The following is a 57671-nucleotide window of genomic DNA, read 5'->3' as shown; positions in this document are numbered from 1 at the left end:
CGATTACATGGGCCGCGTGGACGGGATCGTCCGCGACTGCATCAAGGACATCGGTTACGAGCAGGACAAGTTCCACCACGAAACCGTCGAGATCACCAATCTCCTGCACGAGCAATCCGCGCATATCGCCCAAGGCGTCGACGCGCGCGAGGACAAGGACGAAGGCGCAGGCGATCAGGGGATCATGTTCGGCTATGCGACCACCGAGACGCCCGAGCTGATGCCTGCCCCGATCCACTATGCGCACAAGATCCTCAAGCGTCTTGCCGAAGTGCGCAAGGACGGCAGCGAGCCGACCCTGCGCCCCGACGCCAAGAGCCAGCTTTCGGTGCGCTATGAAAACGGCAAGCCCGTCGGCGTCACCTCGATCGTGCTTTCGACCCAGCACGCCCACGAAAGCCAGACGAGCGCCGACATCCGCGCCATCGTCGAGCCTTATATCCGCGAAGTGCTGCCTGAGGGTTGGATTTCGGCGGACACCGAATGGTGGGTGAACCCCACGGGCACCTTTGTGATCGGCGGCCCCGACGGGGACGCAGGCCTTACGGGGCGCAAGATCATCGTCGACACCTATGGCGGCGCAGCGCCCCACGGCGGCGGTGCGTTTTCGGGCAAAGATCCGACCAAGGTGGACCGTTCGGCCGCCTATGCCGCGCGCTATCTGGCCAAGAACGTGGTGGCGGCAGGTCTTGCCGAGCGCTGCACGATCCAGCTTTCCTATGCCATCGGTGTGGCCAAACCGCTCTCGATCTATGCCGATACCTTCGGCACGGGCGACGTAGACCCCGCCAAGATCGAAGCGGCGATTGCCCAAGTTATGGACCTCACCCCCCGAGGCATCCGCTCGCACCTCGGTCTCAACCGTCCGATCTATGCGCGCACCTCGGCCTATGGCCACTTCGGCCGCGCCCCAGAGGCGGACGGCGGCTTCTCGTGGGAGCGCACCGATCTGGTCGATGCCCTCAAGGCCGCGATCTAACCACAAAAGGGGCGAAGGAAACTTCGCCCCTCATTTGCTTCTATTTGTAAGTGGCTCGGTTTCGGCTATTAGTGTTCTAGTGCACTCTCTAATTGTTCACGGATGAATTGCTGCGACAAATTAAGAGTAAGCGATGGGCGCCTATCGAGCGTTGATGTTGGGTTGTCTGGGATATTGGGATCATGGTTGAGCATTTTTTGCATTCGCTCTTTGCCCTGACGCGCACGGAAAAGCGCATCATGCAAATCCTTACAGATAGTACTTTGATCGTGGTGTGCTTTTATGCGGCTCTTGCCGTTCAGATGGCCTCGACGGACGCACTTAAGAGCCCCTCTGCCGTATTGATGCTCTTGACCGTTATCCCACTTTCACTCGCAGGTTTTGTTAAACTCGGGTTCTATCGTGCGATTGTCCGCTATATGTCGAGCAAGGCCTTGCGAACTGTTATTTACGGAGTTGGCCTGTCTGCGCTTTGGCTCTTCGCCATCGGGTGGGTATTTTCGGTCGGGTTTCCGATGTCCGTGGTGTTTATCTACGCGATGTTGCTTTTCATGACCGTGGGCGGCTCGCGTCTGATCCTGCGAAATCTATATCATTCGCTTGAACGGGACGCGCGTAGTCCAGTTGCTATCTACGGCGCTGGCGCCGCGGGTCGCCAACTCGTCAACGCACTCAGCCAGAGCAAAAGTTATCGACCTGTGATCCTCATTGACGACAATCCGGCTTTACAGAATTCCGAAATTGGCGGACTGAGTGTCATTTCGTTCGAGCAAGCTCACGGTTACCTCAAAAAGTCCAATGTCAAAACCATCCTTCTAGCGCTTCCTAGTCTGTCGCAGGCAAGCAGACGGGCGATCATCGAACGGCTGGAGGGCTTGAAAGTCGAAGTAAAGACGATGCCAGGCCTTTCGGATCTTATCGAGGGTCGGGCACAGATCAGCACAGTGCGAGATATTTCGATCGAAGAATTGCTTGGACGCGATCCGATCCCGCCCAAAGCGCAGCTCATGGAAAGAAACATTCGCAATAAAGTCGTGCTTGTAACAGGCGCTGGCGGGTCAATCGGAAGCGAATTATGCCGCCAGATACTCCGACAGAATCCCAAGAAACTTCTCCTTCTCGATTCCTCCGAATATGCCCTCTATTCGGTGCATGACGAATTGACAGGCGTTGCTCAGGCACAGTCGCTAGAGACAACGATTATCCCGATCATTTGTTCGGTTCAGAACCAAGGTCGCGTCCAAACAGTGTTGAGCACGTTCAAGGTTCAAACCATCTATCATGCTGCAGCCTACAAGCATGTTCCACTTGTTGAACTGAACGTCATTGAAGGGATGCGGAATAATATCTTCGGAACAAAGGTGATCGCCGAGGCGGCGATTTCGGCTGGCGTAGAGTCATTTACTCTCATTTCAACCGATAAAGCTGTACGTCCAACCAACTTTATGGGTGCATCCAAGCGGATGGCCGAGCTTGTTTGCCAGGCCTATGCAAGGTCGCAGTCGCGAACCATTTTCTCTATGGTTCGCTTCGGCAATGTTCTCGGGTCCTCGGGTTCCGTCATTCCGAGATTCACCGAGCAAATCAAAACCGGGGGTCCGATTACGGTTACCCACAAGGAAATCAACCGCTTCTTCATGACGATCCCCGAAGCTGCGCAACTGGTGATCCAAGCCAGCTCGATGGCAAAGGGCGGTGAAGTCTTTGTTCTCGACATGGGTGAGCCGGTCAAGATCATAGATCTCGCGCAAAAGATGGCTAGATTACACGGTCTGACACCATTTATCGAAGAAGAGGGGCTGGCCGAACAGCAAGCGAACCTTGACCCAAGCAAGATCGCCATTCGTGTTGTAGGGCTCCGTCCGGGCGAAAAACTCTATGAAGAACTCCTTATCGGAAATGATCCGGAAGGAACCGAGCATCCCCGCATCATGAGCGCACGAGAGACCTATTTGGAACTCTCTGTTCTGAATCAAATCCTCGAAGAACTCTTCTTAGCCTGCAAAGCCTTCGATATTGAACATGTGCGCGAGCTACTGCAAAAAGCCCCGACCGACTTTGCACCAGTAAGTTCGATTTCGGACTTGGTCTGGGACAAAAACAGCAAAAGCGCACTCAAACCAAAGCTGACTGCCGTATAGCTTCAAAAGCTACGGTTAAATTATTTGAAACCGGCAATTGCGAGCGTTCCAAGTCCATTCGTCAAAGCCCCGTTTATACGTGAGATGACCGAGCTAAACTCGCTGATCGGCTGAGTGGAAACAAAGATTATATCGTCAGGCCGAAGTTGGAGCTCTTTTGCCAAGATCAAGCGGGTAGGATCGCTCAGGTCGATAAAGTAAGCATCGAATGAATTGGCAACCTGCTCTTTGCGACGAAGCAAAAATACCTGCTTCAAGTCAGCTTCGATATTTCCGAGAGCTGCGCTACTGAAAATCGCTGTCGCGAGTGTCGGGCGCGTGGTCGGGGAGATTTCGATGAGCTTGGGAGATGTTCCTGCGCCTGTCACCATAACCGTTTGTTTGCTATACTCGAGCGGCTCAATCACAATTTTGTCGCCACCACGAAGGTAGATCGACGCTCCTGGATGCTCTACGAGAACTTTCTGCGCAGACATCCGATATTCCGTGCCGCGGCGCGTCAGGCGGATCAAGTACTCGCTGTCAGGCGTTACAATCAGTCCAGCATTTAGGAGTGCATCAACCAGGGTGATCCCCTGCTCGGTAATCGGCAAAACAGCATTTCGCGCGCTCGCGGACGACGAGATGACTGAAACTTTCTGGGAGTTATAACCTTCAACGTATAGATCAAATGAAGTATTTTTACTGATTGCTTCGACCGAGATCGTATCACCGGATTGAATGTAGATACGGGCGGTATCAGCGGAGCCGAGAATTTCGCTGGCGAGTATCCCATATTCTATGCCGTTGCGCAAAAGTTTGACTTGGAACTCTCGCTCATCCGTTGGACGCACACCATATTCAGACAGAACATTCGCAAGATCAATCGGCGCTTCGAGAATTTCGATCGTGCGCTGCACAGGAACATCCCCTATCAGACGCGCCGGGTTTGCTACGTTCCGCTTGATGACGATTTCATTCTTTGGATCAAGTCCTGCGCCGGTCAGTGCGTCGGCAATCGCACGCGATGCCTCACTTCGCGTCATGCCTTCAATAAAAACCTCGCCGACGCCCAATAGCGAGATGCTGCCCTGAGAGGAGACGCGGATCTCTCTTGTTGTCGGGGTTTCGATCAGTGTTTGGCTGACGCCATTTGTGCTCACCTCACTAGAAACCGTTGTAATGGCTATCTCGTCGCCGGCACCTATTCGATAAATTGGGCGGATGCCTACAGGTGGCTTAGGAAGGATAGAAACAGCGTTACTCTTCCCCGCGCGCTGTCTCAGTCGCTCTGAAATTTCACTCCTCACCTGCTCGACAGTCTTGCCAGAAACGTCGAGAACACCGAATACGGGCGACACAATCGTGTTGCCGTTGGAAACAACGAGCCGCTCTGTGTTCGCGATCAAGCCACTTACGCCGTCGCTCGCGATGCTATTGCGTGTTTCGGTGAAGATAAGGACATCACCTGCCCCTAGAGTATACGCAACCTTTCCGGTGGCTACGGGATAACGCTCAGACAAGGCAACAGAAGCAGGTACAACACTTGCAAGAGCTGCCGAACCAGAATCCGCGACAACAAATCCGCGCTCCCATTTTCTGGAATTCGCTTGCGAGATCACCGATGCTGTCACCGCTTGGACATCTAGGTCGAAACTGGTTTGTGCCGCAGCTGCCTCTGTAGTCGGTGCGACGATGTTTTGCGGTAAATACGCACAAGCCGTCAAAAACGTCAGCGCTGCGGTCGACAGAAGGAGTGGACGAATGCGCATTTCATTTACTCACAAATTAGGTAAGCGCGGGCTCGCGCAAGACGATCAAGAACCGCACGAGCGGAATGGGTCAATGAGACAGTTGTACGACCGCGTTCTGCAATCAGAACAAGTGCATCGATTTCATCGGCGAGGGCAGCAACGTAGGCACCCGCCATAGGAAATTTGGGGCACACAACAATAATGTGCGCAGCTTCATCACGTAATTCCGGGAGAATGGATTTCAGCACGAGCGCAGGCATACTGGACGTTGGCTCCGAGACATAAGCGAAGATACGCTCCCCTTCGAAACGCCGAAGCGCAAACTGTCGTTCACCACGCTCCACAAGAGCACCCGTGAAAGCTTCTCCGGTCAAGTCGAGGAGACACGTTCTTTGACCGGAAGCTGCGAGTTCATTCGCCAAATCGAATGCTGCACGCGATGCAAGATCTGAGCTCGTCAATGACAAAAACACCACCTGACGGGCTTCACCAAGTTCCAATTCAACTGCGATTTTCTCCAGCTCGCCACTTTCAACAGACGTGCGAAGCAACTTTAGGACAGAGCGCTTACGCAAACTATGTGCAATCAGACCTATTCGGGCGGAAATCGTATTCGGGCCATAAATAGTTCCCCGCATCGCGACCAAGACGATAATAACCACCGAAGTAATAAAGCCGCCAAGGAACATCCCAAGGGCAGCATAAACAACTTTGCGCGGCTTAAAGGGGTCAATCGCCGGTATCGCGGGTTCCATTACCCGACCCACAGAAGCGTTGAAACCACTGGTGATGCTTTGCGCTTCAAACTGGGCGACTAGTGCTTCGTAAATTGATTGCTGAACTTTGATCTCGCGTTCCAATGACGCAAGTTCAGTGGCAGAAGCAGCAGTTGAACGAGCGTCCTGCTCCAACATTGAGATCGATCGTTGTGCCTGTTCAAGCCGCGATTGGGTGGTCGAGCGAGCCTGAGCAAGTGTTTCGGCATCGATCCAGAACCAAGTATCAGATGATTGCCCCCAACCGACAATTGAGCGAAACTCGCTCGAAGCGACAAAAGGGTATTGATTCAGGAGTTCGCTTCTTTCCAAGGGGGTCAGTATACGCCGCTCTTCGGTGTATTGCTGAAACTCCTCGAGAGCGGAAAGAGTATCGCCCAAAGACTGCCGCTGCTCTCGAAGGCGGACAAGTTGAGTGGATGCCTTAGCGAGTTCAATGCCGGAAGCGAGATTGTTGTCTACTGCATAAGCGGACATTGCAGCTGCTGCTTTCTCAAGATCCGCCTGAACCACCGATAGCTCGCCTGCAAGATAGTCGATTTGCGCCCGAGACTTTTCTTTTCGCTCAACCAAAATATCAGCAAGAGCCTTTTCAGCGATCAAGTTTGCAATTTTTGCCGCACGTTCAGGATCATAGTGCTCCACGCTCACTTCAACCATACTTGCTTCGCCGACGTTTACACTCACGTATTCACGATAAAACCCAATCATACGCTGATCGCGCGCCGCAGGACTATCAACCATCGGCTTGCTGATACCGAGAGCGATCTGGATACGCGCGCGCAAGTTCGGTGCTCTCACCACGGGGTTGAACTGAGGATCAGTGTAAAGACCTGCATCATCCGCTATCGCAAGAACGAAGCTTCGCGATCTGATCCTATCACTTATCGTCGCGGTCGCGCTGTCGCCACCTGCCCCCCCGCCAATTATCGCAGCAAGCCCAGCAGCGTCTCCTAATCCTGAAAAGCCTGGTGAACTATCTTCAAGCATGAAGACGTTCGTCGCATTGAACATCGGCTCTACTTTGTTCACTGCATAATAGAGTGATGCCGCACTGGTCACAAAAGCGATCAGCAGGATGATCGACCAATGCCGCGCGACGGAATACCAAACCTCACGAAGGTCGATCTCATCTTCATTGTAGCTAGGAATAGGTGCGGTCACGAATGGTTCGCCTGCTCTCTCAAATATTGCTCGTTCAGTTATCAGGTCTCGTGAGATATGACTAACCCAAATGCATATGGACGACGCAACTACAACATCGCCCACTGCACCACATGATTATTACGGCGGTCAAGCATACCTCAGCTCTGCTTCAATAGAGCCTTGGGATAGCATTGACGGCCTTAATCGCCTTTTCATAATCTACGCCAACGGCATCAAGATACCATTTGATGTTCGGATAACGAGGTTGGTTTTCAATATTTACCAAACGCAACGCCTCTTCACGGTCCATTTGACCTTCGCGAATCTGGTTGCTTCTGAACGTATCGTGCTCGGTAAAACCGGCGACCGTGTAATAGATATAGTTATAGAAAGCAGCCGTTCCGTCACCGATGCGCCAAGTCGTCGTCGTATCGATGGCAAGCTCCCAGTTATATTCGGCAAGGACGCCATCAATTTCCTTCTCATCCCAAGTGTAATAGTCGAACATGTGGAAATAGTCGGTCTTTTTATGAATCGAGCGCCAATATTCGCCACTGAGCGTATCGAACATAGAGGCGTTCAAATAACCGGGATTGCGCAGGTACTCGGCAAATCTCTTTTTCTGGTAACTAAGTTGCTTGGCGAGACCGTTGTTATAAACATGCTTTTCATGGAACGCTGGTGGCACACCCAAAAAGCCTGCCTTGAAGTGGGTAACTTCCAGTGGGTTGATACCCCAAATATTCAAACTGACGCCTGTTTGCTTCTTAATCTGCTCAATATAGCGGAAGAAATGCTTGTCGCCCGCAGTAAGGAGGCTGATCATCCCTAAATGGGGTTTCTTCAACCAAGCCTCGAGGTTCTTGCGGATATAACTGCGCTTCTTTTCTATGTCGGCCGCGATAATAATATTCTCGACGCCTAATTCGGCACACATCCGACTTATATTCCTGCGGCCTAAGTCAGTGACCATACCCCAATCATAAGTATAAGCGATCGGCTTCATGCCGAGTTCCTTGACGATCAAGTGAAGAGCCATACAACTGTCTCTCCCGCCCGAAAAGGGAACGATGCAGTCTACGTGATCATCCCGACGATAGGGTTTCACCAATTCGATCAGGCTCGAAATAGGCTTGGGGACGTTTCGCAACTCATAGTTGTTGCAGTAGTTGCAAACGCCCTCATGGTCGAATTCGATATATGGCATCGTTTCGGGTAGAATGCACTTTGTGCAGCGCTTGAGGTTGGGCACCTCGTGAACAAGCATGTTCTCCTCGGGTACAGTGCGAATGTAGCCGGGGACAAGGTTGGTTCGTTGACGCTGGAGCACTGCCGTTTCGATGGGAGCCGCAACTTTGCGACCTGTCTCGATGACTTCATACCCCTTGATATTGCGGATGTTTTTGAAGTCTTTGCTGATCAAGGGCCACTCTTCGGAAGAAAAACCGATCTGACCGTTTTTCTCTCCGGCATAGAGACTACCATTGTTCGAGAGAAGCAAAAGACGGCCCGTCTCAATCTCATAGATTGCCGTCGAAATGACGCCCTCGGTTTCTTCAAGAAGTTTTTCGACCGCCTCTCCAATTGTAGCGCCCGTTTTCAGCACTTCCGACAAAATGACCGGAATAATCTCTGTGTCGATCTGCAGCCTGCGCTTTCGGCCTTCAGTCCAAAGGTCGTCGCAGTTGGTAATGATACCGTTGTGCAAGACAACCAAGCCATCACGATAGATCGGTTGGTTATCGGTAAAGCCGTTTGTCACAAGGCGGCTATGGCCCAGCACCATGTTCGGATTTCCAAACTTTACCTTTGATGTAAGTTTGTGGATACCCGCGTCTGCACGCACAATGCGCATCTGGTCGCCTTCAAGCAATACAAGTCCTGAGGCATCAACGCCTCGCTGACGAGCGTGCATCGCAAGGGCAATAAGCTCCGACTTATCAACTTTGCCAGACAAGGAAATCAGTCCAAAGATGCCACACATTGTTTTATACCTTCAAGTTCAGGGAGACGGCACCTTTGCAAATACTGCACTGCACCTGTTTTCACCATGCGTTGGGCTATTATTGCCCGATTAAACCTTTTACGCCACGAGCGTTCGATAGCCTGCAACAAGAAGCTCCGCTTGGCGCTGCCAGCTCAACTCCTCGAGGTTTTCAAAGCTAAATTCGTGCTTGCGACCTATGATGTCTTTCACTGCGTTCACTATCGACGAAACGTCATTTTCGCAAGTGGTCCCTAGTTTGTGATCGCGCACCACTCGCTCCAGTTCAGGGAACTTTGACGCAAGAACCGGCAAGCCGGCGAACGCATACTCAAATAGCTTATTAGGCAAACAATAATAATCGCTCAGCGATATTGGCTCGATCATACACATCCCGAAATCGGCACCTTTTACCAACGGTACGACTTCTGCGTGAGGCACCGGTTCATGAAGGTGGATGTTGGGAAAACGCGTCGCATAGTCCTTGATTTTCTGTTCGTATTCACCCCATCCCACGCACACAAGATGCGCCTCCCCGACAAGTCTTGAAAAAGCTTCAAGAAGATTTTCCAAACCGCGGCCAGGGCCGAGAATACCAAGGTAGACAAACAGTCTCTCCTCTGGGGAAATACCTAACCGGTCGCGAAGAGCATTTGCTTGGGACTGACTTCCGACGTCGACCGGTGTCAATTCCGGAGCATTCAAGATAACTTCGTTCGCCTTGGGGCCATATTTCTCAACATAAAACTTATTGATCGAGGGGCTGACAGATATGAAAAAATCGATTGCACTCCAAGCAATCTTCTCGAACAGCATTGTTACTTTTTGCTCCAGCTTCCCCTGACCATTGCGGTCGGTCTCGAGCTCATGTGCGTCATAAACCAACTGGCCGCGCGAAATTATCGAAACGAGCAACGCCACCGGCAGAACCATAGTGTCATGGCAATGCACAATAGCAGGACGCATCTTGAGACCCAGAAACAAGAAACGAACCATTATTTCCAGAAAAACAAGTCCGTGGCGGATGAGCCGGTGCGGAACCCAAAGTTTTCTGACGAAACATTCCATCGTCAGAATTTCAACTCCTTCGGGGGCAGGTGGAACGGCTGACTTAGCCCCGCGATCTAGGATGCCGAGGGCTCTGACTTGAAAACCTTTTTCCTCTGCAAAAGGTCGGAGCGCCTTGAGTTCCTTTAGAATACGACTGTCGCGTCGAATATCGGTATGGCTCAAGTGGAGAATGGTCGTCTTCATTATTGGCCCTTTTGGGGAAAGTAGTCATGGCGGGATGGCCTAGGTTGGCTTTGGGATTGACGCAGGCGTATACGCCCTTTGTGCAATACGGTAAGTGCGGTGATTGTGACAAACACAAAAAAAGCAAACGTAGTATCCATCAGATACTGCGAGAAGTTGGTTTCGGCGAGAGATCGGAAATGGAAGATCGAAAAAACGATCAAGGCGACCGTCAGAGCCCGGCTTTTCACGCGAACTAGGAAATAGTTCAACACATAGACATATATACCCACTAGGATGGAAACAACAACAACACCTATCGGTCCGAAATTCGCGTAGGCTTCCGCCCAAAATGCGGCCGGCATTGAACCCTGGAGACCAAGTGCGTAGTACTCTGGATGCACTCGGTTCCAAACTTCATATGTAAGTAGGAAACCCTCGATCGGGAAAATCCCTTTTGGATTGGGAAATGAACTTCCATGCAAGAATCCAATCTCGGACGGAAAAAGCTCGAGATAATGGTAGGCTGGTTCGAGGGAACCCGTAAAAGCCCTGGATAGCGTGCTCAATAGACCGAGATAAACGTTGTCTATATTCATCAAGAAGATATAAAATATTGATGCTACTAGCATCAATGCCCCAAAAAGGGCAAAAATCTTTTTGCCATCCGCACGTCCATTATTCTTGACGTATTCACGCGCCACGAACAGCGATGCGAGAAAGAGTAGAACAGGTGCTTTTTCGCCCGTCGAGGCGAGACTCAGAAGTGTAATCAGAAAAAAGGCAATGAATAGGATTAACACCCAGCGTTTTTTACTTGAACCAAGGAAATTCAGGTAAAGAAATACAGAGTAAAAAGTCAGATATTTCCTCATGAAAAGGTCATACCAATAAAAATCGCCTTCGAAGTTGTTACTCATCGCACTACGAAGAGCAGTCAGGTTGCTATTTCCGCTTCCGACAAGGTTAAGAGCGTTGAGGATCACGACGTTTTCCAGCCCAACGACCGCAAAATAGCGATAAAGAACAAATATCGAAATGATCCCCAGAAAAAACATAATTGAATGCTCAAGCTTTGACGCTGCAAGAAAATCGACCTCCATCACGGGCTTTCCTTGTCCCACGTCATCAAGGTACCCAGTCATACGCCGTGCCAAACTGAACCCGAAAATCAAGCAGGTGATACAGATCCCTGTATAGCCGACGACCTTGAGCAAGATCACTTGGTCCGTCACTTCAGAGGCTCGATACTGGTCGAGTTGGAAGAACAAAAAGATCAAACCGACAAATTGGAAGAGGATCATTGACGCCAGCAGGATGTTCGGCATCGTTATACTGAACACTGAGCGCGTATAGCTCCAAAGCAGTAAAAACCACAGCACTAGAAAAGACAGCCACATAAAGACGAAAAGAAGAGCTTCTGCCGTCATCGGTTGACTAGCTTAATTTGAGTGTGGTGGTCCCAAGTCGTCAAATAGAACATCCTTTTGATGCATCGGCAATATCGCACAACGGCTACTCCAAAAATCTCTTCGAATAAACAGCGCGATGATGAAGTTTGCGAGAGTCCCCGTTTAAAACGGAACGCTTGTCACTCGGCATGAACGTCCGAGAGTTTCTTCAACGCACTGCTAGTTGCAAAAAATAGCCATATGTAACTCGCACTCATTGCGAGTCCGTAGAGCGCGATGCAAACTGACGCATCCAATTTCAAGAAGGCAGCTGTGTAAGTTAGACCGACAATGAGAACGAGTCGCCCGATATCCCAGATTAGTTGGAGCCTCTGAGCGCTGATCACTGCTGTAATGTAAGAGAGTGGCGCGATTGCAAATTGGCAAATGAACATAGGTATCAACAATCGTACATAAGCCCCAGCTTCAGTCCACTCAGGTCCGAAGACCCAGCCAAAGATCATGGGGGCCAAGATAGCGATGAGTAGAAAAGGAACGAGACAAATCAAAAGGAGAGACCGAGCTGTTCGTTGGTACAAGGACAGCAGTTCCCAGGGTTTTTGGTTCTGAAGCTTGGCAGAGTGTTGGAAGAAGACCTGCGACACACCATAACCAATCACAGTGATCGGCAGACCAACAAGCCTTTGCGCGAGCGCCAACCAACCGACGACGTTGGTAGAATAGAAAACGGCCAATAGGAGCGGCGTTGCTTGAATTGAGGCTGCATTGATAATTTGAGCCGGCGCCGAGAGAATTGGAAATTTTTTGTGAAATTTGGCAGCCTGCCAAAGTCGATCTAGCGAAAAACTGTCTTTTATTATGGTGAAACTGGTTACTTCGCGGCGAAGAGACGACGCATAAATGATCATGGCGACTAGATTGCCCACCAAAATACCAAGCACGAGTTGCATAGGGGTTGGAGCTAACAGACCAGCGAGGGTCTGATAGAGAACTTGCGCTCCTGATTGCGAAATCTGGGCAATTCCAACTGCCTTAAATTTCTCAAAGCGGATACAAACGCTTAGGAAAACCTCTGAAATTCCTAGTAGCAAAAAAATCAAAGGCAAAATCCAAAGATATTCGATGACAGATGGGGTATTAGTCGCGCCAACTATCTTGCCACCAATCACATAGAATATAAGCCCGATTCCGATAGTCATTGCCAAGACCACCACGACAGATAACTGCGCAATCACGATTGCATCGTTGTCTTCTGCTGGTAAGGGGATAGCTTGATTGTATTTTAGCGATGCTACAACACTCACAAAAAGCAACGAAATACAAACAGCCTGCACTCCTAAATCGTGAGGGCTGTAAATACGTAGCAAGATTGGTGAAGAAAGAATGGCGATGAGCTGCGAACCCATCGAACCAGAGCTTACGGCGAGGATATCACGCAAAAACCCTGGACGTCGTACGCGATCTAATATCCCTCGAAGATACGACTTCATTGAACATACCCTGCCTAGTGGGGCCACCTATCGCTCGTAAGAGGCGAAGGCGGCACGACATTACCGTCAATTTAGCATTTGCTTAACCGTGGCAACAACTTGAGCAGATTTGGGATAGTAAATCGCTTCGAGCCTTGAAGAAGACGGCGCAGGGGCATCCGGTAGAGTGATCCTCAGAGGACTTGAGCGCAAAAGACGTGGTTCAATAGCCTCCACCACACGCGTAATCGCCTCGCTTGCTATTCCACATGTTTTCCATGACGCGTCGATCGCAACTAGTCTACCGGTCTTTCTGACCGATTGGATAAGAGCTTCGCCATCAAAAGGATTCAGCACGCGCAAATCGACGACTTCGCAAGAAATACCGTCTTCTTCGAGCTGCGCCGCTGCTTCCATCGCAAGGTGGGTTCCCCAAGAGCATCCGGCAAGTGTGATGTCGGCACCTTCGCGGATAACCTCGTTCTTGATAGTGGTCAGATCGATGTCTTTTGCGGGAGGCATTTGTGCTTCTTGCTCATAGAGCCATCGATCATCGATATAGAGCACGGGATCAGGGCAAAGTGTTGCCGCGATGAGGAGGTCCCGCGCGTCTTGCGGGGTGTATGGCATTACCACACGAAGTCCTGGAATATGTGCATACCAAGATTGCAGCGACTGAGAATGCTGTGCACCCTGCTCACCTCCGCGATTTATGATGCCACGAACTGTAAGGCCGGGGTGAGCTTGCCCCCCAAGCATATGGGACCATTTCGCGGCCTGGTTCACGAGACTGTCGGTTGCAAAGATCATAAAATCCATTCGCGGATGAACTACGATGGGCTTTTTGCCAAAGAGGGAAGCGCCGACCGCGGCGGAAGTGCAAGCCCATTCGGATACGGGTGTATCGATCACCCGCTCTTTGCCAAATTCTTTTTCCAGTTCGGTCATGGATGAACCGACGTACCAAGGACTCCAAAGACCCTGCCCGATTACAAAGGTCTCGGGGTGGTTCTCTAACAGGTAAGCGAAACCATCACGAATTGCTTTGCCATAAGATTGAACGGTCATTTTGCTCCTCCTGAGGCGTAGACGAAATCGAGTAGATCCGTCTCCTTAGGCCAAGGTGCGTCATAGGCCTTCTTGCGGGCGTCTTTAGCAGCTCGTTCCGCATTGTCCTTTAGGGCATTTATGTCGCCCTGCTCGACACCGCGAGCAAGAAGTGCTGCCTCCAAGCGCGCGATTGGATCGCGTTTTTTCCAAGCTGAGACTTCCTCTGCAGATCGCCTGAGGCCGACATCAATATTGGCATCGGGACCAACATGGCCCAACCAACGATATGTAACCGCCTCTATAAAACCGGGGCCCTCTCCAGCACGCGCCCTCTCGATCAATCTACCTGCAACAGACGCCATCTTAACGACATCGTTGCCATCAACTACCTCGGTTGCCATACCGTGCGCCTCTCCAAATCGCGCGACGCGGTCTGAAGGTTGACGCAGGTTGATATCTAGATGGCTCGAATAAAGATTGTTCTCGACTAGAAAAATCACAGGAAGCTTCATCGTGGCCGCGAGATTCAAGCTTTCGTGGACGATGCCTTCTTCACAGGCGCCATCTCCAAAATAGGCGATGCCGACGTCGCCGCTTCCATCGAGTTTGGCGGCAAGTGCTGCACCCACTGCAAGCGGAACAGTTCCTGCAACGATGGGTACAGAACCAGCGAATGCGGTTCCCTCTCCAAAAAGGTGCATAGACCCGCCCATACCATGGCTCGCACCCGTTGCTCGTCCGAGTACCTCTGCGAAAAGTTTATCTACAGACCCGCCGGACGCAAGATAATGCGAATGACTTCGATGCGCCCCAAACCCGCGATCCGTCGCACGAAGGTGCATCGAAATTCCGACTGCGGGCGCTTCTTGACCGATTGCAAAGTGACAGGGACATTTGATCTCCCCAGCCAGAACCATCTCGGCAATTTGCTCCTCGGCGCGCCGGATCAGTGCCATTCGATAAAGCATTTCGAATGCAACTTCATCAGGCGTATTCCGAAGGTCGAGCGGATCCTGAAAGCTATTCGGGTCCGCCAAAGTGCCAAGTCGGTTCAAAGTCATTCGATCAGCTTTCGTAGAACTCGAGAATGGTATCGATTACTGCTTTAACATCGGCGTCCGAGAGAGCCATGTGCATAGGGAGCATTAGGCAACGATCAAAGAACCAATCAGTACGCGGGAGATCATCAAACTGTTCTCGGCCATAGCCCAACTTTTCGAACCAATGTACAGGGGTTCCTGCCCACTGGATGATTGTGCGAATGCCTTTGTTTGCGAGATGCGCACGAAGTGCATCGCGTTCTTCTGCCGCAAGCTCATAATTCTGGTAGACATCGTAGTGGTCGCCATCAGATGGACCCTGCGGCAAGTAAATCTTGTCATGCCCCGACAAACCATCGTGATACATCTTGGCGATTTCACGACGACGCTGCATGTCCTCTGCGTAGTTCCCCATGCGGAACTTGAGGAAAGCAGCCTGCAAGTTATCGAGACGCGCATTAGTGCCCCAATCAACGACCTCTCCGTCATGGTTGCGGCCATGATCGCGCATTTCGTACAAACGGTCAGCGATCGCATCGTCATTTGTCATGACCGCACCACCGTCGCCGAAACACCCCATTACTTTTGCGGGATAAAAGCTCAGAGTTCCGAAGCCGCCAAAGCTACCAGCGCGTTTACCTTTGAACGCTGCGCCAAGACCCTGCGCACTATCTTCGAAAATCATCAAACCATGCTGTTTCGCCAAAGCACCCACTTCGTCCATATTGGCGCAACGGCCGTTTAGCTGGGTCGGCATCAGCGCTTTGGTCTTGGAAGTGATCTTCTTTGCCGCGGAAGCTGCAGAGAAGATGTTATCTTCACCAATATCGGCAAAAACTGGAGTTGCGCCAACGAGTTTGATTGAGGCAGCGGTGGCAATGTAAGTGTGCGAAGCGATGATCACTTCATCACCGGGCCCAATCCCATGGGCCTTAAGTCCGAGGATCATAGCGTTGGTGCCATCATTTACACCAAATGCGTGTTTAACCCCAAGGAACTCCGCGAGTGCGGCCTCGAACTCGGCAAGGTCTTTTTGGAGAATAAATGCCCCACGCGAGCATACATCTTTGAAAATCGCATCGTACTCTTTTTCAAAACGCTTGTAGATCGCAGGATAGTTGAAGAAGGGGATATCGTACATGATCGGGTCCTATAGGGCTCAATTTACAAGCGCAGCTGCGCAATAGATGACTTTAAAGCCGTCGCAGGCTTTACCGGCGGGCAGGGAGACTGGCACTTCGTGCTCAGCCATATCGGAGGTCAATTCAGCGGGCATCAAGACCGGATTGCCAAATACAAGTCGCTTCAAGAGACGTTTACCCGCCATGGACTTGGGCATCAAACCCGAGGAGACAACAAGCTTCTTGACCGGCCGAAGCAATCTCTGCTTCAGGCCTACTTTTGCAAGAGGGGTCGACCCCCAGAATTCGGTTGAAAAACCGGCACTCCCAAAGAGCTGCCCAAGTTCACGTACACCATGGTAAACATGGGAATAGGGCGACGGGTTGAAGTCGTAGAGGTCCGGATTTGCATTTGACACAAGCACATGTCCACCCGGACGCAATACCCGCTTGCATTCTCGCACAAAGGCTTCCGCATCGGGTATATAGTAAAGAGCCTCAAAAATTATGATAACGTCGGCGGAGTTGTCCTCATAGGGCATATCCTGCGCATCGAATTGAAGGATCTCTACCCGATCGCCGTAGTAGCGAGTTGTTCGATCAACGATTGTCTGACTATAGTCACCCGCCCGCAGAGACTTGGAAATTTTGGCAAGATACCCAAGGCCTGGACCGGTGCCACAAGCAACCTCGATCGTATCTTTTCCGGCGGCATATCGGGATGCCCAAACATATCGGTTCACCATGCGGAAAAGCTGCTCGGAGGATATTTCCTCGCCAGCCATTTCAGTGACGTCGGTGAAATCAGGAGTTGTCATAAAATTATGCCTAGTTTGGGATGCTATTGCGATCGGTCACGATGTTTAACGCGCCAGGAGGTGCCGACGGAACCAACGGTTTCTCTCGTTTGGCGATCTCTACCAACTCCTCAGGGGCGTTTAAAGATCGAAGAATAGCGACTACTCCGTCTAACGCAGCACGCTTATTCACGATTGCAACTGCAGTTAGGTACAGTATCCGGAGATCAAGCAAGAGCGAACGGTTGTCGATATAGAACAGCCCGAGCTTGCCTTTGCCGGGACGGATAAGCTGGTTGTAATCCAGATCGGGATCCGCGCTTCCGTCGAGAATACTTCCTTCGTCGGAGAAGACGATGGACGAAAGATCGGTGATGCCCGGTCGCACAGAAAGAAGTCGCTTTTCAACCTTTGTATAAAGAACCGTCTCGCGCGAGACGTTGGGGCGCGGCCCTACGAGACTCATGTCGCCGAGAACAACATTGATAAGCTGCGTCAACTCGTCGAGTTTGAACTTACGGACCAAAGCTCCTACGCGCGTAATTCGATTGTCATTATTGGCGGTCGAGTCCACACCTGTTTTATCTGCGTTAATAATCATCGAACGCAGCTTGAACATAGTGAAGTCCTTCTCACCCTTGCCGACGCGCTTTGGCATATAGAAGGGGTTATGCCGATCCTGGGCGTAGATAAGGGCGCTGAAGACGATCAGAATAGGAGAAGCGATCAGGAGTAAAATTGTGCCGAGCACGAGATCGAAAAAACGTTTCATTGGCGTAATCCTACGAGATCTGAAGAGCGTCAATCAAACACTTGATGACGCGATCCTGATCTTCATGAGTGAGATAAGGGTGCATGGGAAGGCTAAATACGCGCTGCGCGAGATCGACGCTCACCGGGAGGCCGGAAGGGTCGCAGGGGAAATCGGCATACGCCGACTGGGTGTGTAACGGGCGTGGATAATAGATGACCGAAGGGATACCTTGGTTCTGAAGGCTTGTCATCAACCTTGCACGTTCATCTTGGGACCGAGCTTTAAGCGTGTATTGTGCCCAAATCGAAACATAACCCTCGGGCACAAACGGAACTTCGATAAAAGGAGCCAATTTTGTGCTGTAACGTTGAGCGACCTTGTTGCGGCTCTCCAACTCATCGGCATAGATTTCGAGCTTCTCGATCAAGATTGCCGCTTGTAGCGTATCCAATCGCGAATTCATCCCAATCCGGACGTTATCGTACTTCTCCGAGCCTTTACCGTGAATCCTGAGGCTATCAAGCAGTGCCGCTTTTTCGGGATCGTTGGTGAAAAGTGCCCCACCGTCCCCATAGCATCCTAGAGGTTTGGCCGGAAAAAACGAAGTCGTAGTAATGTCAGCCAACGTCCCGGTCATCTGGTTGTGATAGCGTCCACCCCAACCTTGGGCACTGTCTCCGATCAATCGCATATTTTCGCGTTCGACTATGGCTTTGATCGGCGCATAGTCGGCAGGCAATCCGAACAAATCCACCGGTATTACAACAGCAGGACGCAAACCGAGAGATCGCGCATGAACGATTGCGCGTTCCAGACTGGCCACGTCCATATTGAACGTATTTGAATCCACATCAACAAATACAGGGGTTGCTCCCAAGCCCGGGACAACTTCCGCTGTGGCGGCGAAAGTGAAAGAAGGGACGAAAACCGCGTCTCCCTCGCCTATCCCGAGCGCAATGAGAGCCAACTCTAGCGCATCTGTTCCATTGGCACACGAAACGCAATGAAGCGCCCCGCAAAATTCAGCTAGTCTCGTCTCCAACTCTGAGACTTCAGGCCCAGAGATATAGGTTCCGCGATCAAGGACCCCCGCAATCCGAGCGTCAATTTTGTCACGAATGCGCGACTGTTGGGCGGCAAGGTCGATAAACTGCATTCTAGTCCTCAGTGACTGGGAAAAGTTGACCGTCGACTTCCTTGTAGACTTCACCGGTGCGCGGACAAACTAAATCGGGACCTAGAACCTCACCGGACTGACTTACCCAGCCAATCCGCCTAGCAAGCACTCCCGCCATAAGCGCATAGTCGGAAACATCTTTGGTGACAACTGCACCGGCAGCAATCATACAGTAAGCGCCAAGTGTATTGCCGCAAATGATTGTCGCATTTGCACCAATCGTCGCTCCGGTCTTTACAAGCGTTGGCGCGAACTCATCCTTGCGCTCAATGTGGGCACGAGGGGTAAGCACGTTGGTAAAGACGCACGAAGGACCGCAGAAAACATTGTCCTCAAGAACGATCCCGCGATAAAGCGCGACATTATTCTGGACCTTGCAGCCGTCTCCAATCTCCACGTCCGGACCCACCATTACGTTCTGGCCAAGAATACAGTTCTTTCCAATTGTGGTGCGCGGCAGAACGTGAGCGAAATGCCAGATCTTTGTGCCTTCGCCGATGGTCACACCTTCGTCGACATAGGCGCTCTCATGAACGAAAACGCTCTGGATCGTCATCCGGCAATAACCTTGTTCAGATCAGGGTGCATCTCTCCCCTGTTTCGCTCGATTGGTGCTGTGCGGATATGGCTAACGATTTCAATCGAGGAGCGGACTTGATCCAATCCATAGCCATTTCCTGCAAGGACAGACTGATAGCTCTGCGTGTGAAGGTCAGTAAAACCTCCCGAAAACTCGATTTCCTCGCCTTCTACGGTGATCGAGCGATGGGTGGATTGCCCGGGCGCGGCGTGCGCGGGCAAATGATCTCGGTTGATGGAGAGCACCCAGCGTACGCGCGCCTGAGCATATTCAAGATAGCCAGCAGCAGCGTCGGCTCCGCGATAGTGGACAATGTTCTCTTTGATCGGGCCGAAAACAAAGCTCAGCATGTCATAAAAATGGACACCGATGTTGGTCGCAATGCCGCCAGAGAGGTGATCGTATCCTTTCCAAGATGTGTGATACCACTTACCACGGGAGGTGAAATAACCAAGATCAACGTCATAAACCTTGTCTTTGGGGCCATTCGCTATGCGATCACGTAGAGCGATGATCGAAGGATGCAGCCGCAGTTGAAGGATCGAATTCACCTTCCGTCCTGTAGCGACCTCGAGTTCTGCAAGATCATCGAGATCTGAGGGGTTCAGAACCAAGGGCTTCTCACAGATTGCGTCCGCACCCGAACGTAGCGCAAACCCGATGTGCGCCTTATGCAGATAGTTCGGCGAACAAATCGGAATATAATCGATTTTTGGTGCGCGCTTCGAGCCGAGGTAGTCGGCAAACAGTTCGAACTCGGTAAAATATTCTGACTGGGGAAAATGACTATCCATAATCCCGACACTGTCATTTGTGTCGTATGCCGCGACAAGATTGCCGCCCGTTTCCTTAATGGCTTTCATATGACGCGGTGCGATGTATCCGGCCGCGCCGATGAGTGCATATTTGGTGGTCATGCTGTTCATTCCTTATGCACAGATTACGTTTTCGGATCCGCGGAACTTACCGCGCGTATCGACGATCAAACGTGCGTTTTTCTGGATCATTTCGTAGTCAAAAGCGTTATGCGCCGTTAACAAAATTACCGCATCGTAGGAAGCCACAACCTCGGGGCTCAAATCGACTGAACTCAGGTCGAAGGAATGTTCACGCATTTCGGGGAACACAGGTACATGCGGATCAGAATAATGGACATCCGCCCCCCACTCACGGAGCAGCTCCATAACAAAGACCGAAGGGCTTTCCCGCATGTCGTCAACGTTTGATTTGTACGCAATGCCTAGCGCAAGAACCTTCGAAGATTTAAGGCTCTTCCCTGCTTCATTCAGTGCACGGACGGTTTTATCTACGACGTATTGTGGCATCGAAGCATTGATCTCGCCAGCGAGCTCAATGAACCGCGTGTGCAACCCGTATTCGCGCGCCTTCCAGGTCAGGTAAAAGGGATCGATCGGAATACAATGCCCACCTATTCCCGGCCCGGGATAATAGGCAGTAAAGCCGAAGGGCTTGGTCTTTGCAGCGTCTATGACCTCGAAAATATCGAGGCCCATCGCATCCGCAACTACCTTCATCTCGTTCACAAGACCAATATTGATCGAACGGTGGATATTCTCGAGGAGTTTCACCATCTCTGCTGTCTGAGTGCTACTAACGGGCACAACGGTATCAACGAGGGCCCCATACAGTGCTGCGCCGGCACTCAAACATTCAGAGGTATGTCCCCCCACGACCTTGGGAATATTGCGCGTATTGAAGTTCTCGTTCCCCGGATCCTCGCGCTCCGGAGAATATACGAGATAAAAATTCGCGCCAACTTTCAGGCCAGATTTTTCGACGATCGGCAGAAGGATTTCTTTGGTGGTGCCGGGCCACGTTGTGCTTTCAAGCGAGAGCAGTTGCTCCTCACGCAGATAAGGCGCAACAGATTCAACTGTCGCTACAACGTAGGAGAGGTCGGGCTCGCGATATTCATTTAGCGGCGTCGGGACGCAGATGATCAAAGCATCACATTCAGCTGCGCGAGAAAAATCCGTTGTGGCCTCGAACCCGTTTTCCCGCATGTCTTTGATTGCTGCGCTCGGGATATGCTTGATCATACTGATCCCGTCGTTCAGCTCCTTTACTCTCGACTCGACTATATCGAAGCCGATAACACGAAAGCCGTTTGCAACTGTAGCGAGAGCAAGGGGAATACCCACATAGCCAAGCCCCAGAACGCCGATAACCGCCTGTTTCGACGAAATTTTTTGGATTAGCTTCATCTGCCCCACCACAATTTTTAGTTACGATTCAACTAATTTCACTCGTTAAACTGCAGCAGACTCGCTATCATTTCGAAACTTCTCGTTCGAACGCACTGCGAGCCCCAATCCAGTAAGAATCGAGGGAATATGCGAGGCTAATTACTTGGGCGGAAATTGGTTTGCAAATACTTCGGGCCATTTTGGTGGCACTGTCGACAAACAGCAACATAAACGGTGAACCACTTATTCTGCAATCTAACTAGGCACTTTCCAGCAATTCTTCATAGAACTGCCTTTCTGGAAGCTGGGTGAAGCTGGAATTATGCCACAATAGCGTAAACTCACCCCCAAACAGATAGCAGCGCTGCCGAAGTTCTTTGAAATAGTTCAACGCAACCTCAGTCGTTCCCATACCCATATAAACGTCGCTCACGATTATGGATTCCGCTGCAATCAAAGGACGTTGGATAAGTTTCAATGGGCGATTTTCCACAAGATCGTACATAGGGAAAGGATGACTCGTCCCGGCTCGAAATCCAGCCACCTCCGGAAAGGACAATGTCGAGTCATAGTTCATTCCAGCTGCTTCCCAACGTGCAGGTGTGCCGATGTCCCACCTCAAGTAATGCTGTCGGCCACCGAGTAGCTCTTGCTCGAAGCCCGCGTTCGACATCGCTTTGCGCAAGAGTTCGGCTTCACGAACGATGCGTCCTTGATCGTAGTGGCTCTCATAACTCGGATGAAGGCCCACTCGGTGACCTCGATCGCGGATCGCTTCGAACATCTGCTGAAGAACTGGATCGTCCAAGGAATAGCCTTGATCAAATTGCGGGTTGCTACCTTCCGGAATGAAGTAGAACGAAGCTTGGTGTCCGTGTTTTTCATTAGTATCCATAATCCATGAAACTGCCTCATAGAATGGATCTGCCATCAAATTGCCGGACCTCACCTGCAGATATTGCCCGACGGTTGCAAGAGCCGCCTTTACGGATCGACGTTTAACCAAGTCGCCCACGACAACGCGCAAAGAGCGCTTCCAACTACGCAGATAGAATTGATACGGGCAATCGACATCACAAGTTACATATGTCCTGCCAGTTCGCGTTTTTCTCACGAGCGAGGGCCACGTTGAAACGAGACCCGACCAGAGAACTTCAACATATTCATCTATGATTGGTCGCTCAAGAAACCCCTCGCGCGCCGCGACGGATGCGGAAGCGGGGAAGCGACCGTGAATGTCCTTGCTATCGGACACTGCTTCTTCGTATCGCGAAAGCATATAGAAAGCGCTTCCAATGATATCGATTGGCAACTGACATTCCGAATCCGTCTGCACGAACCGAACTGCCTTGTCACCAAAAAGAATCGGAAGCAGGGGTTCTACAGTCACAGGGGTCGGTTGAAGAACCCGCGTATCGAACACTTCGAGCGGAGAGTTGGGCGATAAAGCACGACATAGCCAATCAGTTCCCATTGCGGCAAAAAATACATCCGGGATCAGAAGCTTTCCCTTTTGGTTAGGCATCTCGATAGAATAGAAAGGCGTGTTGTCTTGTAAGATTTCCACTTCTAATCCGAGGAACGTCTCGAAGAGCACCCTGGTTGCATATTCTCTAGCATTCTCATGTCCGTCTGGAACGGTGATACGAAGCATTGGGCTCTCCAAATCGTACTTCTGGTCCTTCAAACCAAATCAAGACCTTGTCGGAGATGATCAAGTATCGCAAGTCGCAATCTTAAAACCGCGAACCATGATCTGCACAGGTCGAGACCGTTTACTTGACGTTTGTTATCGGTAATGGTTACTTGCGATGAATTTTTATAAGAGAAATTCAATGACCATCAAGCCCGAAGACATTTGTTACCGTGTAATCGAAACGAACGAATTCGAAACAGTGAGCGCGTTCCACCGAGAGGTCGGATCACAAGACGCAAATACTTCGACTCTCATGTGGCAATATCGTAGCACCTCGCTTCCCATGGAAGGTGTGATTGTCGGAGCTTTCCTTGGCGACCGCCTAATAGGTACGCAGGCGCTAATACCAATGATAGCAACGTTAAACGGTCAAAAGCTACTTTCAGCCAAGAGCGAATATACGCTTCTTGACCCAGTATGCAGAGGCCTTGGTGTTTTCGCATCCATGTATAAAGTTGTTTTTGAATGGGCTCGTGACAAAAACATCGCTTGCATCTGGGGTTTCACGTCTGCGATCAAACCGTTTGAGAAAGCCGGCTTTCAGATTGGAAACGAGCTTTTCGACGAAGTCATAGTGCTCAAACCGTTCTCGTATCTCTTGAACAGGGTATTAAAGCTTGCGCCGAAATCCATCTCTAGGAGCCTTATTGAACCAAAGAGTATGGATTCAGCGCAGGGAGCTGCGTTCGAAATTTTGCGTGATGAACGTTACTTCAATTACCGCTATTTCGAGAATCCATACAGAAATATTGTTTGGTTCGACAAAGACCGAAGCGTCTTGTACACAGCCAAACCGAGCGCGTCTGATCTTTTCATTTCCGAGATCACCGATCCTGAACTCTTGAAAGGGTCCTTAATTGCACTGCGTAAACAAAATTTGGGAAGTGGTGTCGTCCGAAGGATCACAACGCACCCTACGTTTGATAAATACACTGCATTCCCCTCGCTGTACAAGCGGACAGCATCCGGCAACTTTATTGTTTACAAATGGTTAGATAGAGAAGCCGAAATTCCTGCTTTTACAGTCGACGAAGGTCATACACAAGGCGTAGCATGAAATACCGCCATGATCTTTGAATATTCAGGTGGTAGATGAGTTGTGCCTCGAAGTGTGAAATCTAAAGTGCCTCAACCCATTTGATCACTTCGAAGGTTTCGCAAAACTCTTTATCGATGTGCGCGCCAGATGCTCGGGAAATGCTTTCAAAAACACCATCCCTGAAATAGCCCCTACCTGCTTGGCTTTGATATGCAGAAAGCGCGCGAACTTTCCGATCAAAATGTTCTTCGCTCACCTCGACATATAGATTCCGTATTTCCTTGGTAATATTCCACGGCAGCACGTAACCTAAAAGCTTTGTGCGCTTGAACGCACGCTCTGCCTCTTGTGCAAGCGTGAGATGATCTTGATGTCTGTCCTGCAGCGAAGGGCAAAATACAATATCAGGCGAAAACCTTCGCCCGATTTCTACCAAATTTTCTAATATGTCTTGCCTAAATTCCGGAAAACGACGCACCGGAATATTATGGAATTCGAGTTGATCTTTTGAAACACCCAAAGCCCGTGCCGAAGCAATTTGCTCTCGCAAAAGCGTATCTTGTGCGCAATCTTTCGGGAGCGACTGCCATGCATTGCAAAATACAACCCACTTAATCTCGAAGCCAGAGTCAACTAAGCGCGCAATTGTTGCGCCCATTCCAATCTCGCAATCATCCGTGTGGGCCGACAGGAGCAAAATCCTGCAAGAACGACCCGCGGTTTCACCGAATATGGGTTTACTCAAGACACTCATCCTTGATTTTTTCTTTCTTTATCCTGCTTTATATTGGAGAGAATAAACTCCTCAATCTGAGGCAAGACACGATCTGACCAGAAATGCTCTCTAAAGATAGCTTTCCCGGTTTCGAATTTTTGCCTGAAATGATCCGGCGACGCGGCTATTTGGGAAAAAAGCTCGGTAAGCGCATCTACGTTACCTGTAGGGTAGCGAATAACAGCATCCGTTCCCTTGCAAACCACATCAATTTCACCTTCAAGATTGGTCAAAATTCTACATTCGCCATCGAGATAATCGAGAACTTTGTTTGGGATAGAAATTCGAAAATCCAAGCGGTCTAGGTAGCAAAGGAGGCCGATATGAGACCTGGTCATCAGAGCCGTTATCTGTTTGGCGTTAACCCATCCTGCATATTTCAAATGCGGATGGTTTTTAGACATTTTCTTCACACGCTCAACAAGAGAACCATTGCCGCATATCACAAACTCGAGCTTACGCGCCACTTCATCCGGTAGCTTTTCAATCGCCTCCAACAAGGCGTCGGCATCAGTGTCAGGAACAATATTGCCGACCCAGACAAATCGAGTGATATCTGCATCAAGGTCAATACCTTGACACTTAAAATATTCTTTCTCTTCAGCACCTCCACCAGGTGCGGGAGCTTCTTGTTTAAACTGATAGAAGGAAGCATCTCGAGAGATTTTGCTTTCAGGACGCTGAAAACGGGTTTGCGCCCAGTTCAAAATACCCGTCGAAATTGCCGTGACAGCCGTCGCATGCTTGAACACATATCGAGCCATCCGCTCGTAAGGCACAAGCATACCGTTTACCCGGATCTTGACGATTTGCTCAAGGCGCTCGTAAATCACATCAGGCCACAGGTCGCGAACATCTATAATGACGGGTATCCCGTACTTTTTCCCGAAACGCACAGCCTCATAGGCCAGCTCGACCGTTGGATAACTGCAAAAAATTACATCCGGACGATCCAGGCTCGGAGCAAGTCTCCTAAAATTCCGCCCAAGTTGCCAATGATCACGCAAACGCGCTAAGCCGATATGGCTACGATATCCTGAAGAGCCGAGAAACACCAAGTCTGGTTGACCCGGGTTCGATTTCACTAAAACATCTGCATTAACGTTGCGATGACTTTTCGAATTATGGTTGAAGCGCGCCGTCCACCAGACCGTATCATAGCCCTGAGCTGCAAAATACTCGCTCAATTTTCCTGCACGCAAGTATCGATCACGACTCTCTTCCGCAACAAAGGGAACAGGTTCGCCTGTCGCGACAATCCAAATGGTCGGTTTTTTTAGGGTCATTGCTCTTCTTTATGTCGGAGCCGCAGGATGCGAGCGGGCGAGCCTGCTACGATCGTATTTCCAGGCACTGATTTAGTTACAACCGCTCCTAACCCGATCATGGCATCTTCGCCAATAGAAACCTTGTTCATAATGGACGCATTGGGTCCAATCCAACTCCTTGCGCCGATCGTCACGCTTCCACTGATCTCAGCACAAGCCGTTATCAAGGTACTAGCGCCGACCCTGACATTATGCGCGATATGAACGAGGTTGTCTGTCTGTACATCATCCTCAATCACCGTTGGAACCAGTGTGCCGGCTGCGATCGAGTTCATGCTCCCGATGACTACACGTTCCCCTATGACGACTCCCCCAATATGAGGCAATCTGAATGTCTTACCGTCTTTAGCGGTTTCGACGCCGAACCCGGCCTCTCCGATCACTGAACCCGAAAGCACCGAGCTATCACGCCCGATAATGACCGCGCGGTCGATAACTACGTTATGATGAATAGTTACGTTATCACCAATGCTACAATAAGGACCAATCACAGTATTGGCGCCAATCGAAACGTTGGAACCAAGTTTCGCAGTTTGATCTACAACAGCGCTTGGATGGATCGAGCCAGAGTGCTCAACTTGGTAAAGGTCGCCGACGATCAATCCGAATACCAATCGGGGATTTTCGACCAGCACGGCTGAACATCCCTCTTCCTTCGGAGCAAAATCTCTAGGTGCAATAACGAGTGCACCTTTAACGCGATCGATTTTTGCGGCAACATCTACAGAATTCGCAAAGGTAATGGTTCCAATAGAACAGTCCGAGATGGGAACTGCGCGCGTCAAATAAAGGTCAACGTCACAATTAACACATTTTGCGCCGAACTCTCGCTCAGCTTTTGCCGCGATGTCTGAAAGTTTCACTCTAAACACGCGGCACTCCTCGCCATCAGAAGAGGCAGAACAGCTACCTATTATCCATATTTTTATTGAATATCTAAATTTGCGTCAACAGCTTGCCCCAACTGAATGCAAACAGCACCTTTCCGTACTGCTCCGTCCGAAAGGGCTTGGCCTTCTTCGGACCAAATTTTTTTAGCATCGAGCACAGTGGGACGCATATTTGTATGGTCGCTGACACAAATTCGCAGCATGAAACTTAAACCTTATCAGCTACGAACCACGACCAGCCACAAACCACAGTTAAGCTGCGCATGCGGCCAAGACTATTCTGGATACGAGGCCCTAGGGTCAGGACTCATACCCAGTAAATGACGAGAGCGGCGAGCGCGATCGCTGAGAGGAAGACCTTCGGACAGCGGTCCTATCGGGTTGCCACGCGCCGCCAATACTTCAACCTGCCGAACATTATCTCGATCCGGGTCCGGCGCTTGTACCGGCGCTTGTCGTACTTTACCGGATTCTTCCGCTGCTTGCGGCCAGGGATGCAGGCGCGTATCCCTTTGTCTTTCAATGCTTCTCGGAACCAATCGACGTCATATCCGCGATCCCCGAGCAGCCAGTCAACGTCAGGCAGGCTGCTCAGCAATGCACCCTTGCTGATGTAGTCGCTGACCTGACCGGCGGTGACGAACAGGTTAAAAGCGCGTCCTTGGCTATCACAAATCGCATGCAGTTTGGTGTTCATCCCGCCCTTGGCGCGATCGATCAGACGTCCACGCCGTCCTTTTTGACGCCCATGCTGGTCGCTGTTCGGTGGGCCTTCAGGTAGGTGGCGTCGATCATGACGGTCTTCTGTTCGCCGTGCTCGGCAGCCAGCCCCGCCATCATCCGGGCGAAGACGCCCTTGTCGCTCCACCGGTTCCAACGGTTGTAGAGCGTTTTGTGCGGGCCGTAGGCAGCGGGCGCATCGCGCCAACGCAACCCATTGCGATTAATGAAGATAATGCCACTCAACACACGTCGATCATCAACGCGTGGCTTGCCGTGGGACTTGGGAAAGAAGGGCTCAAGGCGCGCCATCTGCGCGTCGCTCAACCAGAAAAGATCAGACATGTTAACCGATCGATTTTCGAACCGTGAATCACGCCACTACGCCAGAATCATTGGGTCTTGACCCTAAGCATTACGCCAAGTCCAAGTCGGCATGGGGTCCGGACCAGCGGGTGGAATTCTGTATACCCAACGCGATGCGAGTGGCAAATGTCGAGGTCAAACACAACGCCCCACCACCCCTCGACTTGGGATCAAACAAAGCGACGCAAAGTTGAAGGAAAAACCCACGCTGAAAGTCAGCGTTTTCCCACTGTTAACACTGCCCGCACAACCTGAGGTTTATTTTCCCTCAAACCGCGACCGCTCTGATCACCCGCACCAACTCGCGCAGTTCTGTATTCAAAGGAGTCGACCGTCGCCAGACCATTCCGACCGTTCGTGTGGGCCTCGGGGCGGGTAGGCGTTGGACCGAGACTTCGGCGGAGCGGGTTTCGATGTCGAGGGCCATTTCGGGGATGAGCGTGACGCCGATCCCTGCCCCGACCATCTGGACGAGGGTGGAGAGGGAACTTCCCTCCATCAGATCGCGCGGCGGCTTGCTCCCCAGATTGCAGAACGAGAGGGCTTGATCGCGAAAGCAATGCCCTTCCTCAAGGAGAAGGAGCCGCATTTCGCGCAGATCCTCAGGGGGCGGCGCGGGAAGGTTGGCTTCCGCCAATGGGCGCACGAGCACGAATTCTTCGTCGAAGAGGGGTTCTTCGTGCAGAAGCGGTTCCGACACGGGGAGCGCGACGACCGCAACATCAAGCTGGCCGCCGAGCAAATCGGCCAGCAGCGATTGCGTTACGGACTCGCGCGGCCAGATGTCCAGATGCGGCATTTTCGAGGTCAACTCACCAATCAGCTTGGGGAGAAGATAGGGCGCGATGGTCGGGATAACCCCGATCCTCAGCCGCCCCGAAAATGACCCTTGGGCGCGGCGCGACATTTCACCGATTTCCTCGACGGATCGGAGTATATCGCGCGCCCGCTCGGCAAGCATCTCGCCATGTCCCGTAAGGCGAATTTGCCTTGGGCCGCGTTCGATCAGGGGCGCGCCGAAAAGCGCCTCCAGCTCTTTCATCTGGACCGAGAGCGCAGGCTGCGAGATCGCGCATTCATCGGCCGCCCGTCCGAAATGGCCGATACGGGCAAGCGTTTCGAAATAGCGCAGGTGTTTCATCGTCAGGTTCTTCATAAGAAAAACCTATCACAAAGATTGGAAATTTAAAATTCCCTTTATTCCTCTGCGTGGTAGATTAGCACTCGAACACGAAGAGTGCGGCTATCGGCTGCGCTGCTTCTTGTGTTGGTTAATTGGTGCGACCGCACCCTATAAAGGAGCACAAAATGGACGGAAACGACGTAAAATCCGCAGGCAAATGCCCTGTCATGCACGGGAGCCTGACCCAGACGGCCGCAACGGTAACGGACTGGTGGCCCAAGACGCTCAACCTCGACATTCTGCACCAGCACGACAAGAAAACCGATCCGCTTGGTGAAGCCTTTGATTACCGCGAAGCCGTGAAAGAACTCGACTTCGACGCGCTCAAGGCCGACATGAAGGCCCTTTTGACCGAGAGCCAGGACTGGTGGCCGGCTGACTGGGGTCACTACGGCGGTCTTATGATCCGTCTGGCATGGCACTCGGCCGGTTCCTACCGTCTTGCCGATGGTCGCGGCGGCGGCGGCAAGGGCAACATCCGCTTTGCGCCCCTCAACAGCTGGCCCGACAACGGCAACCTCGACAAGGCGCGCCGTCTCCTCTGGCCGCTCAAGAAGAAATACGGCAACAAGATTTCCTGGGCCGACCTGATCCTTCTTGCCGGTAACATGGCCTATGAATCCATGGGTCTCAAAACCTTTGGCTTCTCCTTTGGCCGTGAAGACATCTGGCATCCCGAAAAGGACACCTATTGGGGTTCCGAGCGCGAATGGCTCCCGCCGTCGGACACCCGTTATAGCGATGTCTCCAAGCCCGACACCATGGAAAACCCGCTTGCGGCTGTTCAGATGGGTCTCATCTATGTGAACCCCGAAGGCGTGAACGGCCAGCCCGATCCGGCCAAGACCGCGCTTCATGTGCGCGAAACCTTTGCCCGTATGGCGATGAACGACGAAGAAACCGCTGCGCTTACCGCTGGCGGCCACACCGTCGGCAAGGCCCACGGCAACGGCGATGCCTCGACCTTGGGCGCAGAGCCCGAAGGCGCCGACGTTGAAAATCAGGGCCTTGGCTGGATGAACCCGAACCTCAATGGCAAGGCGACCAATGCGATCACTTCGGGCATCGAAGGCGCTTGGACGGCTCAGCCCACCAAATGGGACATGGGCTATTTCGAAATGCTCTTCGGCCACGAGTGGGAGCTGACCAAGTCGCCCGCAGGCGCGAACCAGTGGCGCCCGATCGACATCAAAGAAGAGGACATGCCCGTCGATCCTACCGATCCGACCAAGCGCGTCATGCCGATGATGACCGATGCCGATATGGCGATGAAGGTCGACCCGATCTATCGCGCGATCTGTGAAAAGTTCATGGCCGATCCCGCCTATTTCGACGATTGCTTCGGCCGTGCATGGTTCAAGCTGACCCACCGCGACCTCGGTCCGCGCAGCCGCTACATCGGCCCCGACGCACCGCAAGAAGACCTCATCTGGCAGGACCCGATCCCCGCAGGTTCGACCTCCTACGACGTCGAAGCCGTCAAGGCCAAGATTGCCGCGTCTGGCATCTCGAACGCCGACCTGATCGCAACCGCATGGGACAGCGCCCGCACCTTCCGCGGCTCTGACCTTCGCGGTGGTGCGAACGGTGCACGCATCCGTCTTGCCCCGCAAAAGGACTGGGAAGGCAACGAGCCCGCACGTCTTGCCGCAGTTCTCGCCAAGCTCGAGCCGATTGCAGCCGAAACGGGCGCGTCGATTGCAGACGTGATCGTTCTTGGTGGTAACGTCGCGCTCGAAGCCGCGATCAAGGCCGCAGGCTTCGACGTGGCTGTGCCCTTCACCGCAGGCCGCGGCGACGCGACGGCCGAGATGACCGATGCGGACAGCTTCTCGGTGCTCGAACCGCTCGCTGACGGGTTCCGCAACTGGCTCAAGAAGGACTATGCGGTTTCGGCCGAAGAAATGCTTCTCGACCGTGCGCAGCTTATGGGTCTGACCGCGCCTGAAATGACCGTTCTGATCGGCGGCATGCGCGTTCTGGGTGCCAACTACGGCGGCTCCAAGGATGGCGTCTTCACCGACCGCGTCGGTGCGCTCACCACGGACTTCTTCGTCAACCTCACCGACATGGCCAACAGCTGGCATCCGGTCGAGGGCGGCTACGAGCTTCGTGACCGCAAGACGGGCGCTGTGAAGTTCACGGCAAGCCGCGTGGATCTCGTGTTCGGTTCGAACTCGATCCTGCGTGCCTATGCCGAGGTTTATGCCCAAGACGACGCAGGCGAGAAATTCGTCCGCGACTTCGTGGCCGCATGGACCAAGGTCATGAACGCAGACCGTTTCGACATCGCCTAAGCTGTAATTAGGCGAAAAATATGCCCCCGCCGTGCATCGGTGGGGGCATTTCATTTGAAGCGCTAGAGCGGCGCATCCACCCGCACACGCAGGTTCACACTGCCCTTGGTCGCCGTGCTCCAGACAAGCCGCACCTGCTGTTTGCTCGCGCCGTATCCGCTTTCGGCATAGGGCATATCAAAGACCGCAGCGTTGCTCGCATCCTTGATCTTTCCATCCGCGCAAACGGACTCGACCGTGCGCGACCGTCCGCCGAATGGCAGATAGGGCGCGGTCTCGATCACCCAAGCCGCGCTTGCGGTGCTTTGGGTGTGGCGGATCAGAACGGGGCTGACCGCCTCGTCCGTCACCGAGTTGAAGGTATTGGCCGCAAAGGTCACATTGCGGAACCGCCCGTAATCGAGATCGGCATAGGTCGTATCTACACCCTCGGCCCGCTGCACATTGCCGTTGAGCGCAAGAAAGACGTTATCCGTCACGCTGAACCCATGCAGGAAATGCCCCGTTCCATAGGGTTTGACCACGATCCACTTGAACCAGCTTGCCACATCATTCGCGGTGAAAATATTCCCCGTGATCGTCATCCCGCCAAAGGAATACTGCACCCCGAGATCGGGCGTCGCGTCATGCTCGTTGGTCCATTCGATAAAGTTGTTGTCGATGTAGTTCCCGTTGATCACCGACTTGCAATTCGGGAGAGTAAAGACGAGGCCCGCCATTCGGATACCGTTCGGGACGCTGTCATCCTGAAACCAATGGTTCCCTGTTATAAGGTTCCCCGCCCCGCAAAGCACACCCCAATGGCGGAAGCGCAGCGCGCGGCAATCTCGGATCTTCGCGTCGTTGGCGTTGACGTTGAACCCGATGGTCGTTCGGTCCGCCACATTCAACGGCATCTCGTTCGAGATGAACTGGCATCGGTCGATCATCATCCCCTGACATCCGCCCCCGATCGAGGTGATCCCGCGATCCTTGGGCTTGGCGATAAAGCAGTCCCTGATGTGAAAGGTCAAACCCTCACGCGCGAGCATGATCGCGCTCGCCACGCCGTCGCATTTGAAGTCGATATCGGCTAGGACGAACTGGCTCAGGTAGTCGAACCCCGAAAAATCGAGCATGTATTTGAAGCGCTTGAAGGTGAAGACTTGCGTCCCTTCGGCATCAAAGAACGGCTGCGAGAGGGTGACTTCCTTGGCCCCGACATCAACGGCAGCGACGTAAATCTCGCGGCCCACGCCCGCCCCTTCGACAAGCGAGCCGACCTGGATCTGCGAGACCGACTGTACATTGGTGAGCTTTTTGGGAGAGCTTGCCGCATAGGTCGCTTGCGCCGTCACGATGTCGGTGTCCCAAGCGGGCCCTGCTTTGGGTTCGAACTGGCCGTTGCGGATCACGCGGCGGGTGGAGAACGAGGTGCGGCTGCCCTCGGCGGCCTGCATGTCGACGGGGCCCTTGAGTTCAACCCGCCGCCCGCACAGATCAAGCCCCTCGTGATCGGAAAAGTTCAAGAGCGCCTGAAACGCCTTGCGAAACGCGGTGTCTTCATCGGCAAAGGCATCGGCGTAGGTCGCAAAATCATAATTCTTCTGGAAGATCGCCATTTTGTCCGAAGGCATCACCAGCTTGCCTTCAAAGCGGATCTGGTTGGTGATCGTCACATGCTGGGAGAGAAGATAGACCCCTTCGGACACCAGAACCTCGCGCCCCCGCGCATCGGCATCCGCGGCCAGAAAGGCGGCGCTGTCATCCGTAACCCCATCCCCTTTGGCGCCATAATCGCGCACATCGACGACCCCCATCATATCGCGGAGAAAAACGCTCGTGATGTCCTCGATCTCGATATCATCGATGCGGATCACCGCGCCGTTGGTGCCCGTCACGTCGATCCCGAAATGGCCATAGATCGCACCCGACCAAACCATATCGACGCCGGTGCGATGTCCCGTGCCGATGATCGCGCTGATCACGACCACTTGGCCGTAAGCCGTGAGAGCGGTTGAGGGTCCCGTCTCGGGTTGACCCGCTACATGCACGCCGCCAGCACCGCCCGCCCAAGCCGCAATCCGCACCGAAGGAAGGGGGCCTGCTATCGCCTTGACCCGCGCCTTGACCCGCAGATAGCACCCCGGAAGGAGGATCGTTTCGCCCATATAGCGGACCTTCTGCACGCTCGCGGTCTTGTAAACCTCAAGGCAGCCGCCGAAATGCTGATCGGCCGAGACATAGACGCCCGTTCCCGATCCCGCATAGGTGTCGGACCCCGGTGTTCCGTCCCCGCTCGACCAAACTCCTAAACCCTCCGAAAACGGTGTCGGCATCAAAAGAAGTCCGTCGGTAATTGCCTTGTTCATGCGCTGTCCCTCGCTTTGGGCGGGGATCGCCTGCCCTGCCCCCATGGACAGAGCCGAGCCATCCCCGCCGACCCAAACATCAGTGCAAGAGATACAGCCCAAACCGTTAAACCTGCCCGACAGCACCGTAACGTTGCGCGCCAGAATCCCCCTTCACGCAAGGCCCGCGACAGCGTATGAGGCCCCCATGTCCACGAACCCGCCCAATCTCCGCCCCGACCTCGCTCCGAAGCCCCGCTTTGAAGATGTGAAACGTGATGGCCAGCCGACCATCGGCATGGTGTCCCTTGGCTGCCCCAAGGCGCTTGTGGACTCCGAACGCATCCTCACGCGGCTGCGCGCCGAGGGCTATCAGATCAGCCCCGATTATGCCGGCGCGGATGCGGTGATTGTAAACACCTGCGGGTTTCTCGACTCGGCCAAGGCCGAGAGCCTCGACGCTATCGGCGAGGCTCTTGTTGAAAACGGCAAGGTGATCGTGACGGGCTGTCTGGGCGCCGAGCCCGACTATATCCGCGAGCACCACCCCAATATCCTCGCTGTGACGGGGCCGCACCAGTATGAACAGGTGCTTGACGCCGTGCATGGCGCGGTGCCGCCCTCGCCCGATCCGTTCATCGACCTTTTGCCCGCCTCGGGCGTCAAGCTCACGCCGCGCCACTACAGCTATCTGAAGATCTCCGAGGGCTGTAACCACAAGTGCAAGTTCTGCATCATCCCCGACATGCGCGGCCGACTTGTCTCGCGTCCCGCCCATGCGGTGATCCGCGAGGCGGAAAAGCTCGTCGAGGCAGGGGTCAAGGAACTCCTCGTGATCTCACAGGACACCTCGGCCTATGGCGTTGATATCAAACACGCCACCGAGCGCGAGCGCCGCGCCCATATCACCGATCTGGCGCGTGATCTGGGCTCGCTCGGGGCTTGGGTGCGTCTGCACTATGTCTATCCCTATCCGCATGTGCGCGACCTCATCCCGCTCATGTCCGAAGGGCTGATCCTTCCCTATCTCGACATTCCGTTCCAGCACGCCCACCCCGAGACGCTCAAGCGCATGGCCCGCCCCGCCGCGGCCGCCAAAACGCTTGACGAGATCAACGCCTGGCGCTCGGTCTGCCCCGACATCACGCTCCGCTCGACCTTTATCGTCGGCTATCCCGGCGAAACCGAAGAAGAGTTCCAGACCCTCCTCGACTGGCTCGACGAGGCGCAGCTCGACCGCGTGGGCTGCTTCCAATACGAGAACGTGGCGGGCGCACGCTCGAACGATCTTCCTGATCACGTCCCCGCCGAAGTCAAACAGGACCGCTGGGACCGCTTCATGGAAAAGGCACAGGCCATCTCAGAGGCCAAGCTCCAAGCCAAGGTCGGCAAAACCCTCGAAGTCATCGTGGACGACATCGACGAAGAGGGCATCGCCACCTGCCGCACATGGGCCGACGCCCCCGAGATCGACGGCAACCTCTTTATCGACGAAGGCACGGAAGAGTTGTCCGTCGGCGATATCGTTCAGGTTGAAGTTGATGAAGCTGGGGAGTATGATTTGTGGGGTAAAACATGATCGGTAATACAGATGGAAAAAATCAATTCAGCATTGCATTTGCTGTCACAGTTTAGTTTTATTGATGCATTATCGATAGTCGCTTTAGTCGTGGCTATGATTGGGGCAACAAATCTTGTCTTACCAGCATACTTGCGGATAATTCGTAGTTTTGTCGAAACTCGCAATTCAGTCACCACGAAATCTGTTGATTTAGAAAAACTTCGGACAGAACTTAATCAGAGCTTTGAAGCAAAAAGTTACAAAAATTCATCCTCTCTAATAGATATTAGGAAAAACAGAAAGGAAAGAGCTTACGACAAAACGGCAGACGAAGCTCTTAGGAAATTAGTTGACGCCACTATTGAAGAAAGGTTTCAACGACAAATTAGCAATTGGTCTGAGGCACTCGATAGATCACACAGTACTTTGCAAAGTGAGATTGAACGCTTGCGATCTCGTTCAACAACAAATTTATCGATCGGGCTCGCAATAGCCTGGATATCAACAATTATTTTACTTACAGCACTATTGCTTCCCCCGCGAACGATTGGCGACAATGGATGGATGAGCATCGCTGAAGCCTATTTTCCTCGCACAGCATTGGTAGTCTTATTGCAAGTCTCGAGCGCTTTTTTTCTACGCCTATATGCGGCGAACGAAGCAGACTTAAAGCAAAACAAGAACGAGTTACTGAACCTAGATCACAAAATCGCATCTGTCTATCTTGCTTTGGCAAGGAATGATACTTCCGTCATTGAAGGCTTTTTGATCCAAACCGAGCGGAATTTTATTTTGGAAAAAGGCCAAACCACTGCAGGTCGGGGGAATGACATTTCCATTGAAAGCATTGTTGATGCAATCAAAGCGAATTCAAAGATCTCATCGTAATTAAGCAAAAGACCCAAGTGAAGCTCTTAGAGTTTCACGTTTCACCCCGAAATGCTCTTCAGATAAGCCAGAATGAAGTCCTGCACGGTGCGGTCTTCGATGCCGACGTGGCGCATTTTGGTGCCTGGCATAAAGCCGTCGTTGTCTTCCATCCATGCACGGAGCGCGGCTTGGGTCCAGACGATGCCTGAGCCTGCAAGGGCCTCGGAATAGTCATAGCCTTCGACCGATCCCGCAGCCCGTCCGACCACATGGTCGAGCATGGGGCCATAGCTCGGATCGCTCGCGTCGGGGGCGTGGCAGCGGCGGCATTCGGCGGTAAAGAGCTTTTCGCCCGCTTCGATTTTGATCTGCTCGAAGCTCTCGGCGGCCAGTTGCGAGCCGAGGGCGATGAAACCGAGTGCAATAAGATGAGTGATGGGACGCATGTGAACCTCCTGTGGTGTCGGAGGAAGATTACCCCTCGGCCCGCAACCAAGAATTGAGCCAGATCAACAGATCGCCCCTCCTTTGGTCGTAGTTTCCGCACAAATCAGAGGCTAGCGCATCCATTCCCTAAGCGTGATGAAGGCACCAAGCAGCGCCCGTATCACGGCTTTGACACGCGGATAGGGCGCAAGGCGGCGGGCAAGGATCGGGCCCTTGGCATAATAGAAGGCGATGAACTTTCGGCCGAACCCGTAGCGGGCCAGTTCCAGATCGCGAAAGAGCCTGAGATAAACCACGTTCGGGTGGTCGAAATTCTCGTAGACACAGGTCGCAATAAAGCAGCCGCCCTCGACGGTTATTGTGGTTTCGTCGTCGTCCTCGAGTTCGGGATGCTCTTCGAGATATTTGTCGAGCGCACGGGGCGACGTTTGATGGAACCACAGGGGTTTGCTCAGCCCCAGCGCCCGCTCTGTTTCAAGATTGCTCACGTCTTCGCGGTTCAGCCCCAGGACATCCAGAAAATCCTGAGCATTCGAGCTTGGGTTATTCGCCATATAGACGTCATAGGCCGCGTCGCGCATGTCCGGATCGAGCGCGAGGTAAAGTTCGGTCACGGCGTCATCGCTCGCCCCTGCAATGAGCTGGGCTTGGGCATAGGCGTTAAGGGTGAGCGTGGTGTCATATTCGCCAAGCGCAAAACCCGCCGCAACCGAGAGCAGTCGGATGTCATACATCTGCGGCGACAGTTCGTCGAAGAAAAGGTCGATCGCCTCATGCGGGAGGTTGTTCAGAAAGGTCTGCCAAGTCTCGGGCGGAACGGCATAGGCAAAGGCATTGACGTTCAGAACATCGACCAGACCGATCTTTTCCTCGACGCTCAGGCCCTGCATGAAGGTTTCGATCTCCTGAGCGCTATTGGCGGTCAGGAACTGTTCGATCTGGAGGTGGGACAAGCTCCCCGGCAGAGGTTCGGACGTGCCCGGATCAACGGGATCAAGCGGGATAGAGCCATCGGGCGGCACCGCATTCAGGATCGCAACGATCTCGTCGGTGGGCGATGCGTCCATAGCGTCGGCAAGCGAGGTCTCGAACTCGGCCTCGCGTCCGCCCAAACCGACAAGCCGCGTAATCCCGCCTTCGTCATGGCTGACGACAAGATCGCCCTGATAGGTGGTGGTCCGCGCCATGACTTCCGCGCTGCTGCCATAGGCATCGAGAAAGCTGAGCGTTTCGCCCGTCATCGGGTCGAAGTCGGTCAGAGTGGCAAGACTGTGGACGTCGACGATGTAGTGGTCGGTGCCGCTGTCTCCTGAAAGCGTATCGGTCCCGCTCCCCGAGATGAGGATGTCGTTGCCCTCACCGCCGACGAGCGTGTCGTCGCCTTCGCCCCCGTCCAGAAGATCATTGCCCGTCCAGCCGCCGAGATAATCGTTGCCCTCGCCGCCATAAAGCTTGTCGTTGCCTGCGTTGCCGCGAAGCATGTCGTCGCCGTAATAGCCCGAAATCTGGTCATCATAGTTCGAGCCGCGCAAATCGTCGTCATAGTCGGCAAAAGGATCGACTTGCTGGTCGTGCCCCTGCATCGTCACCCCGATGGCGCCATTGGTGAATTCGAGACGGATGACCTCGAACGGGTCGAGATGGAAGGAAAGCCCTTGGGCGGTCAGAAGCTCGGTCGAGTTGAACGTCTCGATATGGGGACGGGCGTGCGGGCTATCGACGTTGGCCTCGTCTTTGGTCGTGGTGGGATCGTCGATGATCCCGAGCAGCTCGGCCCAAAGGTGATGATATCCACCCACCAGCGGGGTCGGGTCGATCGTCACGTCGATCGCTGCGTCGCTGCGTGATGAGATAAAGACCACTTTGCGGTCGTCATTACCAAAGGCATGCATGACAAGCTGGTCTTTTTGATCCGCCGTCCGCTCCTCGAGCTTGACCGTCAGTGCATCGCGGAATTCGAGCGGCGTGTTGAGATCATAGTAGTTCAGCCCCCTGAGGTTGAGCGACATCATACGGTAAATCTCGCCCGCAGGTGTGAGCGTATAGCTGTAGCCTCCTGGCGCCGAGGAGTCCTCGGTCATCTTGGCCAGTTTGTCGTTAAGCGTCGTATATTGCGTGCCCCAGACCGCCGCATGATCGACCCCGCGTTCGATCATATACCCGAAGGTTTCAAGCATGGCCGAGCTTTGGCGAAGGCCCAGATCCTCGCTGTCGGTCTGGATGTTCCACTCGGAGACATAATACTCGAGATCGGGCTTGATCCCCTCAAGTTCGGTCCATCTGTCGAGCTGGTCAAAGTGCTTTGCCCGTGCGCCTGCCGCGTTGTAATCTTGGGGGTAGTTGTGGGTCGTGACGGAGTCGATCGCTTCGCGGGCGGCAAGGGATAATTCGTTGAAAATCTCGTCCGCAGTGTCGGGAAGCCAGCCGGGGGCGCTTTGAACCGAGATCCGTGGTTCTTCGAAACTTGATGGATCACCTTGTTCTTCACGGTAAATGTCGAACATCGTCTGAAGGCCAAATGCGATGTGGTTGGCAAAATGGCCGTATTCAGCGGCGCTCAGGTGGTCGTCGTGATACCAGAACTCGTTGCCCAGCTCGATTTTCTCGATGTTGATCGGGCCAAAGGCGCCGCGCATCATCTCGTCGATTGAATCAAGAATGCTATAGCTTCCGAAGGGGCTCGCGGAGCGGAGTCCATCGGGGCCCACGGTGTCCGTAAAATAATTGGTGGACGGCGTGGTGATGGTGATATCCATTCCATTCGACCACGAATAGTCGAAGGCGGCAGGGATGGTTACGATCCTGTCTTCCCCGCTATCCGAAAGCCCCGAGGGTCTGTAGATATCGAGAAACCGCGCACTCAGGTTCGAGCCAGGCGCAAAGAGCTCTTCAGTGACCGTGCCGCCAGGGAACCGCAATTCGCTCCAGTTCATCTGTTTGATCATGCGGTCGAACGGACCGCCTGGATCAAGGAAATCACGGGTGAAGAGCGCGTTTACTTCGAAATGGCTATGGCCGATCGTTGAACCGACCGTCCCTGCCTTTTCGATTGTAAACGAAACTTGGCTCATGACTTGCCCCATACTGGAGCATTTCTCTCATCCCGGCGCGAGGTTCATCGCGGTCGTAAGCACAGACGAGGTAAAACGCTTTTGAACGGTAATAAGCCCCCAAAGGGAGCAACTCGGTAAACGGTCGGGAAGTGCTATATCTTATAAGTCGGACCACACATTTGCACAGAAATTGTGGTGATTTTAGGGCGGGGCCTCAAATCGGCCCTGTCTCCCTTTGAATTCACTGATATTTTGATCCGCCTTCGGTGGGTCGTCGCCTTAAACGAAGAGCGCCACGACCCAAGCGATACCAGCCGCAACAGCGGTGACGGCAACTGCGGCGGACCCTGCATCTTTGGCCCGTTTGGCCAGTGGGTGCTGCTCCTCGGTGACAAGATCGACCGTGCGCTCGATGGCCGTATTCATCAGCTCGGCGGCCAGAACCAGAAGGCCCATCACAAGGATTAGCGCCAGCGCCGCCCCTTCCAGAAGCCAGAACGCCAAGCCGCCCGAGATGAGATTGCCCCAAACCCAAGTGCGGAACGAATATTCGTTGACCCAAGTGTCTTTGACACCGTGCCAGCTCCAGATCGTGCGGAATTTCAGACGCTCAAAAAAGTTTCTCATTACAAAGGTGCCTTCCTTCGGGCTGGCTTAACCATCACTCAATTCAATCTCGTCGGCCACGACATAGATCGGGCGGCGCTTTGCTTCGAGAAGCGCCTTGGCGACATATTCGCCGACCACCCCGAGACCCAGAACCGTCGTCCCCCCGAAAAAGGCAATCAGCACCGCAAGAGACGCAAACCCGTTGAAGGGTGCCTCGAAGAACAGGCGCTGAAGGATGATCCACGCCATATAGAGAAAACTGAGCGTCGCGATCAAAAGCCCCGCAATCGACATGATCCGGATGGGCGCAATCGAAAACGAGGTCAGCCCGTCAACAGCCAACCCCAATAAACGGATCGGCGAAAAGCTGGTGCGCCCCGTCGCGCGCTCGGCCACTGTCATGGGAATACCGATCTGCCGAAACCCGACCCATGCATAAAGACCCTTCATGAAACGCTGGGCCTCGGGAAGCTTGCCGATCGCCTCGACCACGCGGCGGTCAAGGAGGCGGTAATCGCCTGCATTCTTGGGCAGCTCGGTTCGCGAGCCGTAATTGACAAGCCGATAGAACGCTTTGGACAAGAGCCGCGTAGCAAGCCCCTCTTGGTCGCGGCTGCTCTTGAAGGCGTAGACCACGTCGTAACCTTCACGCCACTTGCGGATCATATCGGGAATAAGTGCAATAGGATGCTGAAGATCCGCATCCATCATGATCACCGCGTCCGACCAATGGGCATCAAGCCCCGCACTCAGCGCGGCCTCTTTGCCGAAATTGCGGCTCAGAACGATGAGCCGCGTCGGAATGTCGAAATCGGTGGCCTTAAGAACGTCGACCGTATTGTCCTTGCTTCCGTCATCCACGAAGAGCAGCGAAAGGTCGACATCAAGGTCCTTTTCGATCTTGGGCAGCTCGGCATTGAGCGCCGCGGCCAGCGCAGGAATGCCCTTTGCCTCATTGTAACAGGGGATGAGGATCGTGATCGACGTCATGCCTTAGGCGCTCCATGGTTCGCAAAGGACCAGAATTTCGAAACAGTAAAAACCGTTCCCGCCGAAAAAACCATGGCAATCGCGATAAACCAGATACGCTCTTCTCCCGCACCCCAGACGAGGACCACCAGAACCGCATTGTTCACCAGAAACCCGAGAAGCGCAGTAAAGCCGAACTTGGGCAAAGCCTTGAGATGGGGCGCATCGGACCGAAAACTGAGATGATAATGCCCGAAATACGAAACCGAGAACGCGCAAAGAAAGCCGACCAGATTGCACCAGAAGATGCTGATCCCGAAAGCCGAATTCACGGATTTGGCTATCACATAATGCGCGACCGTTGCAGCAACGCCGACCACACCAAAGACCAGGACTTCACGATTGTTAAAAGAAAACTTCATAGCGCACAGCTATGACAGCTGGGGCGACAAATCCAGTTTCAATGTTGTAAAGTCTTGGATAGTCACCACTAGACCTTTTCACCCAAGGAGCTTTCGTGAATCTTCCTCGTCTTACCTGGCCAGTAGCCCTCGGGATTATGCTCCTTCTTTCATTCGTAACCCGTTGGGGTTCGATCACTCAAGAAGTGCTGGACTGGGACGAAAGCACGTTTATCGTTTTGGCGGGGAGCGTCGCCCGAGGCCATTTGCCTTATGTCGAGATGTGGGACATTAAACCACCGCTGTTCTTCCTCATAATGGGGGGCGCAATGCACGTCTTCGGCGAGAGCATCGCCACGGCGCGGGCAGTCGGCTTGGTTGGGGTGGCAATCACAGCTCTCTTCGTGACCTTGATCACCGCAAGGCTCAGCAGCCAACGGAATGCATGGGTCGCCGGTTTTCTTTTTATTTTCGCCGCCGCTGCATTTCCCGTTCAACCAGCCATGACCGAGACGGTAGAGCTGGCGTTTCTCATGGCATCGGTCTTTGCGCTCTTGGCGTTTCGGCATTCGCTCTTCGGACTTTTTCTAGTCGGACTTCTCATCTCTCTCGCAACCTTGACCCGCACGAACCTTGCGACAACAGTAATCTTTTTTGGAATACTCATTTCATCTTGGTTTTTTCGGCCCAGTTCCACCATGCCGCGACGCTTGGGCGTCTTCGCCTATGTCATTGGCGGCCTCATTCCACTGGGTGCTGTGATCTGGCTTTATTGGGTCAACGGGGAACTTGATCTTTTTTGGACCACCAATGTCGATGTCGTGCTGAATAATGCAGGTGGACAGCGCAGTTTTCTTCTCAACGGCACTCTCGTATTACTTGCCATCCTTGTCGCAAGCGTGGCCTTTCCTGATCTGTGGGGATCATTCCTGCTTTTCCCGATTGCCAAGCACGCGAGTAGCCCGCGAACTCACCTAAGAAAAATAATACCCAACCTCAGAACAGAGGGAGGGCTAATCGCATCAACTGCGATCTCGGTCTGGCTCGGCATGGCTTTGAGCGGAAATTTCACATGGCACCACCTCCTTCAACTTGCACCATTTCTCGCCATCGGGGCAGCAGTGTCTTTGCCAAAGGCTCCAGTTAGATGGCACAAGATTTACGCACTCATTGCGCTAGTTGGGTTAGCGATCCGAACTTTGCCGTCGTTTACGGTCGTGCTTTGGGTTGGACCATCAGAGCTCGAGCGTAATTTCCCGATCAAATCCATTGCAGAGTATATTCAAGACCAACGCACCGATGACGACGAGGTTCTCGTTTTGGCGGGGCAATTGCTCTATTTCTACCTCGCGCAGCCCCCTATGGTGTTCTTCGCCGTGCACCCATCGAACATCATTCGCGACAATATCGAAACAGTTGTAGTCGAAAAAGGTCTCGCGCCGCCTCAAGCGTTCGAGAAAGCGGTCGCCAGCAAGCCGCGTTTCGTTCTGATGCCAAAAGAGCCGCTCTGGTATCTCGAAGTGCCGCGGGCGGATGTGCTGCACGAAATGCTCACGCAGTCCTATCGGCCGACACTCGAAAAAGGCGACTTTGTGCTCTACGAACGGCTCTAGTCCTTGAGCCCCATCAAGAAACCCTTGTTCGGACAGGTGGCCATCGGTTCGGGCGCGCCGTCCTTGTTGTCCTCGAGGAATTTTTGGCAGCCATTCACATCGTCACAAAACGCACAGCGCATCATGGCCGAGCGAAGGCGTTGCGCGCCGCTGTCGCCTGCATCGAGCACTTTTTCCAGCGACACATCGACGGTGGCCGCCATCTTGTGCATCAAGTCAAAGTGCGGTTCGAATTTACGAAGTCCAAACATGTCTCTCTCCCCTTCAAAGGTATGAGATATGTGTCACCGCAAATCGGACCTTCTGCTTTGATCTAGCGCAATCGGGCTATTTGATCGCGTCGAGATAGGCGCGGACAGCAGACTGCACGTGGCGAAACCGATCCCCGCCGAGATGTTTGCCCCCGAACCAACGGGTGACACAGATGATATGTCCGAAAAGCTCTTCGCGTTCGAGCATGCGGACAATAACCATGCCTGCGCCGCTCTCGCCGTCGTCATTCTTGAGCGGCCCCTCCTCAAGGAGAACCGCCCATGTGTTATGCGTTGCTTTGGCAAATTTCTTGGTCTTGCAAAGCGCTTTGATAAATTCTTTGGCGTCCTCGGCGGAATGACAGGGTGCGCCTGATACTGAATATTTTGACCCGCGGTCCGAGATAATATTTTCGAGGATCTTCATAGGGGCACAGTAATATCGGCCCGCAAAAGCGCAAGTCTCAGACGCGCATCAATTGGAGCCACACCGAAGCCAAGCCGCAATTCTTGCGAATGCCCGTATCGGAAGAGCCATCGAGCCACGCATCGGGTCGATACTTCCAATTGCAATCGTGGCACGCTTTTTGCGCGTGTAATACTTCGACTAGCTTACCGTTCGGCAGTTTGTTCAAAGCAGCCCTTGAACAAACCGGCATCGCTACGTTTTCAACGTCAATCGTCATAGGTGCCTGAATGGTCATAGTGGTTCTCCTTTGACAAAAATAACGGCTCAAAGGTGGTACGTTTTATACTCCGAGAGTGAATAACTACGCCCTCGGCGGCGCGATATCTACATTTCTCTGACATATACACTTCTTTAGGGGTGGGATAAGTCCGATTTCCGACAACGGGGATACTTTCGCGACGGAAATTGCCCTGCTGTCCGTATGAGTTGCACCAAGCAACGAGTGACGAAATGAAAAACCTGAAAAAATTTGCAACGCCCCTTACCATCGGAACCTTTGCGATCATCGGCGTGACGGGGGTTCTGATGTTCTTCCATGCCAGCACGGGATTGAACAAAGTGATCCATGAATGGATCGGACTGCTGATGATTGCAGCGGTTGCGCTTCATGTCGCTCTGAACTGGCGCGCGATGACGGGTTATTTCAAACGGCCAGTTGCGCTCGCGGTGATGGGCACGTCGGTGGCTCTGCTTGCTTTGTCTTTCGTCCCCGTCAGCAGACCCGAGGGTGCCCAAAGCCGCCCCGATCTTGTTGCGGTGCGGATGGTCACATCTGCACCGATCGAAAACCTTGCCATGCTCATGGGTGAAGATACAGGCACTCTCTTGGCGGCGCTGAGCGAGCAAGGCTTTTCGCCCGTTGCAGGCCAATCCCTCTCCGATCTTGCCGGCGGGGATATGCGCGCTGCAGCCTCTCTTCTCAGCAGCCTGCAAAACTAGTCCGCCAATTCGGCAAAGCGCCGCCGGTTGACACAATACTCCGGCGGCGCGGCGTTCTCTTCCGCGGCTTTGAGCCAATCGGCGCAGGCTTGTGGCGCGTCACAGCCACGACAGGCCGTAACGAGGTCGGCATATTCCATCTGGGTCAGTTCCCCTTGGGCCAAGGCACGCCCCAAATCCGCATGACAGTGTTTGGCCATTCCGAGCGTGAGCCAGAAATGCTTGCGGATTTCACCCATGGGATGCATGACGATACCTCTTCAATCTATTCAATCAAAGGTTATCCATCGGCATCCGCCGATGCTTTGCGCTAGATCAAGCTCGCCTAACTCGCGCCTGCAACCGCCCTGACAACCGCCATGCGTTCACTGTTCGCAGGGTGGGTGCCCAAGAACCGATCTCCCGGATCGGGTATGCGGGTAAAAAAGAGCGACCCGCGAATAGGGTCGAATCCCGCCACCATGGTGATGCGCGTCCCCAAAGCATCTGCCTCGAGCTCGTAGCGTTTGGAATAGGTGCGCGCCCCGACCGCTGCGCCGATTTCCTGCGCCTCGCGGATACGATCTTCGGACCCTGCGCTAAAGACCCCCGCGATCTGTCCGAGCACAACGGCGCCCACCGTCGCATTCTGCTGCTGGCGGAACAAATGGCCCGCGATGTGATGGGCCGCCTCGTGCGACATGACAAAGGCAAGCTCGTCCTCGTTCTGGACATCGGCCAAGAGAGCAAGTGTAAAGGCGATCACGGGTCGCCCATTCCGATCCTCGGTTTGAAAGGCATTCGGCGGCACTTCGGGACGATCATCCACCGCAATCAGGAAATCACAGCGCGGCGCCGTTCCCGCAGCGATACAGGCCTCTTCGGCCACGGGCCCGACCCGCTCGACCACATTGACAAAGCGTTCGACGATCTCGCGGGCTCTCTCGCGGCCGATGGTTTGGGAAACAGGCTCTTGCGGTGCAGGAAGACGCGCATCGGGCACAGGCCCTGCGCAACCCGCCAGAAAAATCACAACACCGATGAGCGATAGGAAAATACGCATGCCCGAGCCTTTTTTTCTTAGTCTAGTGATTTGGCCGAAACCTGCCAGTGCGATGACAAAGTTTTGTTTTCAGTTTCCTCTTTCCGAGGCTCGACGAGAGGTCTAGGCTGACCTTATGTTTACCATCGAGCACGAATTCGACGCCACCGTAGTCACCCTTGTGGATGAGGGTGAAACCCCTCTGAAAGAGGATGTGACGGTCAACGCTTTTGACGACTGTGTCACCATCGAACAATACGATCCCGTGCATGATCGGGTGATGACGATCACGCTTTCGTTCACGCAGGTGCGCGATCTTGAAGCCGCGCTCGATTTGCCCGAGGGTGTCTATCGGCTCAAGCTGATCGACGAAGACGAGGCTTAATCCAGCCTGAAGGTCTTATCACGAGACGTTTCGCCCCGCACCAATGTGAGCGATGTTTTCGGAACGCCCAGCGCCTTGGACAACAGCTTGATGATGGCCGCATTGGCTTTGCCGTTTTCGGGCACGGTCGTGACATAGACGCGAATGTCCTCCCCCTCGATCACGATGCGATCCCGGCTTGATTTGGGGGTGGCGCGCACGGTGAATTCGGTTGCGCCGTTGAGATGGGCTTTCAATTCGGTCATGCGGTTTTCTAGCACCGTTCGCGCCCGCGATCATCTCTTTGATTTGGGCCAAAGACACTGGAACCGAAACAGGCGAGCCCTTACATAGGTCGCAACCATAGGAGTGCATATGTCCAAACGTAATGATGCCGTTCTCGATTTCCTTCTGACCCGCCGTTCACAGCCGGCGAAACTCCTGAAGGCACCCGCGCCCTCCGCCGAAGAGTTGAACACCATTTTGACGGCGGCCGCACGCACACCCGATCACGGCAAACTCGAGCCTTGGCGTTTCGTGGTGCTCGAGAAAGAGGCTCTGAACCGCATCGCCAACGAAATGCCCGAGCGTGGCGCGGCGCTTGGCGTCGACCCCGACAAAGTCGCAAAATCGGCCGCCACTTACGGAAATGCCCAATTGGCCGTGGTCGTCCTCTCGACCCCCAAAGCAGGTGCAGGCATTCCCGAGATCGAACAGGTCTATTCGGCAGGCGCGGTTTGCCTCGCCTTGGTCAATGCAGCCCATGCAATGGGCTATGGCGCAAATTGGCTTTCGGGCTGGGCAAGTCATGACGACGCCTGCGCGCGCGCCTTCTTCGACAAGCAGGACGGCGAAGCCGTGGCAGGTGTGATCCATCTCGGAAGCTTCGACAACCTTGCGCCCGAGCGTCCGCGCCCTGATCTGGCGAAAATCACCAAGTGGATCTCTGAATGATCTTTACCGACTTCTTCAAGGCCTTGGGTCAGCTCCCTGACCCAAGGTTTCGCGGCGTTTTGCTCAAGGGCATCGGCCTTGCGCTCGGGGCGCTTTTCGGGCTGACCTTCCTTCTTGTGTCGGCCATCCAGATGTTCTTTCCCGAAACGATCAGCTTTCCCCTGATCGGCGAAGTCGACTGGACGCGCAATGTCGTCTCGGTCGGCGGGTTCTTCCTGATGATCGGGCTATCGGTCTTTCTGATGGTGCCTGTGGCCTCGGCCATCACCTCGTTTTTTCTCGATGATGTGGCCCAAGCGGTCGAGGACGAGAGCTATCCCGGTCTTCCCGTGCCGCCGCCCGTCCCTTTCAAAGAGGCATTGGGCGACACTTTCGCTTTCCTCGGCACGATGATCCTCTTGAACATCGTTGCGCTGATGCTCTCTCTGCTTTTGCCGTTTTTCGGCTTTGCGATCTTTTACGTGCTGAACGGATACCTGCTTGGGCGCGAATATTTCCAGATGGTCGCCATGCGCCGTCTCGGACGCGAAGGCGCAATCAAAATGCGCAAGGCCCATTCCATGGAAATCTGGTTCGCGGGCTGCCTGATGGCGGTCCCGCTCAGTTTTCCGCTGATCAACCTTCTGGTTCCGGTGCTTGGGGCCGCGACCTTTACGCACCTGTTCCACAGGCTATCGGATTAACGGCTCACTTCAGGCGTCGACATCCGGTGGAACCAGTCGATGTCCCTTACCGAAAAATAACCCGATACAAGCGTCCCCGCGATGATCGCCCAAAGGAAAAAGGCCACCACGGTCGTGATCTTGGCTCTTTTCTTGATCTGGGCATCAGCGGGGGCAGATGCATGGGTTCCGGGAACAATCTCGCCCGCCTCGCCTTGGGTCGTAAGCCTGAGCGGAAGCACGATGAAGAACACCATGAACCAAATCACAGCGAAGAGAACGAGGGCGGAAGTGATGCTCATGGTGCGTCCTTACATGGTTTGCGCCAGACCTAGCGGCCCTAGCGCAAAGGGCAAGTGTTAAACCTGCTCAAGCTCGATCAATGTTCCGTTGAAATCCTTGGGGTGAAGGAAGAGCACAGGCTTGCCATGTGCGCCGATCTTGGGCTCTCCTGTCCCCAGAACACGGGCACCTTTGGCCTTGAGCTGATCACGTGCGGCAAGAATATCATCGACCTCGTAACAGACGTGATGGATGCCGCCCGAAGGGTTCTTGTCGAGAAAGCCCTGGATCGGCGAACCTTCCCCAAGGGGGTAGAGCAGCTCGACTTTGGTGTTGGGCAGCTCGATGAAGACCACAGTCACACCGTGGTCGGGCTCGTCCTGCGGTGCACCGACATTGGCCCCGAGCACATCACGGTATTGCGCAGAAGCGGCCTCCAGATCAGGCACAGCGATTGCCACGTGGTTAAGTCTTCCGATCATGAGATGCCTCCTCGCGCATGGTTTGGCAAAGTATCTTTCGCACTCGCAGCATTGGCAACTTCGATTTTCGTGGCAAAGCGTCGCGGCCCTTAACCTCTGATTCACCAAATTGCCCCAAGCTTGGATCAACGGGTTCTGCCACCGGAGTTGATCATGGATATCGTCGAACACCTCAATCGCAAGCCGACCGCCTCTTTGCCGTTGCTCGGCCATACGGTGCTCTTGGTCGAGGACAGCCGCTTTACCTGCGAGGCGGTGCGCCTTTTGTGTCTCAAATCGGGCGCACGCATTCGGCGGGCCGATACCATCTTGCATGCACGTCAGCATTTGCGGGTCTATCGGCCTTCGGTGGTGATCGTCGATCTGGGGCTACCCGATGGTGCGGGCGAGGATCTCATCGAAGAGTTGAACAAGGCGCGTCCGCGCGTCGATGTCATTCTTGCCACTAGCGGCGACCGCTTTGGCGAGGACCGCGCGATCGCCGCGGGTGCGGATGGTTTTCTGGCGAAACCGATCACATCGCTGGCCGAGTTCCAGATCGCGATCCTCGATCACCTTCCCTATGACCGCCGCCCCCAAGGGCCGCGCGCCCTAAGCGACGAACAGGTCCAGCCCGATCCGATTGCACTTCAGGATGATCTTGCCCTCGTCGCCGATGCATTGATCGACGCCAAATCCGGCGGACAGATCGACTATCTTGCACAATTCGTCGGGAGCATCGCCATCAGCACAAAGGACCCTGCGCTTTCGCGGATCGTGGCCGAGTTGACTGTCGCTCGGGCCTCACAGCAACCGATCGCGCCCCCCCTCAGCCGCCTTGCCGCCGAAGTGCACCAGCGTCTTTTGAATGCGCGCACTCTCTAGAGCACGATTTTAGGATCGGCCCCAAGGTCCAGATCGGGAAAAAGCGTGGTTTCGATCACCGATGCGGGCAACCCCGTCAGTTGCCGCAGCATCCACCCCGCATAGGCCCGCACATCGCGCGTCGGCATAAGGTCGCGCCCTGCATAGAGATCGGCCTCACTCAGACCCGGCCAGTCGGTGATCACCTGCCCACCCCTGAGAGCGCCGCCCGCATAGATCATTGCCCCGCCCGTCCCATGGTCTGTGCCGCGGCTCCCGTTCTCGGCGGCGGTGCGGCCGAATTCAGTGAGGCACATCACGGCAGTCTTGTCCCAAAGCGGGCCAAGTTCGGCCCTCAGCGTCAGGATCGTATCACATAGCCGCCCCAAGGCGCGCCCCATGTCACGGGACTGACCATTGTGGGTGTCCCACCCCGACAAGGAGAAACTCGCGATGCGCGTCTCTTCCCGAAGTCGCTCTGCCGCAAATCGGGCCAGCCCCGCGTGTTCCGTGCCGCTGTTCACGCCCTCCACCATCGCGCTTTCGCCGCTTCCGAGAGAGACCTGATCGGCAATGGCGATGGCATCGGCGCTTGCCTGCTCGAACAGCGGGTCGCCTTCGTAAACCCGCGCCAAGAGCCTGCGCGCCTGAGGCGAAAGCGACAGCCCCGCTTCGGGTGACCAGCTCGAGACAGGAGCCTCTCCATCAAGGATGAGCATCTCTTCGCGACCGATGGCAAAGGCCGTGCGGCTTGTGGCGTTCGGCACAGCGGAAACGAGCCGGTTGAGCCACCCTCCACGTGGCCGCCCGACAAGATCATTGCCGCCCGCTTCGAGCATGTCTTGCCCGTCAAAGTGGCTCCGGCGATCCCGATAGGGTGTGGACACTGCATGCGCAAATCCGAGCTGGCCCCGATCCCAAAGCGGGCGCAACGGAGCAAGCGCCTGATGCATCGCCCAAAAATCGTCAAGCGGGATCTCGCCCTCTTGTTGCGAAAGCGTCGGCCTCAGCCAGCCGTAATCGGGATCCCCAATGGGCCGAACAACATCAAGACCATCCATCGCCCCGCGCAAGATGATGACCACGATCCGCGCCTCCCATGGCCCCTCTGCCATGACGACAGGCGTGAAAAAGGGCGCAGCAGCGGCCGAACATCCGACAAGGAAATCACGTCTACGCATCGTCATCTCCTTTGAAAGGCGGCAGAAGCGAGAACAAGGCCGATCCCTTCGGCCCGCGTTTCGGCTGCGCGCGCAGCAAAACGCACAGGCTCGGCTGCACCCCGCCCAAGTGCGACATCCACAAAGTTACGCGGATCAGGAAGTTCGTCCACAAGCGTCTGCGGCACCGTCATCGCCCAGTTTATCCGCCCCGCCATCCCCTGCGGCGTGACCCATTCATGTGCAAGCGTCGCAAATCCATCGGGCCCGACGGGACGCTGCCAGTCCTGCCCCATCACGGTCAACTGCCTCTCGAACCCCATGCGGAGAACACCGCGAGGAACCGCGTCGAAAAATGCTTCTCCAATGCCAAGACCGCGCAGCGCCGAGGCGACAAACCCGAATGGCGTTTTGACCTTTTGGCGCGGGGCCTCCCATGCCAGAGGATGGGTGAGCATCGCCTCATAAACCGCAAGAAGGTCGCCGCCCGTCTCGTCGAAGCGCGTCGCCATACGGTCGATGATCTCTTGGGGTGGGGTATCGCTGATGAAATAGGTGGCGAGTTTGCGGCTGATGTGCCGCGCCGTTGCGGGATGATGAGCAAGATCCATGATCACGGCGAGCACGTTTTCAAGATCCGCCGTGGCGGGATACTCCTGTCCCAGCACCGTTTCTGACCCAGGCTCCACGCGAAGGGTTTCAAAGACAAACCCCCGATCCGCACGGAAACTCAGCCCCGTGAGCAACTCGGCCAGCTCGCGCACGTCCTCTTGGAGATAGGGCCCTTCGGGTCCCATCGTGTGTAATTCGAGAAGCTCGCGGGCAAGGTTTTCGTTCAGCCCTCTGCGCGAGGCCCGCCCGACACGGCTGTTCGGCCCGATGGAAGAGACCTGATCCAGATAAAGGAGCATCATCGGGTGGATCGTCACCGCCCAGAGCATATCGGCAAAACGCCCCGTCAGACGCGGGCGAATGGCTTCTTCGACAAAGGGGGTGACAAGATGGCGGGTGCGGCTGTTTTCCGACCGCACGGCGAAATGATTGGCCCAGAATTCGACAAGCCTTTCGCGAAACCCGTCCCGCGAAAGGCTCGCACGCGCCAGCGTGTTGCGAAAGCTCTCCCAATAGAGGGTCGACATATCCTCGGCATAGGTCTGGCGAAGGGCGTTCAGCTCGGCAATCCGCGCCTCATCGGCGGCATCGCGGGCGGCATTCATATCGAGCGTGGTCTGGAACTGTTCGGCAAGCGTGGGTCGCGCCTCGGAAAAGGTCGGGATCGGCCAACGTTCCGCCGCCGCGTCCCGCCCGACCAGCCGCAAGAGCATGTCATCGGGGTGCGCATCCCATTCGGCCAAGGGACCAAGTCCCAAGCCGAAGCGGATCGCAGCCGTTTCAGGATCACCGATAGCCACGGGACGCCTTCTCCGTCAGTCTGGTTCCTTTTCCAAAACCATACCGATATTTGCCCCCTTCGCCACACACGAATAAGTGGGGCGGATCGGAAATCGGGACCCTGCGCAAAACAAAAGGCCGGCTGCAATCCCTGCAACCGGCCCTCTGTTTCGAAATAATGTCGATTTACGCTTCGGGCGGAAGCACGCGGAGACGAAGTTCGCGCAGCTGCTCGTTCATCGGCTCGCTCGGCGCGCCCATCATGAGGTCTTCTGCACGCTGGTTCATCGGGAACATGATGACTTCGCGGATGTTCTGCTCGTCGGCAAGAAGCATGACGATACGGTCGATCCCCGCAGCACAGCCACCGTGGGGCGGTGCGCCATACTGGAACGCGTTGACCATGCCGCCAAAGCGCTTCTCGACTTCTTCTTTGCCATAGCCCGCAATTTCGAAAGCCTTGAACATGATCTCGGGCTTGTGGTTACGGATCGCGCCCGAGACAAGCTCGTAGCCGTTGCAGGCGAGGTCATACTGGAAGCCCTTGACCGAAAGCGGGTCGCCCAAAAGCGCATCCATTCCGCCCTGCGGCATCGAGAAGGGGTTGTGTTCAAAGTCGATCTTGCCCGTTTCTTCGTCACGCGCATAGATCGGGAAGTCCACGATCCATGCAAAGGCAAAGCGGTCGGTTTCGGTCAGGCCGAGTTCGTCGCCGATGACGGTGCGTGCCTTGCCTGCGACCTTTTCGAAAGCGGCAGGTTTGCCGCCGAGGAAGAAGGCTGCATCGCCCACGCCAAGGCCGAGCTGCTGGCGGATCGCTTCGGTGCGCTCGGGACCGATGTTCTTGGCAAGCGGGCCAGCGGCCTCCATCTCGCCGTTCTCGCCATCACGCCAGAAGATGTAGCCCATACCGGGCAGACCCTCTTTCTGGGCGAAAGCGTTCATGCGGTCACAGAATTTGCGGCTGCCGCCGGTCGGTGCAGGGATCGCGCGGATTTCGGTGCCATCCTGCTCGAGCAGTTTGGCGAAAATCGCAAAACCCGAACCCGCAAAATGCTCGGAGACGACCTGCATCTTGATCGGGTTACGAAGGTCGGGCTTGTCGGTGCCATACCAGAGCGCAGAGTCGCGATAGGAAATCTGCGGCCATTCGGAGGGCGCATCGACTTTTTTGCCGCCGCCGAACTCTTCGAACACACCTGCGAGAACGGGCGCGATGGTGTCGAACACGTCCTGCTGGGTCACAAACGACATCTCGAGGTCGAGCTGATAGAAGTCGGTGGGCGAACGGTCGGCGCGCGGGTCTTCGTCACGGAAACAGGGCGCGATCTGGAAATAACGGTCATAGCCCGACACCATGATCAGCTGCTTGAACTGCTGCGGTGCCTGCGGAAGGGCATAGAACTTGCCCGGATGGAGGCGCGACGGAACGAGGAAGTCGCGGGCGCCTTCGGGGGACGACGCCGTGATGATCGGCGTCTGGAATTCGCGGAAGTTCTGGTCCCACATCCGCTTGCGCATCGAGGCGACAACATCCGAACGCAGCTTCATGTTCGACTGCATCGCTTCGCGGCGCAGATCGAGGTAACGATAGCGCAGACGGGTTTCCTCGGGATATTCCTGATCACCGAAAACCATCAGCGGGAGTTCTTTGGCTTCGCCCAGAACTTCGATGTCGCGGATGAAAACTTCGATCTCGCCCGTGGGGAGCTTGGGGTTCACCAGCTCGGGGTCGCGCGCCTTTACCTCGCCGTCGATGCGGATACACCATTCGGAGCGCACCTTTTCCACAGCCGCAAAAGCTGCCGAGTCGGGATCGCACAGAACCTGCGTCACGCCATAGGTGTCGCGAAGGTCGATAAAGAGGATACCGCCGTGGTCGCGCACGCGGTGAACCCAGCCGGACAGACGGACGGTCTCGCCGACGTTCGCTTTGGTCAATTGGGCGCAAGTATGGGTGCGATAGGCGTGCATGGAGTCGTTTCCTATGGGTTAGGCGCGGTCAGTGGCCGATACACAAGGTTGGCGCGGCGTTGTCAAGCAAAGGGCGCAAGTTCGGCCCTAATCAGGCCACGAACTGCATTCCCCATGTAGATTTCACGCGCTTTTGCCAGATCATCGCGGCCGAGAACAGCCTCTTTCCATCCGTCGATCAAAAGACTTGCCCGCAAGACCCCGGGAAGAACCCCCGAAGACAGTGGCGGCGTCACCCTCTCCCCGTCTTCGCGGATCACGAAGAGATTGGTGATCGTGCCCTCGCAAAGCTCGTCTCGGGTATTGAGGAAAAGCCATTCGTCGATACCCTCGGGCAAGTCTTGGCGGGCTTTGTCATAGAGTGCACGCTGGGTCGTCTTGACCCCGAGCCAAGGATCATCCGGATCGAGCCTTTGGGAATGCACTGCGACACGCCAAAGCGCGGGCGATGGAGGAAGCGCACTGCGCGTCACTTCGATCGTGCCCCGCACATCAAGCGTAAGGCGCACCCGCTGCGGCCCCTCGCCTTCCTGACCCAGCGCCGCGCGGCACGCAGCCAAGTCGCAAGGAAATCCGAGCCGCAGGGCGCTTTGCTCTAGCCGCGCCAGATGAAGCGCCAAGTGCCGATATCCCCCCTCGGGCGACCAGCCCAAGGTTTCGATCAGGCGGGTATTTTCGGGGAGAGCGTCGCGAAACGGGCTTTCCATAAGGCCTCCTCGTATTCTGCCGAAGCGGTGCTGTCCCAAACAACGCCGCCGCCGACGTTCAAAGTCGCCCGCTCGCCCTGAAGCAGCAGCGTGCGGATCGCCACGTTAAAGGCCGCTCGCCCGTCGGGTGCAATCCAGCCGAGCGAACCACAATAGACATCACGCGCCCATGGCTCCAGCTCGCGAATGATCTCCATCGCTCTGAGCTTGGGCGCACCCGTAATCGAACCACACGGAAAGAGCGCCGAGAAAATCTTTGGAATCGTTGTGCCGCTCGCACTCTGCCCCGTCACGAGAGAGGTCATCTGGTGCACGGTCTCATAGGTTTCGACGCGGAAAAGCTCGGGCACGCGCACACTGCCAAGCTCGCAAATGCGGCTCAGATCATTGCGCAACAAATCCACGATCATGAGGTTTTCGGCACGGTTCTTTGTGTCGCCCTGCAAAAACGCCTTGTTCGCACTGTCTTCCGCTTTGGTGTGCCCGCGCGGCATCGTGCCCTTCATCGGGCGCGTCGCGACAAGCCCATTTCCATCGACACGGAAAAACAACTCGGGCGAGCGGCACAGAATATCGAAGTCATCACATTGGATAAGAGCGCCATAGCCCACGGGCTGTCTCTCGGTCAGAGCGGAATAAAGAGCTTCGGCGCTGCCTTTTGCAACGGCATCGATGGGAAAGGTCAGGTTGGCCTGGTAAATGTCGCCTGCCCCGATGTAGCCGCGCAGTTTCTCGAAGGCGGCTTTATATTGTTGTGCATCCCAGCGCGGCTGGACATCGGTGATCGTGCCGCCCGCGGCAGGGAGTTTGCCCGCCTCTGACCAGCCTTCGAACACGCCGAAGCGCAAGAGCGGCACGCGCCGTTCCAGTGGCAAAAGCGGCAACAGACGCGGCTCGAGCGCATAGCCCGCCTCGTAGCTTGCATATCCTGCAAGCCAGTGCCCCGCGCGGCGCACCTCTTCCATCGCGGCAAGAGCGGGTTCGACCTCTCGCGCGCTGTGCGCTTCAATCACTTTGAGAGCGCCGTGAAATGTCACGGGAGCCTCGGCAGGCCCGAAGTCAAAACGAAGTTTCAAGGGTGCTCCTTTCCGATGCGCCGCCTACATAATCCTGCAACCCCCGAGGTTACAGGGTCCAAACGCGCAAAAGTTGGGTCCAAAACGTCCTTTTGCCTCTTGCACCGACGCCTGACCGAAAGGATGCTCGGATTTTCCGCGCAAAAGCGTGGATCAGGCCTTGCGCCGCGCTTCTCCATCCCTATAACCCACGACAATTTGTGCGGCGCAAGATGACCGAGTCTCGCGTTCACGACCCATGCCTGCCACATACCGATACGAGGGATAGAACCATGCCGAAGAGAACCGACATCAAGTCGATCATGATCATCGGAGCCGGACCCATTGTCATCGGGCAAGCCTGCGAATTCGACTATTCGGGCGCCCAAGCCTGTAAAGCGCTTCGCGAAGAAGGCTACCGCGTCATTCTGGTGAACTCGAACCCCGCAACGATCATGACCGACCCCGGTCTGGCCGATGCCACCTATATCGAACCGATCACTCCCGAAGTGGTCGCCAAGATCATCGAGAAAGAGCGCCCCGATGCCCTCCTGCCCACGATGGGCGGACAAACAGGTCTCAACACCTCGCTTGCTCTTGCCGACATGGGCGTGCTCGAAAAGTTCAACGTCGAAATGATCGGCGCCAAGCGCGAAGCCATCGAAATGGCCGAAGACCGCAAACTCTTCCGCGAGGCCATGGACCGTCTCGGGATCGAGAACCCCAAGGCCACCATCGTCACCGCTCCGAAAGACGCCAAGGGCAAGAAAGATCTCAAGGCAGGTGTCGCTCTCGCGCTCGAAGCGCTCGAAGACATCGGCCTTCCCGCGATCATCCGCCCTGCCTTTACGCTCGGCGGCACGGGTGGCGGTGTGGCCTATAACCGCGAAGAATACGAATACTACTGCCGCACGGGTATGGATGCCTCGCCTGTCGGTCAGATCCTTGTCGATGAATCGCTTCTCGGCTGGAAAGAATACGAGATGGAAGTCGTCCGCGACAAAGCCGACAACGCCATCATCGTCTGTTCGATCGAAAACGTCGATCCGATGGGCGTGCATACGGGCGACTCGATCACCGTGGCCCCTGCGCTGACGCTGACCGACAAGGAATACCAGATCATGCGCACCGCCTCGATCGCGGTTCTGCGCGAGATCGGCGTTGAAACGGGTGGCTCCAACGTCCAATGGGCCGTGAACCCCAAAGACGGCCGTATGGTCGTGATCGAGATGAACCCGCGTGTGTCGCGTTCGTCCGCTCTCGCCTCCAAAGCAACAGGCTTCCCGATTGCAAAGATCGCGGCAAAGCTCGCTGTGGGCTACACCCTCGACGAGCTCGACAACGACATCACCAAGGTCACGCCCGCCTCG

The 57671-nt window shown here is 54.6% G+C and carries 52 protein-coding genes and 1 pseudogene (2 of these 53 running past the window's edge); 13 read left to right on the top strand and 40 right to left on the bottom strand.

Annotated features, from left to right (window positions below; translation table 11 throughout):
* Nucleotides 1–979, top strand: partial view of a methionine adenosyltransferase gene (metK, locus tag QQG91_RS02970; protein ID WP_285771497.1) — the 3' portion only. The gene continues 203 nt to the left of window position 1, outside the view; only the last 979 of its 1182 coding nucleotides appear in the window; its start codon lies beyond the left edge, outside the window; it ends in the stop codon at nucleotides 977–979.
* A gap of 182 nt (nucleotides 980–1161) precedes the next feature.
* Complete coding sequence (locus QQG91_RS02965) at nucleotides 1162–3120, top strand: nucleoside-diphosphate sugar epimerase/dehydratase (RefSeq protein WP_285771496.1); 1959 nt, start codon at nucleotides 1162–1164, stop codon at nucleotides 3118–3120.
* A 20-nt stretch (nucleotides 3121–3140) separates the two neighbouring features.
* On the opposite strand, the gene QQG91_RS02960 is transcribed toward QQG91_RS02965, so the two are convergent.
* The 16 genes from QQG91_RS02960 to QQG91_RS02885 form a co-directional block, all read right to left on the bottom strand.
* Nucleotides 3141–4871, bottom strand: coding sequence for a polysaccharide biosynthesis/export family protein (locus QQG91_RS02960; protein ID WP_285771495.1), 1731 nt, complete (start codon nucleotides 4869–4871; stop codon nucleotides 3141–3143).
* A 5-nt stretch (nucleotides 4872–4876) separates the two neighbouring features.
* Complete coding sequence (locus QQG91_RS02955) at nucleotides 4877–6793, bottom strand: GumC family protein (protein ID WP_285771494.1); 1917 nt, start codon at nucleotides 6791–6793, stop codon at nucleotides 4877–4879.
* A gap of 151 nt (nucleotides 6794–6944) precedes the next feature.
* Nucleotides 6945–8759: a glucosamine 6-phosphate synthetase gene (locus tag QQG91_RS02950; RefSeq protein ID WP_285771493.1), complete on the bottom strand. Its 1815-nt coding sequence runs from the start codon at nucleotides 8757–8759 to the stop codon at nucleotides 6945–6947.
* A 99-nt stretch (nucleotides 8760–8858) separates the two neighbouring features.
* Entirely contained in the window at nucleotides 8859–10013 is a 1155-nt protein-coding gene (locus tag QQG91_RS02945; RefSeq protein WP_285771492.1) for a glycosyltransferase, read from the bottom strand.
* On the bottom strand, nucleotides 10013–11422 hold the full coding sequence (locus QQG91_RS02940) for an oligosaccharide repeat unit polymerase (protein ID WP_285771491.1): 1410 nt from the start codon (nucleotides 11420–11422) through the stop codon (nucleotides 10013–10015). Before QQG91_RS02940 ends, QQG91_RS02945 begins: the two co-directional genes overlap by 1 nt.
* Nucleotides 11423–11583: 161 nt before the next feature.
* Nucleotides 11584–12894, bottom strand: a complete 1311-nt coding sequence (locus tag QQG91_RS02935) for a lipopolysaccharide biosynthesis protein (protein WP_285771490.1) — start codon at nucleotides 12892–12894, stop codon at nucleotides 11584–11586.
* A 66-nt stretch (nucleotides 12895–12960) separates the two neighbouring features.
* Complete coding sequence (locus QQG91_RS02930; RefSeq protein ID WP_285771489.1) at nucleotides 12961–13941, bottom strand: alpha-ketoacid dehydrogenase subunit beta; 981 nt, start codon at nucleotides 13939–13941, stop codon at nucleotides 12961–12963.
* Nucleotides 13938–14984 (bottom strand): thiamine pyrophosphate-dependent dehydrogenase E1 component subunit alpha, encoded by a 1047-nt coding sequence (locus tag QQG91_RS02925; RefSeq protein WP_285771488.1) that lies wholly within the window; start codon nucleotides 14982–14984, stop codon nucleotides 13938–13940. The genes QQG91_RS02930 and QQG91_RS02925 overlap by 4 nt, the downstream gene beginning before the upstream one ends.
* Nucleotides 14985–14988: 4 nt before the next feature.
* A complete protein-coding gene (locus tag QQG91_RS02920; protein ID WP_285771487.1) occupies nucleotides 14989–16104 on the bottom strand; it encodes a DegT/DnrJ/EryC1/StrS family aminotransferase in 1116 nt (371 codons plus the stop codon).
* Nucleotides 16105–16122: 18 nt separating this feature from the next.
* Nucleotides 16123–16902, bottom strand: a complete 780-nt coding sequence (locus QQG91_RS02915) for a class I SAM-dependent methyltransferase (protein ID WP_285771486.1) — start codon at nucleotides 16900–16902, stop codon at nucleotides 16123–16125.
* Nucleotides 16903–16912: 10 nt separating this feature from the next.
* Complete coding sequence (locus tag QQG91_RS02910) at nucleotides 16913–17653, bottom strand: sugar transferase (RefSeq protein WP_285771485.1); 741 nt, start codon at nucleotides 17651–17653, stop codon at nucleotides 16913–16915.
* A gap of 10 nt (nucleotides 17654–17663) precedes the next feature.
* Complete coding sequence (locus QQG91_RS02905; protein WP_285771484.1) at nucleotides 17664–18791, bottom strand: DegT/DnrJ/EryC1/StrS family aminotransferase; 1128 nt, start codon at nucleotides 18789–18791, stop codon at nucleotides 17664–17666.
* Between the two features lies 1 nt (nucleotide 18792).
* The gene (locus tag QQG91_RS02900; RefSeq protein WP_285771483.1) at nucleotides 18793–19368 is read right to left on the bottom strand and encodes an acyltransferase; all 576 of its coding nucleotides are present in this window, start codon (nucleotides 19366–19368) and stop codon (nucleotides 18793–18795) included.
* A complete protein-coding gene (locus tag QQG91_RS02895; RefSeq protein ID WP_285771482.1) occupies nucleotides 19365–20309 on the bottom strand; it encodes a Gfo/Idh/MocA family protein in 945 nt (314 codons plus the stop codon). Before QQG91_RS02895 ends, QQG91_RS02900 begins: the two co-directional genes overlap by 4 nt.
* Before the next feature lie 12 nt (nucleotides 20310–20321).
* Nucleotides 20322–21617 (bottom strand): nucleotide sugar dehydrogenase, encoded by a 1296-nt coding sequence (locus QQG91_RS02890; protein WP_285771481.1) that lies wholly within the window; start codon nucleotides 21615–21617, stop codon nucleotides 20322–20324.
* Nucleotides 21618–21858: 241 nt separating this feature from the next.
* Complete coding sequence (locus QQG91_RS02885; RefSeq protein WP_285771480.1) at nucleotides 21859–23253, bottom strand: polysaccharide deacetylase family protein; 1395 nt, start codon at nucleotides 23251–23253, stop codon at nucleotides 21859–21861.
* A 181-nt stretch (nucleotides 23254–23434) separates the two neighbouring features.
* On the opposite strand from QQG91_RS02885, the gene QQG91_RS02880 reads away from it, so the two are divergent.
* Nucleotides 23435–24352, top strand: a complete 918-nt coding sequence (locus QQG91_RS02880; RefSeq protein ID WP_285771479.1) for a GNAT family N-acetyltransferase — start codon at nucleotides 23435–23437, stop codon at nucleotides 24350–24352.
* Nucleotides 24353–24413: 61 nt separating this feature from the next.
* Here QQG91_RS02880 and QQG91_RS02875 read toward each other — a convergent pair whose 3' ends face one another.
* From QQG91_RS02875 to QQG91_RS02855, 5 genes and pseudogenes are all read right to left on the bottom strand, one after another.
* On the bottom strand, nucleotides 24414–25088 hold the full coding sequence (locus QQG91_RS02875) for a PIG-L deacetylase family protein (RefSeq protein ID WP_285771478.1): 675 nt from the start codon (nucleotides 25086–25088) through the stop codon (nucleotides 24414–24416).
* Nucleotides 25085–26395, bottom strand: coding sequence for a glycosyltransferase (locus QQG91_RS02870; RefSeq protein ID WP_285771477.1), 1311 nt, complete (start codon nucleotides 26393–26395; stop codon nucleotides 25085–25087). The genes QQG91_RS02875 and QQG91_RS02870 overlap by 4 nt, the downstream gene beginning before the upstream one ends.
* On the bottom strand, nucleotides 26392–27309 hold the full coding sequence (locus QQG91_RS02865; protein ID WP_285771476.1) for a UDP-3-O-(3-hydroxymyristoyl)glucosamine N-acyltransferase: 918 nt from the start codon (nucleotides 27307–27309) through the stop codon (nucleotides 26392–26394). Before QQG91_RS02865 ends, QQG91_RS02870 begins: the two co-directional genes overlap by 4 nt.
* A gap of 325 nt (nucleotides 27310–27634) precedes the next feature.
* A pseudogene (locus QQG91_RS02860) lies at nucleotides 27635–28392 on the bottom strand (IS5 family transposase).
* 289 nt (nucleotides 28393–28681) lie between these two features.
* Entirely contained in the window at nucleotides 28682–29569 is an 888-nt protein-coding gene (locus QQG91_RS02855; RefSeq protein ID WP_285771475.1) for a hydrogen peroxide-inducible genes activator, read from the bottom strand.
* Between the two features lie 152 nt (nucleotides 29570–29721).
* Here QQG91_RS02855 and katG point away from each other — a divergent pair, with 152 nt between their 5' ends.
* On the top strand, nucleotides 29722–31893 hold the full coding sequence (katG, locus tag QQG91_RS02850; protein ID WP_285771474.1) for a catalase/peroxidase HPI: 2172 nt from the start codon (nucleotides 29722–29724) through the stop codon (nucleotides 31891–31893).
* 62 nt (nucleotides 31894–31955) lie between these two features.
* On the opposite strand, the gene QQG91_RS02845 is transcribed toward katG, so the two are convergent.
* Nucleotides 31956–34244, bottom strand: a complete 2289-nt coding sequence (locus tag QQG91_RS02845) for a glycosyl hydrolase family 28-related protein (protein WP_285771473.1) — start codon at nucleotides 34242–34244, stop codon at nucleotides 31956–31958.
* Nucleotides 34245–34431: 187 nt separating this feature from the next.
* Here QQG91_RS02845 and rimO point away from each other — a divergent pair, with 187 nt between their 5' ends.
* Together rimO and QQG91_RS02835 are read left to right on the top strand one after the other, a co-directional pair.
* Nucleotides 34432–35802, top strand: a complete 1371-nt coding sequence (gene rimO, locus QQG91_RS02840) for a 30S ribosomal protein S12 methylthiotransferase RimO (protein ID WP_285771472.1) — start codon at nucleotides 34432–34434, stop codon at nucleotides 35800–35802.
* Between the two features lie 12 nt (nucleotides 35803–35814).
* Entirely contained in the window at nucleotides 35815–36672 is an 858-nt protein-coding gene (locus QQG91_RS02835; RefSeq protein ID WP_285771471.1) for a hypothetical protein, read from the top strand.
* A 41-nt stretch (nucleotides 36673–36713) separates the two neighbouring features.
* Here QQG91_RS02835 and QQG91_RS02830 read toward each other — a convergent pair whose 3' ends face one another.
* The 5 genes from QQG91_RS02830 to QQG91_RS02810 form a co-directional block, all read right to left on the bottom strand.
* The gene (locus QQG91_RS02830; protein ID WP_285771470.1) at nucleotides 36714–37100 is read right to left on the bottom strand and encodes a c-type cytochrome; all 387 of its coding nucleotides are present in this window, start codon (nucleotides 37098–37100) and stop codon (nucleotides 36714–36716) included.
* Between the two features lie 111 nt (nucleotides 37101–37211).
* A complete protein-coding gene (locus tag QQG91_RS02825) occupies nucleotides 37212–40172 on the bottom strand; it encodes a calcium-binding protein (protein ID WP_285771469.1) in 2961 nt (986 codons plus the stop codon).
* A gap of 261 nt (nucleotides 40173–40433) precedes the next feature.
* Nucleotides 40434–40781 carry a diacylglycerol kinase gene (locus QQG91_RS02820; protein ID WP_285771468.1) on the bottom strand — a complete coding sequence of 116 codons (348 nt, stop codon included), beginning with the start codon at nucleotides 40779–40781 and terminating at the stop codon, nucleotides 40434–40436.
* 27 nt (nucleotides 40782–40808) lie between these two features.
* Complete coding sequence (locus QQG91_RS02815; RefSeq protein ID WP_285771467.1) at nucleotides 40809–41753, bottom strand: glycosyltransferase family 2 protein; 945 nt, start codon at nucleotides 41751–41753, stop codon at nucleotides 40809–40811.
* On the bottom strand, nucleotides 41750–42154 hold the full coding sequence (locus tag QQG91_RS02810; protein ID WP_285771466.1) for a GtrA family protein: 405 nt from the start codon (nucleotides 42152–42154) through the stop codon (nucleotides 41750–41752). The genes QQG91_RS02815 and QQG91_RS02810 overlap by 4 nt, the downstream gene beginning before the upstream one ends.
* A gap of 95 nt (nucleotides 42155–42249) precedes the next feature.
* Here QQG91_RS02810 and QQG91_RS02805 point away from each other — a divergent pair, with 95 nt between their 5' ends.
* Complete coding sequence (locus QQG91_RS02805) at nucleotides 42250–43746, top strand: ArnT family glycosyltransferase (RefSeq protein ID WP_285771465.1); 1497 nt, start codon at nucleotides 42250–42252, stop codon at nucleotides 43744–43746.
* On the opposite strand, the gene QQG91_RS02800 is transcribed toward QQG91_RS02805, so the two are convergent.
* The 3 genes from QQG91_RS02800 to QQG91_RS02790 all read right to left on the bottom strand — a co-directional run bounded on the left by QQG91_RS02800 (nucleotide 43743) and on the right by QQG91_RS02790 (nucleotide 44701).
* The gene (locus tag QQG91_RS02800; RefSeq protein ID WP_285771464.1) at nucleotides 43743–43997 is read right to left on the bottom strand and encodes a DUF6455 family protein; all 255 of its coding nucleotides are present in this window, start codon (nucleotides 43995–43997) and stop codon (nucleotides 43743–43745) included. The genes QQG91_RS02805 and QQG91_RS02800 overlap by 4 nt on opposite strands.
* 76 nt (nucleotides 43998–44073) lie before the next feature.
* On the bottom strand, nucleotides 44074–44424 hold the full coding sequence (locus QQG91_RS02795) for a YigZ family protein (RefSeq protein ID WP_285771463.1): 351 nt from the start codon (nucleotides 44422–44424) through the stop codon (nucleotides 44074–44076).
* A gap of 37 nt (nucleotides 44425–44461) precedes the next feature.
* Nucleotides 44462–44701, bottom strand: coding sequence for a hypothetical protein (locus tag QQG91_RS02790; protein WP_285771462.1), 240 nt, complete (start codon nucleotides 44699–44701; stop codon nucleotides 44462–44464).
* Nucleotides 44702–44916: 215 nt separating this feature from the next.
* Here QQG91_RS02790 and QQG91_RS02785 point away from each other — a divergent pair, with 215 nt between their 5' ends.
* Nucleotides 44917–45405 carry a DUF4405 domain-containing protein gene (locus QQG91_RS02785; protein ID WP_285771461.1) on the top strand — a complete coding sequence of 163 codons (489 nt, stop codon included), beginning with the start codon at nucleotides 44917–44919 and terminating at the stop codon, nucleotides 45403–45405.
* On the opposite strand, the gene QQG91_RS02780 is transcribed toward QQG91_RS02785, so the two are convergent.
* Complete coding sequence (locus tag QQG91_RS02780) at nucleotides 45402–45653, bottom strand: DUF6455 family protein (RefSeq protein WP_285771460.1); 252 nt, start codon at nucleotides 45651–45653, stop codon at nucleotides 45402–45404. The two genes, QQG91_RS02785 and QQG91_RS02780, sit on opposite strands and share 4 nt — an antisense overlap.
* A gap of 77 nt (nucleotides 45654–45730) precedes the next feature.
* On the bottom strand, nucleotides 45731–46447 hold the full coding sequence (locus QQG91_RS02775) for a M48 family metallopeptidase (RefSeq protein WP_285771459.1): 717 nt from the start codon (nucleotides 46445–46447) through the stop codon (nucleotides 45731–45733).
* A gap of 115 nt (nucleotides 46448–46562) precedes the next feature.
* Here QQG91_RS02775 and QQG91_RS02770 point away from each other — a divergent pair, with 115 nt between their 5' ends.
* Complete coding sequence (locus QQG91_RS02770) at nucleotides 46563–46811, top strand: DUF8831 family protein (RefSeq protein ID WP_285771458.1); 249 nt, start codon at nucleotides 46563–46565, stop codon at nucleotides 46809–46811.
* Here the strand turns inward: QQG91_RS02770 and QQG91_RS02765 are convergent.
* Complete coding sequence (locus tag QQG91_RS02765; RefSeq protein ID WP_285771457.1) at nucleotides 46808–47056, bottom strand: DUF167 domain-containing protein; 249 nt, start codon at nucleotides 47054–47056, stop codon at nucleotides 46808–46810. The two genes, QQG91_RS02770 and QQG91_RS02765, sit on opposite strands and share 4 nt — an antisense overlap.
* Before the next feature lie 109 nt (nucleotides 47057–47165).
* Here QQG91_RS02765 and QQG91_RS02760 point away from each other — a divergent pair, with 109 nt between their 5' ends.
* Nucleotides 47166–47744, top strand: coding sequence for a nitroreductase family protein (locus QQG91_RS02760; RefSeq protein WP_285771456.1), 579 nt, complete (start codon nucleotides 47166–47168; stop codon nucleotides 47742–47744).
* Nucleotides 47741–48427 carry an EI24 domain-containing protein gene (locus QQG91_RS02755; RefSeq protein WP_285771455.1) on the top strand — a complete coding sequence of 229 codons (687 nt, stop codon included), beginning with the start codon at nucleotides 47741–47743 and terminating at the stop codon, nucleotides 48425–48427. Before QQG91_RS02760 ends, QQG91_RS02755 begins: the two co-directional genes overlap by 4 nt.
* On the opposite strand, the gene QQG91_RS02750 is transcribed toward QQG91_RS02755, so the two are convergent.
* Both QQG91_RS02750 and mce read right to left on the bottom strand, forming a co-directional pair.
* On the bottom strand, nucleotides 48424–48708 hold the full coding sequence (locus QQG91_RS02750) for a DUF1467 family protein (RefSeq protein ID WP_285771454.1): 285 nt from the start codon (nucleotides 48706–48708) through the stop codon (nucleotides 48424–48426). The genes QQG91_RS02755 and QQG91_RS02750 overlap by 4 nt on opposite strands.
* Before the next feature lie 57 nt (nucleotides 48709–48765).
* Nucleotides 48766–49170: a methylmalonyl-CoA epimerase gene (gene mce / locus QQG91_RS02745; protein WP_285771453.1), complete on the bottom strand. Its 405-nt coding sequence runs from the start codon at nucleotides 49168–49170 to the stop codon at nucleotides 48766–48768.
* A 153-nt stretch (nucleotides 49171–49323) separates the two neighbouring features.
* Here mce and QQG91_RS02740 point away from each other — a divergent pair, with 153 nt between their 5' ends.
* On the top strand, nucleotides 49324–50034 hold the full coding sequence (locus QQG91_RS02740; RefSeq protein ID WP_285771452.1) for a response regulator: 711 nt from the start codon (nucleotides 49324–49326) through the stop codon (nucleotides 50032–50034).
* On the opposite strand, the gene QQG91_RS02735 is transcribed toward QQG91_RS02740, so the two are convergent.
* The 5 genes from QQG91_RS02735 to QQG91_RS02715 all read right to left on the bottom strand — a co-directional run bounded on the left by QQG91_RS02735 (nucleotide 50031) and on the right by QQG91_RS02715 (nucleotide 56322).
* Entirely contained in the window at nucleotides 50031–51194 is a 1164-nt protein-coding gene (locus tag QQG91_RS02735; RefSeq protein WP_285771451.1) for a DUF1501 domain-containing protein, read from the bottom strand. The two genes, QQG91_RS02740 and QQG91_RS02735, sit on opposite strands and share 4 nt — an antisense overlap.
* A gap of 2 nt (nucleotides 51195–51196) precedes the next feature.
* Nucleotides 51197–52585 (bottom strand): DUF1800 domain-containing protein, encoded by a 1389-nt coding sequence (locus QQG91_RS02730; protein ID WP_285771450.1) that lies wholly within the window; start codon nucleotides 52583–52585, stop codon nucleotides 51197–51199.
* Nucleotides 52586–52751: 166 nt separating this feature from the next.
* Complete coding sequence (aspS, locus tag QQG91_RS02725; RefSeq protein ID WP_285771449.1) at nucleotides 52752–54539, bottom strand: aspartate--tRNA ligase; 1788 nt, start codon at nucleotides 54537–54539, stop codon at nucleotides 52752–52754.
* A 62-nt stretch (nucleotides 54540–54601) separates the two neighbouring features.
* Nucleotides 54602–55246 (bottom strand): aminotransferase class IV family protein, encoded by a 645-nt coding sequence (locus QQG91_RS02720; RefSeq protein ID WP_285771448.1) that lies wholly within the window; start codon nucleotides 55244–55246, stop codon nucleotides 54602–54604.
* A complete protein-coding gene (locus tag QQG91_RS02715) occupies nucleotides 55201–56322 on the bottom strand; it encodes an aminodeoxychorismate synthase component I (protein WP_285771447.1) in 1122 nt (373 codons plus the stop codon). Before QQG91_RS02715 ends, QQG91_RS02720 begins: the two co-directional genes overlap by 46 nt.
* 272 nt (nucleotides 56323–56594) lie before the next feature.
* Here QQG91_RS02715 and carB point away from each other — a divergent pair, with 272 nt between their 5' ends.
* On the top strand, nucleotides 56595–57671 hold the 5' end (the start) of the coding sequence (gene carB, locus QQG91_RS02710) for a carbamoyl-phosphate synthase large subunit (protein WP_285771446.1). Its footprint extends 2256 nt past the window's final position; only the first 1077 of its 3333 coding nucleotides appear in the window; it begins with the start codon at nucleotides 56595–56597; its stop codon lies beyond the right edge, outside the window.

The organism is Marivivens sp. LCG002 (assembly GCF_030264275.1).
GTDB lineage: Bacteria > Pseudomonadota > Alphaproteobacteria > Rhodobacterales > Rhodobacteraceae > Marivivens.
The sequence above is the reverse complement of the archived record's forward strand: the minus strand, read 5'-3'. Positions and strand labels throughout refer to the sequence as shown.

Coding starts and splice junctions, on each gene's coding strand:
- rimO (WP_285771472.1), top strand. CDS start 34,432: ATGTCCACGAACCCGCCCAATCTCCGCCCCGACCTCGCTCCGAAGCCC.
- QQG91_RS02765 (WP_285771457.1), bottom strand. CDS start 47,056: ATGACCGAATTGAAAGCCCATCTCAACGGCGCAACCGAATTCACCGTG.
- QQG91_RS02755 (WP_285771455.1), top strand. CDS start 47,741: ATGATCTTTACCGACTTCTTCAAGGCCTTGGGTCAGCTCCCTGACCCA.
- QQG91_RS02875 (WP_285771478.1), bottom strand. CDS start 25,088: ATGAGTGTCTTGAGTAAACCCATATTCGGTGAAACCGCGGGTCGTTCT.
- QQG91_RS02855 (WP_285771475.1), bottom strand. CDS start 29,569: ATGAAGAACCTGACGATGAAACACCTGCGCTATTTCGAAACGCTTGCC.
- QQG91_RS02750 (WP_285771454.1), bottom strand. CDS start 48,708: ATGAGCATCACTTCCGCCCTCGTTCTCTTCGCTGTGATTTGGTTCATG.
- QQG91_RS02925 (WP_285771488.1), bottom strand. CDS start 14,984: ATGACTTTGAACCGACTTGGCACTTTGGCGGACCCGAATAGCTTTCAG.
- QQG91_RS02790 (WP_285771462.1), bottom strand. CDS start 44,701: ATGACCATTCAGGCACCTATGACGATTGACGTTGAAAACGTAGCGATG.
- QQG91_RS02820 (WP_285771468.1), bottom strand. CDS start 40,781: ATGAGAAACTTTTTTGAGCGTCTGAAATTCCGCACGATCTGGAGCTGG.
- QQG91_RS02770 (WP_285771458.1), top strand. CDS start 46,563: ATGTTTACCATCGAGCACGAATTCGACGCCACCGTAGTCACCCTTGTG.
- QQG91_RS02735 (WP_285771451.1), bottom strand. CDS start 51,194: ATGCGTAGACGTGATTTCCTTGTCGGATGTTCGGCCGCTGCTGCGCCC.
- QQG91_RS02910 (WP_285771485.1), bottom strand. CDS start 17,653: ATGAAACGTTTTTTCGATCTCGTGCTCGGCACAATTTTACTCCTGATC.
- QQG91_RS02800 (WP_285771464.1), bottom strand. CDS start 43,997: ATGTTTGGACTTCGTAAATTCGAACCGCACTTTGACTTGATGCACAAG.
- QQG91_RS02920 (WP_285771487.1), bottom strand. CDS start 16,104: ATGTACGATATCCCCTTCTTCAACTATCCTGCGATCTACAAGCGTTTT.
- QQG91_RS02890 (WP_285771481.1), bottom strand. CDS start 21,617: ATGAAGCTAATCCAAAAAATTTCGTCGAAACAGGCGGTTATCGGCGTT.
- mce (WP_285771453.1), bottom strand. CDS start 49,170: ATGATCGGAAGACTTAACCACGTGGCAATCGCTGTGCCTGATCTGGAG.
- QQG91_RS02930 (WP_285771489.1), bottom strand. CDS start 13,941: ATGACCGTTCAATCTTATGGCAAAGCAATTCGTGATGGTTTCGCTTAC.
- QQG91_RS02775 (WP_285771459.1), bottom strand. CDS start 46,447: ATGCGTATTTTCCTATCGCTCATCGGTGTTGTGATTTTTCTGGCGGGT.
- QQG91_RS02965 (WP_285771496.1), top strand. CDS start 1,162: ATGGTTGAGCATTTTTTGCATTCGCTCTTTGCCCTGACGCGCACGGAA.
- QQG91_RS02720 (WP_285771448.1), bottom strand. CDS start 55,246: ATGGAAAGCCCGTTTCGCGACGCTCTCCCCGAAAATACCCGCCTGATC.
- katG (WP_285771474.1), top strand. CDS start 29,722: ATGGACGGAAACGACGTAAAATCCGCAGGCAAATGCCCTGTCATGCAC.
- QQG91_RS02905 (WP_285771484.1), bottom strand. CDS start 18,791: ATGCAGTTTATCGACCTTGCCGCCCAACAGTCGCGCATTCGTGACAAA.
- QQG91_RS02940 (WP_285771491.1), bottom strand. CDS start 11,422: ATGACGGCAGAAGCTCTTCTTTTCGTCTTTATGTGGCTGTCTTTTCTA.
- QQG91_RS02880 (WP_285771479.1), top strand. CDS start 23,435: ATGACCATCAAGCCCGAAGACATTTGTTACCGTGTAATCGAAACGAAC.
- QQG91_RS02885 (WP_285771480.1), bottom strand. CDS start 23,253: ATGCTTCGTATCACCGTTCCAGACGGACATGAGAATGCTAGAGAATAT.
- QQG91_RS02895 (WP_285771482.1), bottom strand. CDS start 20,309: ATGACCACCAAATATGCACTCATCGGCGCGGCCGGATACATCGCACCG.
- QQG91_RS02935 (WP_285771490.1), bottom strand. CDS start 12,894: ATGAAGTCGTATCTTCGAGGGATATTAGATCGCGTACGACGTCCAGGG.
- aspS (WP_285771449.1), bottom strand. CDS start 54,539: ATGCACGCCTATCGCACCCATACTTGCGCCCAATTGACCAAAGCGAAC.
- QQG91_RS02835 (WP_285771471.1), top strand. CDS start 35,815: ATGGAAAAAATCAATTCAGCATTGCATTTGCTGTCACAGTTTAGTTTT.
- QQG91_RS02825 (WP_285771469.1), bottom strand. CDS start 40,172: ATGAGCCAAGTTTCGTTTACAATCGAAAAGGCAGGGACGGTCGGTTCA.
- QQG91_RS02785 (WP_285771461.1), top strand. CDS start 44,917: ATGAAAAACCTGAAAAAATTTGCAACGCCCCTTACCATCGGAACCTTT.
- QQG91_RS02900 (WP_285771483.1), bottom strand. CDS start 19,368: ATGACGATCCAGAGCGTTTTCGTTCATGAGAGCGCCTATGTCGACGAA.
- QQG91_RS02810 (WP_285771466.1), bottom strand. CDS start 42,154: ATGAAGTTTTCTTTTAACAATCGTGAAGTCCTGGTCTTTGGTGTGGTC.
- QQG91_RS02795 (WP_285771463.1), bottom strand. CDS start 44,424: ATGAAGATCCTCGAAAATATTATCTCGGACCGCGGGTCAAAATATTCA.
- QQG91_RS02845 (WP_285771473.1), bottom strand. CDS start 34,244: ATGAACAAGGCAATTACCGACGGACTTCTTTTGATGCCGACACCGTTT.
- QQG91_RS02740 (WP_285771452.1), top strand. CDS start 49,324: ATGGATATCGTCGAACACCTCAATCGCAAGCCGACCGCCTCTTTGCCG.
- QQG91_RS02830 (WP_285771470.1), bottom strand. CDS start 37,100: ATGCGTCCCATCACTCATCTTATTGCACTCGGTTTCATCGCCCTCGGC.
- QQG91_RS02960 (WP_285771495.1), bottom strand. CDS start 4,871: ATGCGCATTCGTCCACTCCTTCTGTCGACCGCAGCGCTGACGTTTTTG.
- QQG91_RS02945 (WP_285771492.1), bottom strand. CDS start 10,013: ATGAAGACGACCATTCTCCACTTGAGCCATACCGATATTCGACGCGAC.
- QQG91_RS02780 (WP_285771460.1), bottom strand. CDS start 45,653: ATGCATCCCATGGGTGAAATCCGCAAGCATTTCTGGCTCACGCTCGGA.
- QQG91_RS02815 (WP_285771467.1), bottom strand. CDS start 41,753: ATGACGTCGATCACGATCCTCATCCCCTGTTACAATGAGGCAAAGGGC.
- QQG91_RS02760 (WP_285771456.1), top strand. CDS start 47,166: ATGTCCAAACGTAATGATGCCGTTCTCGATTTCCTTCTGACCCGCCGT.
- QQG91_RS02950 (WP_285771493.1), bottom strand. CDS start 8,759: ATGTGTGGCATCTTTGGACTGATTTCCTTGTCTGGCAAAGTTGATAAG.
- QQG91_RS02915 (WP_285771486.1), bottom strand. CDS start 16,902: ATGACAACTCCTGATTTCACCGACGTCACTGAAATGGCTGGCGAGGAA.
- QQG91_RS02870 (WP_285771477.1), bottom strand. CDS start 26,395: ATGACCCTAAAAAAACCGACCATTTGGATTGTCGCGACAGGCGAACCT.